General features: G+C 60.9%; 54 protein-coding genes, 1 pseudogene and 1 riboswitch (1 of these 56 only partly in view). Of the genes and pseudogenes, 23 read left to right on the forward strand and 32 right to left on the reverse strand.

Going from position 1 to position 56,776, the window contains the following annotated elements:
• The first annotated feature begins 110 nt into the window (after window positions 1–110).
• The 4 genes from EM6_RS10755 (at window position 111) to EM6_RS10770 (ending at window position 2,290) form a co-directional block, all read left to right on the forward strand.
• Window positions 111–617 carry a PAS domain-containing protein gene (locus EM6_RS10755; protein ID WP_126422670.1) on the forward strand — a complete coding sequence of 169 codons (507 nt, stop codon included), beginning with the start codon at window positions 111–113 and terminating at the stop codon, window positions 615–617.
• Between the two features lie 224 nt (window positions 618–841).
• Entirely contained in the window at window positions 842–1,219 is a 378-nt protein-coding gene (locus EM6_RS10760; protein WP_126422672.1) for a helix-turn-helix domain-containing protein, read from the forward strand.
• Window positions 1,219–1,776: a hypothetical protein gene (locus tag EM6_RS10765; protein ID WP_126422674.1), complete on the forward strand. Its 558-nt coding sequence runs from the start codon at window positions 1,219–1,221 to the stop codon at window positions 1,774–1,776. The genes EM6_RS10760 and EM6_RS10765 overlap by 1 nt, the downstream gene beginning before the upstream one ends.
• A 142-nt stretch (window positions 1,777–1,918) precedes the next feature.
• On the forward strand, window positions 1,919–2,290 hold the full coding sequence (locus EM6_RS10770; RefSeq protein WP_126422676.1) for a hypothetical protein: 372 nt from the start codon (window positions 1,919–1,921) through the stop codon (window positions 2,288–2,290).
• A 15-nt stretch (window positions 2,291–2,305) separates the two neighbouring features.
• On the opposite strand, the gene EM6_RS10775 is transcribed toward EM6_RS10770, so the two are convergent.
• Window positions 2,306–2,719 carry a SufE family protein gene (locus tag EM6_RS10775; RefSeq protein ID WP_172961199.1) on the reverse strand — a complete coding sequence of 138 codons (414 nt, stop codon included), beginning with the start codon at window positions 2,717–2,719 and terminating at the stop codon, window positions 2,306–2,308.
• Between the two features lie 45 nt (window positions 2,720–2,764).
• Entirely contained in the window at window positions 2,765–3,508 is a 744-nt protein-coding gene (locus EM6_RS10780; protein WP_126422680.1) for a sensor histidine kinase, read from the reverse strand.
• 173 nt (window positions 3,509–3,681) lie between these two features.
• Here EM6_RS10780 and EM6_RS10785 point away from each other — a divergent pair, with 173 nt between their 5' ends.
• Window positions 3,682–5,490: a sensor histidine kinase gene (locus tag EM6_RS10785; RefSeq protein WP_232037051.1), complete on the forward strand. Its 1,809-nt coding sequence runs from the start codon at window positions 3,682–3,684 to the stop codon at window positions 5,488–5,490.
• Window positions 5,491–5,493: 3 nt separating this feature from the next.
• Here the strand turns inward: EM6_RS10785 and EM6_RS10790 are convergent, their stop codons facing one another.
• Entirely contained in the window at window positions 5,494–6,423 is a 930-nt protein-coding gene (locus EM6_RS10790) for a hypothetical protein (RefSeq protein WP_126422682.1), read from the reverse strand.
• Window positions 6,424–6,495: 72 nt separating this feature from the next.
• On the opposite strand from EM6_RS10790, the gene EM6_RS10795 reads away from it, so the two are divergent.
• The 5 genes from EM6_RS10795 (at window position 6,496) to EM6_RS10815 (ending at window position 11,457) form a co-directional block, all read left to right on the forward strand.
• The gene (locus tag EM6_RS10795; RefSeq protein ID WP_126422684.1) at window positions 6,496–6,825 is read left to right on the forward strand and encodes a DUF1491 family protein; all 330 of its coding nucleotides are present in this window, start codon (window positions 6,496–6,498) and stop codon (window positions 6,823–6,825) included.
• A gap of 123 nt (window positions 6,826–6,948) precedes the next feature.
• The gene (locus tag EM6_RS10800; protein ID WP_232037052.1) at window positions 6,949–7,338 is read left to right on the forward strand and encodes a hypothetical protein; all 390 of its coding nucleotides are present in this window, start codon (window positions 6,949–6,951) and stop codon (window positions 7,336–7,338) included.
• A gap of 310 nt (window positions 7,339–7,648) precedes the next feature.
• The gene (trhA, locus tag EM6_RS10805; RefSeq protein ID WP_126422688.1) at window positions 7,649–8,311 is read left to right on the forward strand and encodes a PAQR family membrane homeostasis protein TrhA; all 663 of its coding nucleotides are present in this window, start codon (window positions 7,649–7,651) and stop codon (window positions 8,309–8,311) included.
• Between the two features lie 98 nt (window positions 8,312–8,409).
• Window positions 8,410–9,780 carry a Dyp-type peroxidase gene (locus EM6_RS10810; protein ID WP_126422690.1) on the forward strand — a complete coding sequence of 457 codons (1,371 nt, stop codon included), beginning with the start codon at window positions 8,410–8,412 and terminating at the stop codon, window positions 9,778–9,780.
• 72 nt (window positions 9,781–9,852) lie between these two features.
• Window positions 9,853–11,457: a peptide chain release factor 3 gene (locus tag EM6_RS10815; protein WP_126422692.1), complete on the forward strand. Its 1,605-nt coding sequence runs from the start codon at window positions 9,853–9,855 to the stop codon at window positions 11,455–11,457.
• A gap of 6 nt (window positions 11,458–11,463) precedes the next feature.
• Here EM6_RS10815 and EM6_RS10820 read toward each other — a convergent pair whose 3' ends face one another.
• Complete coding sequence (locus tag EM6_RS10820; protein WP_232037053.1) at window positions 11,464–11,880, reverse strand: Tat pathway signal protein; 417 nt, start codon at window positions 11,878–11,880, stop codon at window positions 11,464–11,466.
• A 143-nt stretch (window positions 11,881–12,023) separates the two neighbouring features.
• Here EM6_RS10820 and EM6_RS10825 point away from each other — a divergent pair, with 143 nt between their 5' ends.
• The 5 genes from EM6_RS10825 to EM6_RS10845 all read left to right on the forward strand — a co-directional run bounded on the left by EM6_RS10825 (window position 12,024) and on the right by EM6_RS10845 (window position 17,860).
• Window positions 12,024–12,929 (forward strand): response regulator, encoded by a 906-nt coding sequence (locus tag EM6_RS10825; RefSeq protein ID WP_126422694.1) that lies wholly within the window; start codon window positions 12,024–12,026, stop codon window positions 12,927–12,929.
• Window positions 12,926–14,107 (forward strand): hypothetical protein, encoded by a 1,182-nt coding sequence (locus EM6_RS10830; protein WP_126422696.1) that lies wholly within the window; start codon window positions 12,926–12,928, stop codon window positions 14,105–14,107. Before EM6_RS10825 ends, EM6_RS10830 begins: the two co-directional genes overlap by 4 nt.
• A 110-nt stretch (window positions 14,108–14,217) precedes the next feature.
• Complete coding sequence (locus EM6_RS10835) at window positions 14,218–15,408, forward strand: hypothetical protein (RefSeq protein ID WP_232037054.1); 1,191 nt, start codon at window positions 14,218–14,220, stop codon at window positions 15,406–15,408.
• Between the two features lie 113 nt (window positions 15,409–15,521).
• Window positions 15,522–15,714: riboswitch (cobalamin riboswitch) on the forward strand.
• A 100-nt stretch (window positions 15,715–15,814) separates the two neighbouring features.
• The gene (locus EM6_RS10840; RefSeq protein ID WP_126422699.1) at window positions 15,815–16,819 is read left to right on the forward strand and encodes a DUF1852 domain-containing protein; all 1,005 of its coding nucleotides are present in this window, start codon (window positions 15,815–15,817) and stop codon (window positions 16,817–16,819) included.
• 12 nt (window positions 16,820–16,831) lie between these two features.
• The gene (locus EM6_RS10845) at window positions 16,832–17,860 is read left to right on the forward strand and encodes a methionine synthase (protein ID WP_126422701.1); all 1,029 of its coding nucleotides are present in this window, start codon (window positions 16,832–16,834) and stop codon (window positions 17,858–17,860) included.
• On the opposite strand, the gene EM6_RS17355 is transcribed toward EM6_RS10845, so the two are convergent.
• From EM6_RS17355 to EM6_RS17360, 3 genes are all read right to left on the reverse strand, one after another.
• Window positions 17,857–18,030, reverse strand: a complete 174-nt coding sequence (locus EM6_RS17355; RefSeq protein ID WP_172961087.1) for a hypothetical protein — start codon at window positions 18,028–18,030, stop codon at window positions 17,857–17,859. The genes EM6_RS10845 and EM6_RS17355 overlap by 4 nt on opposite strands.
• 179 nt (window positions 18,031–18,209) lie before the next feature.
• Window positions 18,210–18,752 carry a molybdenum cofactor guanylyltransferase gene (mobA, locus tag EM6_RS10850; protein WP_126422703.1) on the reverse strand — a complete coding sequence of 181 codons (543 nt, stop codon included), beginning with the start codon at window positions 18,750–18,752 and terminating at the stop codon, window positions 18,210–18,212.
• 28 nt (window positions 18,753–18,780) lie between these two features.
• Entirely contained in the window at window positions 18,781–18,933 is a 153-nt protein-coding gene (locus EM6_RS17360; protein WP_172961201.1) for a hypothetical protein, read from the reverse strand.
• Window positions 18,934–19,080: 147 nt separating this feature from the next.
• Here EM6_RS17360 and EM6_RS10855 point away from each other — a divergent pair, with 147 nt between their 5' ends.
• Both EM6_RS10855 and EM6_RS10860 read left to right on the forward strand, forming a co-directional pair.
• Complete coding sequence (locus tag EM6_RS10855) at window positions 19,081–20,190, forward strand: endo-1,4-beta-xylanase (protein WP_126422705.1); 1,110 nt, start codon at window positions 19,081–19,083, stop codon at window positions 20,188–20,190.
• Window positions 20,191–20,200: 10 nt separating this feature from the next.
• Window positions 20,201–21,865 (forward strand): glycoside hydrolase family 43 protein, encoded by a 1,665-nt coding sequence (locus EM6_RS10860; RefSeq protein ID WP_197723576.1) that lies wholly within the window; start codon window positions 20,201–20,203, stop codon window positions 21,863–21,865.
• Between the two features lie 80 nt (window positions 21,866–21,945).
• Here the strand turns inward: EM6_RS10860 and EM6_RS10865 are convergent, their stop codons facing one another.
• Entirely contained in the window at window positions 21,946–22,911 is a 966-nt protein-coding gene (locus tag EM6_RS10865; protein ID WP_126422707.1) for an alpha/beta hydrolase family protein, read from the reverse strand.
• A gap of 161 nt (window positions 22,912–23,072) precedes the next feature.
• Here EM6_RS10865 and EM6_RS10870 point away from each other — a divergent pair, with 161 nt between their 5' ends.
• Window positions 23,073–23,822, forward strand: coding sequence for a LytTR family DNA-binding domain-containing protein (locus tag EM6_RS10870; RefSeq protein ID WP_126422709.1), 750 nt, complete (start codon window positions 23,073–23,075; stop codon window positions 23,820–23,822).
• Between the two features lie 33 nt (window positions 23,823–23,855).
• Here EM6_RS10870 and EM6_RS10875 read toward each other — a convergent pair whose 3' ends face one another.
• The 19 genes and pseudogenes from EM6_RS10875 to EM6_RS10965 all read right to left on the reverse strand — a co-directional run bounded on the left by EM6_RS10875 (window position 23,856) and on the right by EM6_RS10965 (window position 45,553).
• Window positions 23,856–24,533 (reverse strand): response regulator, encoded by a 678-nt coding sequence (locus tag EM6_RS10875; protein ID WP_126422710.1) that lies wholly within the window; start codon window positions 24,531–24,533, stop codon window positions 23,856–23,858.
• A complete protein-coding gene (locus tag EM6_RS10880) occupies window positions 24,530–27,190 on the reverse strand; it encodes a sensor histidine kinase (protein ID WP_126422712.1) in 2,661 nt (886 codons plus the stop codon). Before EM6_RS10880 ends, EM6_RS10875 begins: the two co-directional genes overlap by 4 nt.
• A complete protein-coding gene (gene kdpC / locus EM6_RS10885) occupies window positions 27,187–27,747 on the reverse strand; it encodes a potassium-transporting ATPase subunit KdpC (protein WP_232037126.1) in 561 nt (186 codons plus the stop codon). Before kdpC ends, EM6_RS10880 begins: the two co-directional genes overlap by 4 nt.
• Window positions 27,748–27,763: 16 nt before the next feature.
• On the reverse strand, window positions 27,764–29,830 hold the full coding sequence (gene kdpB, locus EM6_RS10890; protein WP_126422716.1) for a potassium-transporting ATPase subunit KdpB: 2,067 nt from the start codon (window positions 29,828–29,830) through the stop codon (window positions 27,764–27,766).
• A gap of 4 nt (window positions 29,831–29,834) precedes the next feature.
• On the reverse strand, window positions 29,835–31,544 hold the full coding sequence (kdpA, locus tag EM6_RS10895) for a potassium-transporting ATPase subunit KdpA (RefSeq protein ID WP_232037055.1): 1,710 nt from the start codon (window positions 31,542–31,544) through the stop codon (window positions 29,835–29,837).
• Window positions 31,545–31,698: 154 nt separating this feature from the next.
• On the reverse strand, window positions 31,699–31,791 hold the full coding sequence (gene kdpF / locus EM6_RS10900; RefSeq protein WP_126422718.1) for a K(+)-transporting ATPase subunit F: 93 nt from the start codon (window positions 31,789–31,791) through the stop codon (window positions 31,699–31,701).
• A 298-nt stretch (window positions 31,792–32,089) separates the two neighbouring features.
• Window positions 32,090–32,526: pseudogene (locus EM6_RS10905) on the reverse strand (IS5 family transposase); the annotation flags it as partial.
• An 88-nt stretch (window positions 32,527–32,614) separates the two neighbouring features.
• A complete protein-coding gene (locus EM6_RS10910) occupies window positions 32,615–33,319 on the reverse strand; it encodes a class II aldolase/adducin family protein (RefSeq protein WP_126422720.1) in 705 nt (234 codons plus the stop codon).
• Between the two features lie 26 nt (window positions 33,320–33,345).
• A complete protein-coding gene (locus tag EM6_RS10915) occupies window positions 33,346–34,500 on the reverse strand; it encodes an LLM class flavin-dependent oxidoreductase (RefSeq protein WP_126422722.1) in 1,155 nt (384 codons plus the stop codon).
• A 13-nt stretch (window positions 34,501–34,513) separates the two neighbouring features.
• Window positions 34,514–35,482, reverse strand: a complete 969-nt coding sequence (locus tag EM6_RS10920) for an LLM class flavin-dependent oxidoreductase (protein ID WP_126422724.1) — start codon at window positions 35,480–35,482, stop codon at window positions 34,514–34,516.
• An 8-nt stretch (window positions 35,483–35,490) separates the two neighbouring features.
• Entirely contained in the window at window positions 35,491–36,546 is a 1,056-nt protein-coding gene (locus EM6_RS10925) for an ABC transporter substrate-binding protein (protein ID WP_126422725.1), read from the reverse strand.
• Window positions 36,546–37,148, reverse strand: coding sequence for a nitroreductase family protein (locus tag EM6_RS10930; protein ID WP_126422727.1), 603 nt, complete (start codon window positions 37,146–37,148; stop codon window positions 36,546–36,548). Before EM6_RS10930 ends, EM6_RS10925 begins: the two co-directional genes overlap by 1 nt.
• Complete coding sequence (locus EM6_RS10935; RefSeq protein ID WP_126422729.1) at window positions 37,145–37,987, reverse strand: ABC transporter ATP-binding protein; 843 nt, start codon at window positions 37,985–37,987, stop codon at window positions 37,145–37,147. Before EM6_RS10935 ends, EM6_RS10930 begins: the two co-directional genes overlap by 4 nt.
• A gap of 9 nt (window positions 37,988–37,996) precedes the next feature.
• Window positions 37,997–38,776 (reverse strand): ABC transporter permease, encoded by a 780-nt coding sequence (locus EM6_RS10940; RefSeq protein WP_126422731.1) that lies wholly within the window; start codon window positions 38,774–38,776, stop codon window positions 37,997–37,999.
• Between the two features lies 1 nt (window position 38,777).
• The gene (locus EM6_RS10945) at window positions 38,778–39,578 is read right to left on the reverse strand and encodes an ABC transporter permease (RefSeq protein WP_126422733.1); all 801 of its coding nucleotides are present in this window, start codon (window positions 39,576–39,578) and stop codon (window positions 38,778–38,780) included.
• Complete coding sequence (locus EM6_RS10950; protein ID WP_172961203.1) at window positions 39,565–40,740, reverse strand: MFS transporter; 1,176 nt, start codon at window positions 40,738–40,740, stop codon at window positions 39,565–39,567. Before EM6_RS10950 ends, EM6_RS10945 begins: the two co-directional genes overlap by 14 nt.
• 155 nt (window positions 40,741–40,895) lie before the next feature.
• Window positions 40,896–41,987, reverse strand: a complete 1,092-nt coding sequence (locus EM6_RS10955; protein ID WP_126422737.1) for an ABC transporter substrate-binding protein — start codon at window positions 41,985–41,987, stop codon at window positions 40,896–40,898.
• Between the two features lie 11 nt (window positions 41,988–41,998).
• On the reverse strand, window positions 41,999–44,458 hold the full coding sequence (locus EM6_RS10960; protein ID WP_126422739.1) for a TonB-dependent receptor: 2,460 nt from the start codon (window positions 44,456–44,458) through the stop codon (window positions 41,999–42,001).
• Between the two features lie 27 nt (window positions 44,459–44,485).
• The gene (locus EM6_RS10965) at window positions 44,486–45,553 is read right to left on the reverse strand and encodes an ABC transporter substrate-binding protein (RefSeq protein ID WP_126422741.1); all 1,068 of its coding nucleotides are present in this window, start codon (window positions 45,551–45,553) and stop codon (window positions 44,486–44,488) included.
• A gap of 688 nt (window positions 45,554–46,241) precedes the next feature.
• Here EM6_RS10965 and dusA point away from each other — a divergent pair.
• Window positions 46,242–47,282 carry a tRNA dihydrouridine(20/20a) synthase DusA gene (gene dusA / locus EM6_RS10970; protein WP_126422743.1) on the forward strand — a complete coding sequence of 347 codons (1,041 nt, stop codon included), beginning with the start codon at window positions 46,242–46,244 and terminating at the stop codon, window positions 47,280–47,282.
• Here the strand turns inward: dusA and EM6_RS10975 are convergent.
• Complete coding sequence (locus tag EM6_RS10975; RefSeq protein ID WP_126422745.1) at window positions 47,266–47,793, reverse strand: TIGR02281 family clan AA aspartic protease; 528 nt, start codon at window positions 47,791–47,793, stop codon at window positions 47,266–47,268. The two genes, dusA and EM6_RS10975, sit on opposite strands and share 17 nt — an antisense overlap.
• Window positions 47,794–48,145: 352 nt before the next feature.
• Here EM6_RS10975 and EM6_RS17365 point away from each other — a divergent pair, with 352 nt between their 5' ends.
• Window positions 48,146–48,283, forward strand: coding sequence for a hypothetical protein (locus tag EM6_RS17365; protein ID WP_172961088.1), 138 nt, complete (start codon window positions 48,146–48,148; stop codon window positions 48,281–48,283).
• An 82-nt stretch (window positions 48,284–48,365) separates the two neighbouring features.
• Here EM6_RS17365 and EM6_RS10980 read toward each other — a convergent pair whose 3' ends face one another.
• From EM6_RS10980 to EM6_RS10995, 4 genes are all read right to left on the reverse strand, one after another.
• Window positions 48,366–48,740, reverse strand: coding sequence for a hypothetical protein (locus tag EM6_RS10980; RefSeq protein ID WP_126422747.1), 375 nt, complete (start codon window positions 48,738–48,740; stop codon window positions 48,366–48,368).
• Window positions 48,741–48,964: 224 nt separating this feature from the next.
• Window positions 48,965–49,327: a hypothetical protein gene (locus EM6_RS10985; protein ID WP_126422749.1), complete on the reverse strand. Its 363-nt coding sequence runs from the start codon at window positions 49,325–49,327 to the stop codon at window positions 48,965–48,967.
• 231 nt (window positions 49,328–49,558) lie between these two features.
• The gene (locus EM6_RS10990; protein WP_126422751.1) at window positions 49,559–51,277 is read right to left on the reverse strand and encodes a methyl-accepting chemotaxis protein; all 1,719 of its coding nucleotides are present in this window, start codon (window positions 51,275–51,277) and stop codon (window positions 49,559–49,561) included.
• Window positions 51,278–51,564: 287 nt separating this feature from the next.
• Window positions 51,565–52,626 (reverse strand): cell wall hydrolase, encoded by a 1,062-nt coding sequence (locus EM6_RS10995; RefSeq protein WP_232037056.1) that lies wholly within the window; start codon window positions 52,624–52,626, stop codon window positions 51,565–51,567.
• Between the two features lie 687 nt (window positions 52,627–53,313).
• On the opposite strand from EM6_RS10995, the gene uvrB reads away from it, so the two are divergent.
• The 3 genes from uvrB to EM6_RS11010 form a co-directional block, all read left to right on the forward strand.
• Window positions 53,314–55,485 carry an excinuclease ABC subunit UvrB gene (gene uvrB, locus EM6_RS11000; protein WP_232037057.1) on the forward strand — a complete coding sequence of 724 codons (2,172 nt, stop codon included), beginning with the start codon at window positions 53,314–53,316 and terminating at the stop codon, window positions 55,483–55,485.
• A gap of 230 nt (window positions 55,486–55,715) precedes the next feature.
• Entirely contained in the window at window positions 55,716–56,120 is a 405-nt protein-coding gene (locus tag EM6_RS11005; RefSeq protein WP_232037058.1) for a hypothetical protein, read from the forward strand.
• A gap of 235 nt (window positions 56,121–56,355) precedes the next feature.
• Window positions 56,356–56,776: the 5' portion of a DUF3617 domain-containing protein gene (locus EM6_RS11010; RefSeq protein ID WP_126422753.1), read on the forward strand. Its footprint extends 197 nt past the window's final position; 421 of the gene's 618 nt are visible here — the first part of the coding sequence; it begins with the start codon at window positions 56,356–56,358; its stop codon lies off the right edge, out of view.

The following is a 56,776-nucleotide window of genomic DNA, read 5'->3' on the forward strand; positions in this document are numbered from 1 at the left end:
CTTAACCGGGTTTAAATCTCTGGTTAACCCTTTTTTGCTTGCCAAGGAATCACTGATTAAGAGAAGGTGAAGATCAGTGATTCGTATACGGGGCAAGGTTTCAGGCGATTATGACGGGCATGGCAGCGGAAATGCTGAGCGCTTTGCGCATGCACGAAGAGGTCTTCCGTTACTGGAAGAGCCTGCGCCGCCCCGGACGCCTGCCGTCGCGCGCCGACATTGATCCGTGCAGTGTGCGCAAGCTGTTGCCGACCATCTCTCTGATTGATGTGCTGGCCGACGATCCGGCCAATGAACCCGAACGCTTCCGTCAGCGGCTGGCCGGCACCGACCTCTACACGGCCTATGGTATGGAGATCACGGGCAAGTCGTTCACCGACATCTATGGCCCCGAAGAAGCCCGCTACTGGGCCGAAGAACTCACCTTCGTGGTGCGTACACGCAAGCCCGGTGTCGGTCTGCATTCGATGGCGTGGCGCGGTTCAAAATCGTTGAGCCTGTTCTGGCTGCGTCTGCCGCTGGCCTCCGACGGGGTCAATGTCGATATGATTCTGGGCCATGATGCCCTGATCGGACAGCCGGAACTGACCGGCCCCAGCGGCATCCGCGCCGCCTGATTTTTTTGTCATCGCGATTTTTGTTTTGGCACAGGGGACGAATCGCCTCTGCGCGCGGGGGTTTTGCTGTCGTCATTTGGCCATCTATCCCCCTACTTAAGAGCGAAAAATAGGCTTAATTGCCCATATTTTCACTTGAAATAGGAAAACTATCCTCTCAATATCCACCTCGCTTAACATGAGAACAAATTGGCAACATTTGAGTCTCGTGAAAGGGGATCGGTATGAAACGGAGGGTGCAGACAGAGGCGGAAATCGCCGCCGAGGCGCAGGCGGACCTGACACAGGCCGACTATGTGATGGGGCTAGTGTCGGTGGTGACCGGCGTGCCGCTCAGTGATATCCGCGCCATGGACCGCAAGGATGCGCGCACATCGCGGGCCCGGCAGTTGTGCATGTATCTGATCTCGGTGGCCTGGCAATGGCCGCTCTATCGCATTGGCGCGGCTTTTGGCCGTGACCGCACGACGGTCGGCCACGCCTGCCGCCGCATCGAGGATTTGCGCGACAACCGCCTGTGGGACGAGCAGATCGAGCGGCTGGAGGCCTGTCTGCTGGACATGCCCTCCGGTCTGGCCCTGCCGCGTCGGAGGGCCGCCTGATGCGCGGTACGCCCGAAGCCCTGCGCGAGCGGCTGAAAGCGCCGGGGGCGCACCTGAAACCCGTGGCGAGCGGTTACGAGCTGCGCCTGACCGCGGACGGGCGAAGGCGCGCCGTGGACCGGCTGAGTGCCGCCGACCTGCGCGCTGTTCAGGCGCTGGGGCCGCTGACCCGCCATGCCGACGGGCGGCTGAGCCTGATGCCACCGCCGGATGATCTCAGCGGCCTGATCCGCGAGGGCTATTTTAACCGCCTTCAGTTGCTGGCGCTGGATCAGTGGCGACGCGACCACTCCACGGCCTATGCCGCTGATCGCCTGACCCAGGACTGGAGCCGCTTTGGCGGCGGAGGGCGTTCTACCGCGGCCAGTGACCTGCCGCTCTATCGTCTTCAGGCGCGTCGGCGCTGCGAAGAGGCGGCTGCTGTGCTGGGTGATCTGGCCGGGCCGGCGCGTCGGGTGGGGCTGGAAGACTGGCCTTTGTCGCGGGCGGCCTGTGCGCCCGAAGCCTTGACGGAGGCCTTTACTCGCCTGTCTGGTTATTATCGTATCGGCGGTTAACCCAGTCATGTCCCGCTATGAAACGAAAATACCGAAAACTATAGCATGGATAATACACTGTTAACAAAAACCGCGGTTACCCGGTTGACCTTCGTAAGTCCTGCGCAGAGGATATATCCACAGTTCGGGAAAAGGACACATTATGTCTGAAGACAAGGCCACCCCCACCACGGTGACTCCGCTTAAAAATCCGCCGCGTAACACGCTGGACAAGCCGCTGCGCCATGTGGTGTCGAACGAAGAACTGGACGCCTTGTGCGAAGTGCGGCGCGAATACGTGACCGAGTATGTGTGGGGCGCGGTCGGTGTGGCCATCGGCACCTTGCCCGGTACGGTGGCCCTGTTGTACGGCTATCTGACCTCTGGCACTGCCTATGGCTTCCGCCCGGAAGGGCTCATTCAGTTCGGCCTGTTCTGCGCCGCCCTGTCGGTCATCGGCAGCATGGGCATGATCGCGCAGCGCCGCGCTCGTCGCCTGCGCGATATCGAAGCCGATATCCGTATGCGGGCCTGACCCTTTTCAGACGGATCAGGCCGCCGCCTGTTTCAGGCGTTCGACCATCGAGATCAGGCCATTGGTGCGCTGTGACGACAGCGCCTCATCCAGCCCCAGACGGGTCAGGGTGTCGCGGATTGAAAAGTCGCGTACCTCGGCGCGCGGCAGGCCGTTTAGCAGCCGCACCAGAATGGCGATCAGCCCCTTGACGATATGGGCATCGGAATCGCCGCGAAAGCGCAAAATCCCGTCCCCGGCCTCATCCATCATCAGCCACACCTGTGAGGCGCAACCGCGCACGCGCGTCACCTCGTTGCGCTCGGCCTCGCTGAGCGGAGCGAGCGTCTTCCCCAGGTCGATAATATAGCGATAGCGGTCTTCCCAGTCGTCGAAGAGGTCGAATTCTTCGAGCAGGTCGCTCAGGCGGGCGTCGAATGTATCGGTCATGGGGTGGCTATAGCGCGTTAACCGGTTGGGTTTCAAACCGAAAACTCAGCGTCGCTTCAGTCGCACCGTGGCTTTCAGGCCGTTGCGTGGGTCCGATTGCACCGAAAAGCCGCCGCCCATCGCCTCTGAGGCCAGTTTGACGATCGACCAGCCGAGCCCCGCCCCTTCGCGGCTGCGGTTGTAGTCGCTGGCCCCCTGTTCGAACGGCCGCATCAGGCGCGGAATATCGGCGGGGTCGGGCGCCTTGCCCGGATTGAAGACGGCGATATCGACAAACTCGCCATCCGGACGCGCGGTGATTTCGACATCGCGGCCTTCGGGCGTGAAGTCGATGGCATTGCCGATCAGGTGATCGAGACACAGGCCAAGGCCACGCGGATCAAAGCGCGCGCTCAGTTCAGCATCGGTCAGGCCGGGCAGGATATTGACGCCGCGGGCCCTGGCGCAGGCCGCGTGACGGCGCGCCGCGTCATGGATATGCGGCGGCAGGGTTTCGATCTCCGGACGCAGCAGGTTGGGCTCGCTTTCCAGCCGCACCAGCTCCAGCACGTCATTGAACAGGCTGAGCAATTTCTTGCCGCTGTCGCGGATAATCCCGGCATATTCCGTATATTGCGGCGCGCCCAGAGGCCCGTAAAGCTCGTGCGTCAGCACCTCGGCAAAGCCGATGATCGAGTTGAGCGGGGTGCGCAGTTCGTGGCTGACCATGCGCATAAAGGCACGCTTGCCGAAGTCGCTCTCCGGCGGGGGGCAGGCAGACGGGGTAAGGGCCGCCGGTTGTTTGTCCATAAGCGTGCGCCGCAACAGGAAGGAGAGGAATGAAACTTTGGGCTGAATCGTACAGTTAACGTCTTAAGCAGAGGTTTCCGGGGCGAAAGACGACTTTTCTTTGGTCTTTTCTCGCTTGGCGGGGGATAGCCTTTCTCTTTTGGCGGCAGTTGGTTAGGATGGCACACGTATCCGTGAGTAAAAACGTGCCGCTGAAATCCTATCTTCAGGAACTGAGATCACCCACCGGGGCCATGGCCACGCCGCGCAGTCGCGTGCGGCTGGGGGTCATTGCGTGGCACCTCGGCTGGTCGGCGGTCAGTCTGGCCTCGATGATCTATCTGATCTTCCTGCCGGCCTCGGTCAATGTATTGGCGGCGCTGGCGGCGGCGGCCTTGCCGGGTGTGTGCAGCGTCTTCCTGCTCAGCCGGGATGATTTTCGTACGCGGCAGATGCTCGTCTGGGTGTGGGCCCTGGCCTGTCTGGCGGCGCTGGGGCTTTCGGGTGGGGTACTGGGGCCGCTGGCGCCGTGGGTGGCCGCGCCGATGGCGGCGGCTGTAGCGCTCAATCAGCGGCGGCTGATCCTGCTGGGGGCCGCCCTGTCGGTGGCGGTGACCCTGTTTGCCATCCTGTTTTCACTGATGCGTCTGTTCCCCCTGCCGGATATTGTCGAAAGTTTCTGGCTGTCTTCGGTGGCGGTGATCACGCTGGTGACGGGGCTCGGCCTGTCGCTTTTGCCGGCGCTGCGCGTGCGTACCGAGGCGGTGCGCGGCGTCGAACACGACCGCACGCGCTTTCTGACGCTCCTCAGCGAACAGCCGCACCTGATCATCAGCGTCGATGGGGAGGGGCGTCTTCTGTCGGCCTATGGCGAGACGCCGCCGGGGCTCGATATGGCGCTTCTGATGAAGCACGGCCTGATCACCTGCGCCCACGTCCCGCACCGTCTGGGCCTGATGCAGGCGCTGGAGGCGGCGCAGGAGACGGGCCGCGCCGAAGCGGGCTTCATGCCGCACGCCGCGCTGGATCACTTCATCCGCCTTAGCCTGCGGCGCGGGGCGGATGGCAAGCTCTACGGCGTCCTGTCCGACGCCTCACTGCAACACGCGCGCGAGGACGAGCTGGAAACGGCGCGTCAGGAAGCGCAGGCGCTCAATGAGGGCAAGTCGCGGTTTCTGGCCGGAATGAGCCACGAACTGCGCACGCCGCTCAACGCTGTCATCGGCTTTTCCGACATCATGCGTCAGCAGATGTTCGGCCCCCTGACCGGCAAATACGCCGAATATTCGCAACTGATCTGGGAGTCGGGTCAGCACGTGCTCGATCTGGTCAACGACGTGCTCGACATGTCGAAGATCGAGGCCAGCCGTTATGAGCTGTCGCTGGAACGCTTCGATGCGCGCGAACCCGTATCGGCGGCGCTGCGCCTGATACTGGCCACGGCGCACGAAAAGGGTGTGACGGTGAAGTCGGTCCTGCCGTCGACGCCGCTGGAGGTTACGGCCGACAAGCGCGCCATCAAGCAAATGTGCCTCAACCTGTTGTCCAATGCCGTGAAGTTCACGCCGCAGGGCGGCACGGTTACCCTGATGCTCAGCGAAACCGGTCAGGACAGTATCGACATCCAGATTACCGACACCGGCGTCGGCATCGCGCCCGAAGACCTCAAGCGGCTGGGCAAGCCCTATGAGCAATCCGGGCCGATGGAACAGCGGGCTATGGGGACGGGGCTGGGCCTGTCGCTGGTGCAGGCGCTGGCGGGGCTGCACCGCGGGCGCATGACGATCGAAAGCGAGCTGGGCGTGGGGACGAGCGTCAGCCTGCTGCTGCCGGTGGCGGTCAATTCCGATCAGCCGGAACTGCCGCTCAGCCCGCCCGGTGCGCCGGACACTGACACGCTGGTGGCCCTTTCGACGGAAACGCCCAAGCCGCTGGAAGACCGGCTCTATACGCCGCCCGACCTGACCGGCAGAGACTTTGTGATCCGTCCCTCCAAGTCGTAACCTCTACTTCACCCCATACGGTGAGGGCAGGGTGGCGAAGACCAGACCCGGCACGAAATCCCCGGCTTCGAAGCGCGCATATTGCGTGCCGCTGTTGAAGTCGAAGGCCACCACAATGTCTTCGCGCGGGTCGAGCTTGCCGATGGCAACCGTGGCGCTCATCGGAAAATCAAAGCGCAGGGTGTCGCGTTTTTCGGCGTGACCGGCGAATTTTCCATCGACCGTGAACCCGGCCAGATTGACGCGCGGCGCGTTCTTCAGCGCGATCTGCGTGTTGCGACGGCCGGAGGCGCTAAAGCTCAGGTCAAACGGGCTCATGCCTTTCGGCATCTGCGCTGACACGGCCAGAGGGTCACGGTTGATCAGACCGGAACGGCGGGCCGGATCGCGCACGATCAGCCGCGCCGCATAGGGCGTCTCGCCTTTGAATTGGGCCATCACACTGAGAGTCTGGCCCTTAAGCGTGCCATAGAGGCCAAAGCCCATGGCGACGTCGCCGGTCTGCTGATACTGCACCAGACGCCATTTCGACAGGTTCTGTTCGGTGCGATCAGCCAGCCATTCGCTGCGCATACCACGCAGCGTCAGGCGGTTTTGCGCCACAAAGCCGCGATAGGCGCCGCGCAGGGTTTCGACCTCCTGCACCAGCGCCGGGTTGCGGCAATCGGCGCGAGCGGCGGCGGCGCGGGCGTGGTCGATCGTGGCATAGACGGTGGCCGGGGCGACGCCGTGATTGAGCGCGGCATTGCGGTTTTGCAGCAGCCCGGCCTTCAGCGCCAGCAGGGTGGGGCCGTCGAACCAGTTACAGCGCGCATTGGCGCTGCTGATGAACTGACGACGGGTCAGGGTCTCCAGAGACACGGGCTCAGCGGTCGCCGCGGTGGCGGTCATCATCAGAGCCAGGGCCGAGGCCAGTATTTTGCAGCGCTTCACGTTCGACATCCCTTCGCAGGCCGACTATAGACGAACGTGTTTAAGTCCCGGTGAGCAAACAGGGTAAACCGCATGTTACTGCCGACCGACCTTTGGGTATCGGCCCTGATCCGGCGCGCCGAGCAGGGCGGGGCCTTTGCCTATGTGCTGAAAAAAGGCGATGCGCGCGCCGGTGCGGTGATCCTCAAAATCACCCACCTGCGCGAACGCGAAACCTTCATCCTGCGTCAGGTCACGGCCGGGGACGAGGTGAAGTGGATGAAGCCCATCACCTCACACGATCCTGAGGCCATTGAGTCCTACATAGAGCGCGAGCGCCGCTTCGACTCCGACCTGTGGGTCGTCGAAATTGAGGATACCGAGGGGCGGCATTTCCTCACCGAGTCAATTCAGCTTTTGTAAACCCTGTTCCTAAACGGGATTTCAAACCCTCTGTGTCAGGATGATCACCCTGAGCGATGTGCGGAAAAGTGTCAGCGGTTTTCCGCGTCAACATCGCGACAGAAATAAAAGTAGTTCATAAAGGTGATCGCCTTGCATTTTCTCCTCAACGATGTCGTCTTCGATCTTGACCCCTCGCGCATGATGCATCCGCTGGATGCGCAGCGCTTCGAGGCGCTGTCGATCGACTACATCGCCCAACTGGGTAAGGAGATGTTTGCCGAAAACCCGCAGGCCCATCGCTTCAATCCGGAACGCGCCCGCCGTCTGTGCTATCTGCTGCATCTCAAAATGCCGCACGTCAACGCAGCGCAGTTCCTGGACCGCGGGGGGCGCGGTCAGGCCGCCGACGTGCTGGCCGATTTCAAGGCGCTCAATGAAATGGCGCTGGGCATGATGTATCAGCAGCAGGTCATCGGACAACTGGATGCGGCGAAGGTGGATGGGGCCGTCTGGCACCGCCACGCCGCGTAAAATACTGCCTTTTGGCAATCTGCGGCGTCGCCGTCGCTTGCAGGGGGCATCTCCTGCGTCAGGCGTTTGCGGCGTTTCATACCAACGGCCGAAGATGCTGACCGCATCCGGTCGTTGAAGAAACGAGGATTTCTCATATGTGTCAGTGACATGAGAAATCCTCGAATGGAATACCAAGGGTCATTTTCAATGACCCTTGGTATCAGTAGGCCGATTTAAAGGGCTTGCCTTTCCGTTGCGGCAGGCGGTTACAATGCGACGCAACAGGGTTTAAATTGACCCTGACCAGCCTTTGCGCGATCCTTTGCCCATGAACATTTCCCTGCCCCCCCTGCCGCACTATCCCACCCGTTGGGCGCGCCACGCCGATCTGATCGTGCACGTGACGGGGCTGGCCTTTGCCCTGTTCGGTGGCGGGGTGGCGCTGGGTCTGGCGGTGACGCAAGGCTTGCTGGGCATGGTGGCCGCCGTCATCATCTATGCGGTGGGCATGATCGCCATGCTGGCCTTTTCGACGGCCTATAATTTCGCCAACCCGCGGTTTCAGCCGTTTCTGCGCCGCCTCGATCACGCGGGCATCTTCCTGATGATCGCCGCCAGCTATACGCCCTTCACCACGCAGGCCCTGAGCGGGCCGTGGGCCTGGGGCATGACGGCCGGCGTATGGACGCTGGCCGGGCTGGGCATATTGGGCAAGCTGTTCCTGCCCGGCGTGGGTAAGGGCGTGTGGGTGGCGCTTTATCTGATCCTCGGCTGGCTGGTGGTCATTGCGCTCAAACCGATGATCGCCGATGTACCGCCCGCCGCCATGATCCTGCTGGCCATCGGCGGGCTGGTCTATAGCGTCGGGGCCATCTTCTACATGATGAAGCGTCTGAAATTCCGTCGCGCCATCTGGCATGGCCATGTGATTACCGGGGCTGTCCTGCACTGGTGCGCGGTGCTGGTCGGTGTGGTGCTTGTCGGGCATTGATCGAGCTAGATTTGTACAGTTTAAAGTTGTTAATTTTGCATAACTGTGTAATTTGTTTCCCCGAGGGGTGAGGCAGTTCTCGCCCAAAGGGGGAAGTTATGTTTGACCTTAATACGCAATTTGACGATTCGTTTCTGAATGAGGAAAAACTAGCATTTCTGAAAACTTTTCAGGCCAACATTCTCAAGGGACATGGCCGCGAGCGGGTGGCTTTGCTTTTTCTAACGGTTGAGAATATCGAGGCTGCGCGGAATTTGCTGCATGGCTTCCCGGTAAGCGACGCTGCTAGTCAGCTTTTGGAAACCCAGAAATTCAAGGCGACACAAGAGCCTGGTGATTTGGTACGTCTGGTTTTCTTGACCGCTAAAGGGTTAAGGCTCTTTGGTCATGATGACGTGTTTGACGGTAACCATTCGGCCTACTCAGCGGGTATGCGAAATGACGAACAGGTGCTTGACGCAGGCGTAACCGATACTTGGCAGAATGAGTTCCGTAGCACGGATTATGATCTGCTTCTGCTGATAGCGTTTCATGAGGAGCCTGCACTGTTGCAGGAGGTAAATAGTTTCATTGAAACGCATTGCGGAGCGGAAAAAGCCTTCAATTCGGTCTTTGTTCAGCACGGTAAGTCCTATCGTAATATCGATAATGAAGGTGTGGAACATTTCGGCTATGTCGATGGGCGCTCGCAGCCGTTGTTTTTGAGGGAAGACATTCGCAGGGAAGAGGAAAACGGCGGTATCAATATGTTCAATCCTGTGGCACCATTGTCGCAGGTACTGCTGCCTGATCCTCTGGCAGACGGAGGCTTCGGCAGTTTTTTCGTTTTTCGCAAACTTGAACAGAATGTCGAAGGCTTCAAAGCCCGTGAGGCTGATTTGGTAGGCGCGCTACAATTGACACCTCCGGACGAAGAGCGCGCTGGCGCTATGGCGGTCGGACGTTTCGAGGACGGAACGCCGTTGGTACTGAGCCAACATGGGACAGGGGTGCCGGTCGTTAATAATTTTAGTTACTCAAGCGATCCAAATGGTCTGAAATGTCCGTTTCAAGCGCACATTCGTAAGACACACCCACGTGGTTCGGCGCTTGGCAGCGCGGAGTTTGACCATGGTGTACAGATGGCGCGGCGGGGTATTACCTATGGTGAGCGGAGGCAGGATCCGAATACGAAAGAATTTTTGGATCAACCCAGTAAAGACGTCGGACTGCTGTTTATGAGTTATCAGGCGTCGATCGAGAACCAGTTTCGTTTCATGCAGACGGTCTGGGCCAATAATCCGAACTTTCCTGTGGCTGGGACTGGGATTGATCCGATTATCGGACAGTTCCCGGCAGGCTCGCAGGTCTGGCACCCAAGCTACGGCGTGGCGGGTAACCAGATAAACTTTCCTTTTGATGGATTCGTACGTCTGATGGGGGGGGATTATTTCTATGCGCCTTCCCCTGCAGGCCTCAAGGCGCTTTGATCGGTGTTGGACGTGGCGGTCGGGTAGGGCTTTCGCTTTGACTTTTTGGCCCCAAAGCCTTATCCGCAGCGCATGTCCAATACCCCCGCCACCGAAGCGCCCCGCCGACGCACCTTTGCCATCATCTCGCACCCGGACGCCGGTAAGACGACTCTGACCGAGCATCTGCTGCTGGCCGGTGGGTCGATCCGCGCCGCCGGTCAGGTGCGGGCGCGCGGTGAAAACCGCCGCACCCGTTCCGACTGGATGAAGATCGAAAAGGAACGCGGCATTTCGGTCTCCTCCTCGGTGATGACTTTTGAGCACGATGGCAAGGTGTTCAACCTGCTCGATACGCCGGGCCACGAGGACTTTTCGGAAGACACCTACCGCACCCTGACCGCCGCCGACGCCGCCATCATGGTGCTCGACGCCGCCAAGGGGATCGAGCCGCAGACGCTCAAGCTGTTTGAGGTGTGCCGCCTGCGCGACATCCCCATTATCACCTTCATCAACAAGATGGACCGTGAGGCCGAGGACTCGCTGGCCCTGCTGGATGAGGTGGCGTCAAAGCTGCAACTCGATCCGTCGCCCCTCTATTGGCCGGCCGGGTCGGGTAACCGCTTCCGTGGGATGCTGGAGCTGAAGACCGGCCTGTTTTACCCCTTCACCCGCCGTGAGTCGGGTTCGGAATACGATCAGGGCCACGAAGACCCGGCCCCGCTGGATCAGGCCGTGGCCAAGGGCTGGCTTGAGCAAGCTGAACTCGACGAACTGCGCGATACGGCGGAACTGCTGGAAGGCGGGTTCAAGGCGTTTGAGGTGGAGAGCTTCCTCGAAGGCCATATGACGCCGGTCATCTTCGGCTCGGCGCTGCGCCATTACGGCGTCAATCAGTTGCTTCAGGCGATTGGCGATTTCGCTCCGGCCCCCAAGACGGTGGCCGCGTCGAAGGCCGGGACCGACACCACGGTCGATCCGACCGACAAGGAAGTGACCGGCTTTGTGTTCAAGGTGCAGGCCAATATGGACCCCAACCACCGCGACCGCATCGCCATGCTCAAGCTGACCTCTGGCAAGTTCCAGCGCGGTATGAAGCTCAAGGTGCAGAATACGGGCAAGCAACTGAGCGTCAACGCGCCGATCATGTTCTTTGCCTCTGACCGTGAACTGGCCGAAGACGCCTTTGGTGGTGATGTCATCGGCATTCCCAACCACGGCGTGCTGCGCGTCGGTGACTCCCTGTCGGAAAGCGGCACGGTGCGTTTTCAGGGTCTGCCCAACTTCGCGCCGGAAATCCTCCAGCGCGTGCGCGTCAAGGACCCGCTGAAGGCCAAGCACCTTAAAAAAGCGCTGGAATCGCTGGCCGAAGAGGGGGTGACGCAGTTGTTCCGCCCGTCCATCGGTTCAGACTTTATCGTCGGCGCCGTGGGTCAGCTTCAGTTCGAAGTCATGGCCGACCGTCTGGCCAACGAATACGGGCTGGATGTGATCTTTGAACCCTCGCCCTATGCCGAAGCCCGCTGGCTGGGCGGGGACGCGGCCAAGATCGAGGACTTTGCGGGCAAGCACCGCTCAGCGATGGGTACCGATATTGACGAGTTTCCGGTGTTTCTGGGCAAGTCGGCCTGGGAGATCGGTTATGTGGCCGAACGCTATCCGGACGTAAAGTTCCTACGCACCAAGGAGCGGGGGTAATAGAGTTTACGCCAGAACCACGCTGCCCAGCAGCACCTTGACGCCCTTTTGTTTGATGATGGCATCGGTGGCCGTCTGAAGCTCGCGCGTCAGATAGTCGAGATCAATCAGCGACGAGGCCGTCAGCCCCATGGCATAGGCTTGCAGGCGGGCCACATAGGCGTCGCGCAGGCGCGGAACCGACTTGCTCAGGGTTTCGGCCAGCTTCTCATTCTTGTTGGTGTCGAGCCCGACCTCAACCGTCAGCGTGCCGTGCTTGCCGCCGCGCGCCTTGGTAAAGACGGTCAGCAGCGGTATCTGCACAAAGTCGGCTCCGCCGCCCTTTTTCTTGGGCGTGCTGGCCAGGGCGTGTGAAGCCGTGCTGCCCGTCGCCATAAGGGTCAGGCCGGACAATTGCCATCTCAAAAGGTCGCGTCTGTTCATGAGGTTGAGGCTAGCACAACAGGGTTTACAGGCGGTTTCCATTTACGCTTAATTTCGATTAACCATGTATTTTCAAATGGTTAAAGCTGGAATTAAGAATTTGAGGCTAGGGTGCGTCCGCGAAGAATTGCGGTGCCTCTCTGATGTCTGAAACCTCTGCGCTGTTGCGCCATGTCAATCTGCCGGCCACGACGGTCCTGATTGTCGAAGATAATGACGGACTGAGGCGGATGATCGTCGAGGTGCTGCGCGCCTCTGGTTTTCAGCAACTGATTCAGGCCCGTGACGCCGAAGAGGCGATCGAGCTTCTGGGGGCCTATAATCCCGATCTGATGATCCTGGACTGGAACCTGCCGGGTTTGTCGGGCATTGATCTGACGCTGTTGCTGCGGCAGGCGGCGGTGAATGAAGACGCGCGCTTTCCCAATCCGCGTATCCCCGTGCTGATGCTGACCGGGCGTCAGCGCTCGCGCGATGTGACCGAAGCGCGCAATGCCGGGGTCGATGAATTTGTCATCAAGCCGTTTTCGACGCGCAGCCTGATGCGTGGGGTCGCCTCCGCCCTGTGCCGTCAGCGCCCGTTTATCGTCTCGGCGGGCTATGTCGGCCCGTGCCGACGCCGGCGCAAGGATGAGGACTATCGCGGCCTGATGCGCCGCGTCGATGATATTGAGGCCGCCGCCGACCGCCATTCGCGCGCCCTGTTCCAGCAGACCCTGTCGGTTGAGCTTGAGGCTCTGCACGCCCTGATGTCGGCGCGCGGCGGGCTGCACAAGGAGACGCTGGATTACCTGATCGAGCGTACCAGCGAAGCCGAAACTCAGGCGGTAAGATATCGCCAGAGGCTGCTGGCCGAAGCTACACGTTCTTTAAAGGAATATGTGTCATATTTCGGGAATGCGGCTGAACCGGATGTGCTGGACGTGCATCTGGATTCCATTCGCCGGCTGAACGCCCTGCGCAATGAGGATACGGCCGAAGCCCAGACCATCATTCGTCAGCTTGACGCGCTGGTGAAGAATCGCAAGAGGAAGAGACTGTCGGCATGAGTGCGGTGGCAACCTACCAGCAGACCAAAGGCGCGTTTCAGGCGCGTTCGGATAAGGGTAAGCCCGCCTCACGCGATGTGCGCAATCTGGCCAATCTGGGCGACACGGCCTCGACCAGTCGCGTCCTCAATCTGGCAGCGATTGCGCTCGTCATGTCTGGCGAAAAAGACTATACCGCCAAGCCCTTCTTCCGTGACCGGCAGCTTAATCGCGCCATACTGATCAAGCACACCCTGCGCACCAACGAACGCGATCTGTTCAGCCGCACGCGGCGCACGGCGACCAAGATCGTCATGCCCTTCGACGCCGAGGACCTGCGTCTGGGCGGGCGTTCGGTCATGGTCAATCAGGTGGGCTTCGAAGCCTTTTGCCGCACGCAGTTCGGCATCGGCGATGTCAATTCGCATATGGATGTGCAGGTTCTGCGCCTGCTGGACGACCTGCCGTCACTCGATCCGTTTCTGGTGCGCGAACACTTGTCGCGCAATGGCTTCAAACCCGGCGCCTGTTATCTCAACATCTCTGCCTACGACATTCAGCGCATGATCGGCTTCGCCAATGCCGAGATCGAGCAATTGGTACGCACGGCCTTTGGGAACGTGATGGTCGGCGGCGCCAGCATCAAGCTGGCGGGTAAGATTCTGTCGAACGAGCTGGATCAGGAATTGTCGCCGCTACGTCAGACCCTGCACATGTCAGAAGAGGAGTTCTCGGAAGGTATCTTCTCGTGGCGCGGCTTTCTCTATTTCAAATGGCGTCACGAAGAACTGCAAAGCGAGATGCGGCGCGTCATTCAGGGATTGGGTGCCTATCAGCCTTCCGGTGCCGTTGAGGAGCAGGTGCGCGATTATCTGCGCGAGGTGCGTCCGCGTCTGGCGAGACGTATCGCCAAGGCGGTCAATGAGGTGGCGCGCACCCTCAGCATCTATGATCGCGCCTATTTTGCACTCACTCAGGGCCAAAATCCCGGCCCCTTCCGTCAGTTCCTGCTTCAGGGGCCGAAGCTGTTTTTCGAACTGGGCGAAACCATCGGTATATTGGGGCACATCTCGTCCTTCTGGACCTATCGCATGATGTCAGGCGTGGCCGCGCAGCGCCTGACCGCGCTGGAATACGCTGACGTGCTGATGGATTTTGACGACAGCCTGATGATTTTAGGGCCTGACGACGAGGATTAACCGTCTTCGTTCACGCCCTGTTGGAACCTGTCCCCTACGGTCCGAAATTGACCTTTTAGTCCGTTTCAGTCTGGTTCGTGATGGTTTCAACGGCTCGCCGACATTACAAGATGACCCGCGGCCCGGATCAGCCAAACCGTGTCATCCGCGAATACCGGAACCTGGCTAACCTGGGTCAGACAGCCGCCTCAACGCGGGTCCTCAACCTGTCGCGCGTCTACCGCCTGCACCACAAGGATGAGGACTATGGGGACAATCCCTTCTTTCAGTCCTCGCTGCTCAACCGCTGCATCATCCTCAAACACACCCTGCGCCTGAACGAGCGGCACTTCTATCACGGCACTCGTCGCACCGTGACCAAGATCATCCTGCCCTATGACCATTTCGATCTGCGTCTGGGGGCGTCGAGCATCTTCGTCAACCAGATCGGTTTCGAGCAACTGGCGCGGGACTATCTGTCGATCAGCGATTTCGACAAAAATCCCGACATAAAAATCCTGCGCCGACTGGATCAGTTGCCGTCGCTCGACCCGTTTCTGGTGCGTGAAACTCTGGCGCGCCACGGCCATCGCCCGGCGGGTATCTATCTGCGCCTGTCGCCCGCCGATCTGTCGCGCATGATGCAGTTCACCTCCGACGAAATCGAGCGACTGGTCAATACGGCGTTGGGCGATCACTATGCCGGGGCCTCGATGAAGCTCGGCAACAAGATCCTCTCCGATCAGCTTGACCGCGAACTGTGGCCGCTGAAAGACACGTTCCGCATGTCGGACTCGGAATTCGCCGAAGGTATCTTCGCCTGGCGCGGCTTCCTCTATTACAAGTGGCGTTACCTTGAGCTTCAGGATCGTCTGCGCGAAGTCCTCGCCGGTATCGGCACCTATCAGCCCTTTGGCGTCAGCGATGACCGCGTCAAGGACTATATCCTCAGCGCCCGCCTGCGTCTGGCGCGCGGCATGGCGCGTGCGCTCAATCAGGCCTATGACGTGCTGAAAATCTATGACACGGCCTATGCCGATCTGGTCAGCCACAATAAGCCGGGGCCGTTCAAACGCTTCCTGCTCAATGGCTCTGGCCTGTTCACGGAACTGGGGGAGATCATAGGTACGCTGGACCACATCGCCGCCTTCTGGAGCTTCCGGATGAACCGCGCCATCCAGTCGGGAAAGCCGATGAAGCCGGTCGAATATGCCGATGTGCTGATGGATTTTGAAAGCGGGCTCAACTACCTGTTCGAGGATCGCCCCAGCTTCAGCGTCACGACCTCCGGCTTTCTGCGCGCCAGTATCCCGGCGGGGTGAACGACGGCTTTGACGTTTCACAAAAGGCGAGGGCTTTCGCCTTTTCATTTGCGGATAGCATAATCATATAAAGATATGTTTATATCATTATTGACTCTCGTGTCTCGTCCGCCTAAGGTCCGGTCGTCAGCGGTCTGCGCCTTTTAAAAAGCGTGGCTAAGAGGGAAGCCGGTCCAAACCCGGCGCTGCCCCCGCAACTGTAGGCGGTGAGTGTCGATCCGGAAGACCATTGGGGTGCGCCCTGAGAAGGGGGATCGAAACCGTGACCCGCAAGCCAGGAGACCTGCCACTGACCGCATCTGTCATCCCGGGCGGAGGGCCACGGGCATGAGTCCTTCGCCCTGCGGCCTGACGCGGGATCGCGGACCTGTGCCCAAAGCGCTCCCCCACAGAAACGGGGAATACCGTGTCACACCCTTTGCCTGTCGCGCCGCGCGCAGACTTCGATTTTACCCTGCGGCGCCTTCGCTTCGATGAGCACTACACGCCGTCGCAAACCACGCGCCTTACCACCAATTTCGCCAATCTGGCCAGAGGCGACAACCGCCAGCAAAATCTGCGTAACGCCTTGCGCATGATCGATAATCGTTTCAACGCGCTGGCCCATTGGGACAATCCGAACGCCGAACGTTACGCCGTCGAACTCGACATCATTTCGGTCGAGATAGGCCTTCCGGATCGGGCAAGCGATGACCGTTTTCCGCTGCTTGAAATTCTGAAAACCACCATCCTTGACCGTCACACGGAGTCACGCATCGAAGGCATTACCGGCAACAACCTGTCGTCCTTTGTGCGCGATTACGATTTCAGCGTCGTGCTGCCCGCGCACAACCGGGACCGCTCTGACTTCAGCCTGCCGCCCAATTTCGGCGACCTGCACGGACACCTGTTTCTCAGCTTCGTCCAGTCGCCAACCTACAGGACGCAGTTTCACAAGCCGCCCGTCATCTGCCTGAGCGTCGCCAACAGCAAAACCTATCGGCGGACGGACACGCATCACCCGATACTGGGCGTGGAGTACCACCAATGCGACGAGTCCCTGACGGACATATATTTCCGGAAAATGGGATTAAAGGTGCGCTTCTTTATGCCGCCGGGCAGTGTCGCGCCGCTGGCCTTCTATGTCTTCGGTGATCTGCTCTGCGACTACACGCCGCTGGAGCTGATCAGCACGATCAGCACCATGGAGAGCTTTCAGAAGATCTACCGCCCGGAAATCTACAACGCCAATTCGGCTGCGGGCGCGGTCTATCAGCCCAGCCTGCAACACACTGACTATTCGCTGACCCAGGTGGTCTATGACCGCGAAGAACGCAGCCGTCTGGCCGTCGAACAGGGGCGCTTTGCCGAGGCCCACTTCATCACCCCCTACCGCACCCTGCTTGAGCAGTGGTCCGCGCACTACGCCTGAGAGGTAATTCTGATGACTTTACTCCTTCCCCCCTCCACCGCCGGCAGCCTGCCGAAACCGTCGTGGCTGGCCCAGCCGGAGACCCTGTGGTCGCCGTGGAAACTGCAAGGCGAGGAACTGGCTCAGGGCCAGCGCGACGCCCTGCGTCTGGCGCTCGATGATCAGCTTCAGGCGGGTATCGAGATCGTCAGCGACGGCGAACAGACGCGCCAGCACTTCGTCACCACCTTTATCGAACACCTCGACGGCGTCGATTTCGCAAAGCGCGAAACGGTCCGCATCCGCGACCGCTATGAGGCCAGCGTGCCGACGGTGGTGGGAGCGGTCTCTCGCCCGCGCTCCGTCTTTGTCGAAGACGCCCGGTTCCTGCGCCAGCAGACGACGCAACCGATCAAGTGGGCGCTGCCGGGGCCGATGACCATGGTCGATACCCTGTTCGATGCCCACTATAAGAGCCGCGAAAAACTGGCCTGGGCCTTCGCGGAGATACTCAATCAGGAGGCCAGAGAGCTGGAGGCCGCCGGCGTCGATATCATCCAGTTCGATGAACCCGCCTTCAACGTCTTCTTCGATGAGGTCAATGACTGGGGCGTGGCGGCGCTCGAAAAGGCCGCCGAGGGCTTACGGTGCGAGACGGCGGTGCACATCTGCTACGGCTACGGCATCAAAGCCAATACCGAGTGGAAAAGGACGCTGGGGTCGCAGTGGCGGCAGTACGAAGAGGCCTTCCCCAAACTGCAAACCTCCAGCCTCGATATCATCTCGCTGGAATGTCACAATTCGCGCGTGCCGATGGATCTGATCGAGCTGATCCGTGGCAAGAAGGTGATGGTCGGAGCCATTGACGTGGCCAGCTCGGTTATTGAGACGCCTCAAGAGGTGGCCGACACCCTGCGCAAGGCCTTGCAGTTTGTCGATGCCGATAAGCTCTATCCCTGCACCAATTGCGGCATGGCCCCTCTGTCGCGCGAGGTCGCCACGGGTAAGTTGCGGGCGCTGGGGGCCGGGGCGGCGATCGTGCGGAGGGAACTTATGGCTTAACCGACCCCTGTACTGAGCACAAGGGCGGTGGTGGCCACGACCTGCACCTCCAACTGCGCCAGCACGGCGATCAGGTCGTGGCGCACCCGTTCGGTGACAAACAGCACAAGGGCCCCGGCCAGGATCAGCGCACTGATCAGGGCGGGAGAAACAAAGGGGCTTAAGTCCATTCAGCAGTGGTCCGGTCGAAGGCAGGGTCTCTCTACTGCCCGCAACACCGGTAAAGGGGCGATAGGGAATGTGCTCAGGCGCGGGGCCTAGAGCGATGTGCGGAAAAGTGTGACCGGTTTTCCGCAAAAACATCGCGACAAAACAAAAATTTAGAGCGAAATGGCGATTCAACCTAAAGTCATTTCGATCTGAGGGCCGCGACGTCCTGCGGAGTGTTCAGGTTGCGCAAGGTCAGACCCGCCGGGACCGGGAGTTCGACGCAGCCCACCTGCCGCAGCAAGGCGCGCAGGGAGGGAGGGCGCGCGGCGGTGGTCACGAGCTCATGGGCAGCCGCAAGGACCGCCGGGCTCAGGCGCAGGGCAAAGGGCAGGGGCTGCCCTTCAAAACAGGCACCGATACCCTTGTGCGCGGCCAGCCGGCGCAGAGTGTCGGGCGACAGTTCGGGCATGTCGACGGGCACGCACAGGACCTGATTCACCTCCGCGCCGACCTGCGCTAGGGCCGCCAGTACGCCGCCCGCCGGGCCGCTGTCCGCAACAGGATCGGCCAGACCGCCGGGCAGGTCGGGCCGTCCGCTATAGAGGATATGCGTTGCCCCCGCCGCCGTCAGGGTGTCGGCGGCGATCTCCAGCCACGTCCGGCCCTCGAACATCAGGCCGGCCTTGTCCACGCCCATACGGCGCGATTTCCCCCCACAAAGCACAATACCGGCAAGGGACATGTAGCCTGATCTCCAAAAGGGCTCTGCGTTACTTTACCTCTTCCCACACCAGCACCGTGCCGTCCTTGCGGTCAGGATCGGCACCGGGCCAGTCGGCGGCGTAGGGCTCACCGGTGCGCACGTCAAGGCCCAGATAGCGGTGCGTGCACAGCGACATTAGCATGAACTGTTTACGCAGCATGTCCTGGTTATCCGGTCAATCGCGCGTCGCTGCTCCCTCGCGCGGGGGCGTAAACCGAAAACGCGACCCCAGCCGTCGATTGACAGAGGCGGCGAAACCGTGATTTGTTAGCGTTAACATAAAAAACAAGCTTCGTGCAGGGATACCATGTCTACTTCTCTTCCGACACGCCGCCACGTGCTGGCGGGCCTGAGCGCTGCCGCCCTTCCGGTGATGGCGTCCCCTCCGGCTTTTGCCGCCAGCGAGCCTTCGCTGCGGGCACTGGCCGCCGAAAAGGGCATCCTGTTCGGTTCGGCGCTGAGCGCGGGCACCATGGAACCGGCCTATCTGGACATATTGAAGGCCGAATGCGGCGTGATCGTGCCGGAGAACGAATTCAAGGTCTATGTCATCGCCCCCCAGTCGGACCGCTACAACTTTGCGCCCGGCGATACGATAGCCGGCTTTGCGCGCGATAACGGCATGAAACTGCGCGGGCACACCCTGTTGTGGAATAAGGTCGAGTTCATGCCGAAGTGGCTGCTCGATATCGACTTTGGCGCAAACCCGGCGCGCGAGGCCGAACGCTATCTGCGCGACTACATCAAACGCGTCTGCACCCACTACGGCGATCAGGTGTTTTCGTGGGATGTGGTCAACGAAACCATCGACCCCCAGACCGGCGACATCCGCGACACGCCCTTCACCAAGGCGCTGGGTTTCGACTGCATCCGCATCGCCTTTGAGGCGGCGCGCGAATACGCCCCGAAGGCGCAACTGGTCTATAACGACTATATGTCGTGGGAGCGTGGCAACGAGACGCACCGCAAGGGCGTGCTCAAGCTGCTGGAAACCCTGCGGGCGAAAAACGTCCCGATAGATGGCTTCGGCATCCAGAGCCATATCGGCAATGACGGCCACATCAAGGAGGCGCAGCACGAACAGTGGCGCGCCTTTATCGACGCGGCGGTGGGCATGGATTACAGGCTGCTGATCACCGAATTCGACGTCAATGACAAGGACCTGCCGACCGACACCGCCGTGCGCGACGCCGGGGTGGCCGCAGCGGCGAAGGACTATCTCGACCTGATGTTCTCTTACAAAGAACTGGATCAGTTCCTGTGCTGGGGCATGAGCGATAAGCATAGCTGGCTTCAGGGCTGGACGCCGCGCGCCGACAAGACGCCGCAGCGCCCGACCCCCTATGACGCCAACTACCGCCCCAAGCCCCTGCGTGAGGCCATTGCCGCCGCGTTGAAGGCCGCCCCGAAACGATAGGAGACAGACGATGCGATATCTGGCAACGCGATATCTGGCTGCCCTCTCCGCCGCCCTGTCTGTGGGCCTGTCCTTACCGGCAGTGGCCGAGCCGGCGCGCTTTGAGCGCTTCACCTATGAGGGCCGCTCTCAGGAGCAGGCGAAGGCGGGGCCGGGGGAATATCTCAACCCCATCCTGTCGGGCTATTATCCCGACCCGTCGGTGACGCGCGTCGGCGACGACTATTACCTCGTCAATTCGTCCTTTACGCACTTTCCCGGCCTGCCCATCTTTCATTCAAAGGATCTGGTGAACTGGACGCAGATCGCCAATGCGATCAGCCGCCCGGAACAGCTTAATTTCGACGGGCTGAAGGTGTCGCGCGGGGTCTTTGCGCCGGATATCTCCTATCACGATGGCCTGTTCTACATCGTCAACACCTGCGTCGATTGCAAAGGCAATTTCGTCATCACGGCCAAAGACCCGAAGGGGCCGTGGTCGGACCCGGTGTGGTTTGATTTCGAAGGCATCGACCCCTCGATCTTCTGGGACACGGACGGCAAGGCCTACATCGTCAACAACGGCGCGCCGAACGAGACGCCGCGCTATGATGGCCACCGCGCCATCTGGGTGCAGGAGTTCGATTACAAGGCGCTGAAACTGGTCGGTGAGCGCACGCAGATCGTCAATGGCGGCGTCGATATTTCCAAAAAGCCCATCTGGATCGAAGGGCCGCATATCCTGCGCAAGGACGGTTTCTACTACCTCACAGCGGCCGAAGGCGGCACGGGCGATCAGCATTCGCAGGTGGTGCTGCGCTCGAAAAGCGTGCGCGGACCGTTTGTTCCTTATGACAAGAACCCGATCCTCAGCCAGCGCACGCTGGACCCGGCGCGCAAGAACCCCGTAACCTCCGCCGGTCATGCCAAGCTGGTGCAAACCCAAACGGGCGAATGGTGGGCGACCTTCCTCGCCACGCGGCCCTATGGTCCGGACCTGTACAATATCGGGCGCGAAACCTTCCTCTTGCCCGTGACGTGGAAGGACGGCTGGCCGGTCATTCTGGAAGACGGCAAGGCCATTCCCTTCACGGGGAAAAAGCCCAACCTGCCGACGCAGCCCGCCCCAACTCAGCCGGTTAACGGCGATTTCGGCTTTAGCGAAGCGTTTGACGGCAAGAGCCTGCCCCTGTCGTGGATCGGGGTGCGCACGCCGCACACGCCCGTCTATCGGCTGGATAAGGGGGCATTGGTGCTCAATTCTGGGGCGGCGCTCGGCGACCTGAAAGGGACGCCGGCCTTTATCGCCCACCGTCAGCAGCACCACATAGCCACCGTCTCCACCACCCTCAGCTACAGCCCGGAAAAAGATGGCGACCGTGCGGGATTGGCGGCCATGCAAAACGATGATGCCTGGCTGTTCTTCGGCCTGACGCGCATAGACGGCAAGCCGCAGATCGCCCTTTATGCCCGTGAAAACACGACGGCAGACAAGCTGATCGCCGCGGCCCCGCTGACGGCGCGCGACGTCACCCTGACCCTGCGCTTTGACGGCGGACGCCTGACGGCCGACTATACGGCGGACGGTCAGACGCGCACCCTGAGCCGCGACGTCGATATCACCTTCCTGTCGACGCGCAAGGCGGGGGGCTTTGTCGGCACCCTGATCGGGCCCTATGCCTATGAGGCCAAATGATGCGGGAACGCATCGGGCATCTGCGCGGGTGGATCATCGCTCTCAACCGACGTGCAGCACGCTGAGCGTCGCGGCTTTTTCTATCGCAGAGATTGGCTGAAGAAGCGCACCACCTCGGCATTAAAGGCGTCGTGGAAGGCGGCGCGATCAAAGCCCGCCCGGCTTTTGCAGATGTGCGGGGCCAGGTTGACGTCCACGCAGGGGGCGAGGAAATCGAAGTGGCCGGCATCGGGGACTGCATGAAACTCAGGCGGCTGTGGCAGGGCCTGACGCACCGCATCGGCATAGTCGGGCGCGGGTAGAATCTCATCGGCATCGGCGCGCCACAATTGCACGGGGATTCGCAGGTCTTTCAGGCCCTCGGCAAAGGTGAAACCGAGGGCCGGAGCCGCCACGACCAGCGACTTGATGCGCGAATCGGCGGGCATCGCAGGCGCGGGAACGGCGGTTGTCGGGCGCGTATGGCTGGCGATCATCTGACAATCGAAATAGGCCGGATGTGCCTGACAATGGGGGATCAGGCGCGCAAAGTCCGGACGCCCGCCAGCGGCGGCCAGAACCGTGAATCCGCCAGCCGAAAAGCCGAAGGCCCCGATGCGTTGCGGGTCAATGACGCTACGCTCCGGTGCCTCGTTCAGCATGTAGGTGATGAGTTGGCTGAGCGCCTTTGGCCGGTCCTCGATCCGGGTGGCGCGGCTATTGTCCTGCCAGTTGTCGCCCGGATGGGTGAGGGCCGCCACGACCAAGCCCGCTTTCGCCAGGGCCACCGCCGTATCGACATGGCCGGAAAAGCTGCCGCCGGTGCCGTGCGACATGACGATCAGCGGATGCGCGCCCGGCTGGGGCGTGGCATTGGCCACGACCGAATGGCTGTAGAGCCCCAGCCTTTGGCGGGCCGGTGTGCCCGCGGCGGGAAACCATATGCCGACCTCAACGCCCTTAGCCGTGACGGCGTGGCGGAACCCGACCTGTGGGGTGTCCGCATGGGCGACCATGCTAAGGGCGGCGAGCAAAATAAAGAGAGCGTAGAATAGGCGACAGCGCATGAAAAACCTCCGTTTGACCCGTCCGCTCTAACCGCCTGGCACAGCGCGTAAAGGCGTCATTCGCCAATGGGCAAACGGGTTCGTGGTCCGGCGATTGGGCGCTCTGGCGGTGCGTGGCGCAGGCGGCTATAGTGCACCAAACCGCCTTGACCTGAGCCCCGATGCCGACTTCGCTATCCACTCGCCTGACACAACTGAGCCGTAACCCCGTCGCGCAATGGGCCGCCGTGGCCACGGTCGCCGGTCTGATACTGGGGGTGCTGGGGCCGTTCGGCAGCTATCTGAATACGGGTCTGGAAAAGCGCATCGCCTATTGGGTCGTGTCGATGCTGGTGGGGGCGGCGCTGTTCGGGGGCACCCTGCGGGCGGTCAGGCGTCTCGCCCCCGGCGGCGGTGTAAAAAGCCTCAGTTTTCTGGCCGTCGCCCTTGGGCTCGTCAGTCTGTTGCAGGCGTTTCTGACGCGCGCAGCCGCCTTCTGGCTGTGGCCGGAACTGCACCGCTTCGACCTGTCGCCCGTCCTGTGGTACGGCCAGACCCTGCTGATCGCCGGGTTGATGGTCACCGTGGTGTGGGGGCTCCAGCGCCGCGCGGCCGCGCGCCCTGTTCTCCCAGATACGGAACCGCCCTCCGCTCTGCCGAGGGACGTGCTGGCCCTTCAGATGGAAGATCACTATGTGCGCGTCCACACGCCCACGGGCGCGCAACTGGTGCTGATGCCGCTGCATCAGGCGATTGCCCAGCTTGAGGTCGAAGGGCTGCGGACGCACCGGTCCTGGTGGGTGGCGCGTCACGCGGTCAGGGCTATTGAGGGTACGCCGCGCGCTATGCGCCTGCACCTGACCAATGGCCTCACCGCGCCGGTCGCCCGCTCGGCGGTGGTGCACCTGCGTCAGGCCGGCTGGTTGTCCTGAGGCGTGGCTCAGGTCATGGGTATAAGCAATGGCCTAATCCTGAAAGCGATAGCCAATGCCGGGTTCGGTCAGGATAAAGCGGGGCTTTAGCGGATCATCTTTCAGCTTTTCGCGCAGGTGCTGGGTGTGGATGCGCAGGTAATGGGTCTGGTCCGAGGTGTGGCGGTTCCACACCGCCTTAAGAAGCTGGGCGTGAGTCAGCACCTTGCCCGGATGGGCAATAAAGGCCGAAAGCAGCTTATATTCGATGGGCGTGAGGTGGACGTTTTCCCCCTCAAGCCAGACGCGCCGGGCGGCCGTATCGACCTTAAGCCCGTTACGCTCGAAGATCCGGGGCACATCGCTCTGCTTTTGGGCGTGGCGTAGCGCCACCTTGATGCGGGCCAGTAATTCGCCGGGGGCAAACGGCTTGGTCAGGTAATCATCGGCACCGTTTTCAAGAGCTCTGATCTTGTCCGCCTCCTGTTCACGCGCCGACAGCACGATGATGGGGATTTGCGACCATTCGCGCAGGGACGGGATGACGTCCTGCCCGTCCTGATCCGGCAGGCCCAGGTCAAGTATGAGCAGATCGGGGGCATTGAGCGTCAGCGCTTTCAGGCCGTCCTGCGCATTGCCGGCTTCAAGCACCTCGTGACCCTGCGCAGACAGGATGGCGCGCAGATGGCGGCGAATATCGCCTTCGTCTTCGATGATCAGAACCTTGGTCATACGGCGTGTGTATAGGCTGGCAGGGTAAAGATAAAGCTGGCGCCACCGGTGGGGTTGGTCTTGGCGTAGATCAGGCCGCCGTGCGCTTCGATTATGCCTTTACAGATCGCCAGACCCAGACCATTGCCCTGACCTGAGCGGTCAGAGCTTAGCCGGTCGGAAGACAGTCCCCCCGCCCGGTGGAATTTTTCGAAAATCTGGTCTTCTTCGCCGGGGGGCAGGCCCGGTCCATTGTCACTGATCCGAACGCGGACGCGATCCGCGTCGGTTTCAAAGCTGAGGGTGATGATGCCGTCGTCCGATGTATGGGCGATGGCATTTTCCAGCAGGTTGATCAGGGCCTGTTCGATCAGGGCTCCGTCGATATTGACCATCGGAATCTGACCGCTCGTGACGGTGCGAAGCTGGCGGTCTCCCTTTTGAGGGTCAACGCGCTGCAACGCGGCCCCGGCGATTTCCTGAATGAGGTAGGGCCCGAAGTTGAGCTTGAGCTGGCCCGATGTGATGGCCGCCATGCGCAGGAGGTTCGCTACGAACTTTTGCAGGCTGGTCAGATGTCCCCACAGGGAGGTCAGTTCATCGACCGCTTCACGCGGCAGCTTCTTGCGCATCTTCAGCAGCGAGGCGACCGCGCCGTTCATCACGGTCAGCGGCGTCTTAAGGTCGTGCGACAGCGAGGCCAGCAGGACATTGCGCAGCTTCTCATTCTCGGTTTCGACGCGGGCGCTTTCGGCTTCCCGGCTTTGGCGGGCGCGCTGCAAGGCGCTGGCGATCAGGCTGGCGACGGTTTCAAACACCAGCCACTCGGCCCCGGTGAACTGACGCTCGCGGTCGCGCGGGGTCAGCCCCAGCACACCGGGTTCGCCGGGCAGAGGCACGTAGAGGCCGCTGGCAGACGGAAGGGTGTCGGTATGTCGCCCCGCGATCTGGCGGTTCTGGGCCACCCACTGCATGGCCCCCAGCTCGCGCGGATCGGTTTCAGGGGCGCCCGTGATCTGAGCACCGTCGTTCCACAAGGCGACCTCGACATCAAAGGCCGTCGTCAGACCCCGCCGGACTGCATCGCCTATCTCATCAATGCCCCGCGCCGCCGAAAGGTCACGGGACAGATCATAAAGCAAGCGGGTTTCGGCCTCGCCCCGCCGCGCCAGCCGGACGTGCAGCGACAGGCGTGCCGTCAGAGAGCCTACGATCAGCGAGGTCGCCAGCATGACGGCGAAGGTCAGCGCATAGCTGATGTTGTCAAAGGTGAAGCTGTAATAGGGCTTGATAAAGAACCAGTTGAACGCCGCGACCGAAAGGACCGACGCCAGAATCGACGGCCCGATGCCATAGCGCGCCGCGACGATGACCACGCCGGTCAGGTACAGCATGACCAGACTGTCCGGGTCGATCATTTCGCGGAAGGGCAGGCCGAAAAGGGTCGAGGCCGCAACGGCCACACCCGCCATCAGGTAGTTGCGGGGGGCCGTGGCCAAAAGCGTGTGCCTGATAGCGTCCCGGGGCCGCGCTTGCGCCTGATCCGCCGTGAGCGTCGTAATCTCCAGTCCGGCCCCCTGAGCCATCAGCTTTTGTGACAGCGAGGGCTGACCAAAACGCCACCAGACGGGCCGGCTGTGGCCAAGCACCAGGCGCGTAAAGCCATTGTGGCGCGCGTAGTCAAGGATGGTGGCCGCGGCACCGCCAGCGATCAGACGCGCGACGCGCCCCCCCAGCTTTTCGGCCAGCCGCAGATGGTGCTCGACCCTCAGCCGGGCCTTGTCGGACAGGGTTTCGTGCCGGTCCGTTTGCAGGTAGAGGGCGGACCACGGCGCGCGTGAGCGGTCGGCCATGCGCTTGGTGTGGCGGATCAGGCGTTCGGACAGGGCGTCCGGCCCCACCAGCACCAGAATCTTGTCGCCTGTGGCCGCTTCGGATTGCCCCATGGCCGCGCTGAAGGCGTCATTATCCGCGTCCACCCGCTCGGCGGCCCGACGCAGCGCCAGTTCCCGCAAGCGGCCAAGATTGCCTTTTTTGAAGAAGTTGTCGGCGGCCCGCTGAGGTGCGCCTTCGGCGACATAAACCTTGCCTTCCGACAGGCGTTGCAACAGGTCTTCGGGTGGAATGTCGATCAGCGCGATTTCATCGGCTTCGTCAAACGCCACATCCGGCACGGTTTCCTTGACCCAGACGCCGGTCAGCCGCGCCACCACATCGTTGAGGCTTTCGAGGTGCTGGACATTGAGCGTGGTGTAAACGTCGATGCCGTTTTCCAGCAGCTCCTCGATATCCTGCCAGCGCTTGGGGTGGCGTGAGCCGGGCGCATTGGTGTGGGCGTATTCATCGACCAGGATCAGATCGGGCTTCAGTTGCAGGGCGGCGTCGAGATCGAACTCACGCACGCTGACGCCCCGATGGTCGATCGTCTTTTGTGGCAGGACGGGCAGGCCGTCGAGCAGGGCGAGGGTCTCCGGGCGATTGTGGTGTTCCGCCACGCCGATAATGACGTTCCGGCCCTCGGCGTGAAGACGCCGCGCCTCGCTGAGCATGGCGAACGTCTTGCCCACCCCGGCGGAGGCCCCGAAGAAGATCTTCAGCCGCCCTCGCGACAAGCCGCCCGCGTCATGGCTGACGAGGGCGAGCAGTTTATCGGGGTCGGGTCGGGTGTCTGCCTTCACTTCAGCCTTCCGTCGAGTCGCAGATTGACCTCTAGCACATTGACGCGGGCTTCGCCGAGGACTCCGAAATCGGGCGTTTGTGTCGCTGCGGCGATGGCGTCACGCACGCGCTGTGGCGGGATGTGGCGAGCGGCGGCGATGCGCGGCACCTGTACCGCCGCCGCCGCCGGGCTGATGTGCGGATCAAGGCCGGAGCCCGACGCCGTGAGCAGATCGACGGGCACGGGACCCGTCAGGTTCAGCGCGTCGCGGCGGGCCTTGGCCGCTTCGATCAGGGCGGGATTATTCACGCCGTAATTGGAGCCTGACGAGGCGGCCGCGTTGTAGGGGGCTGGCCCCGTGGCAGAGAGGCGACCCCACAGATATTGCGGCTGGGTGAAGTTCTGCCCGATCAGGCGCGAACCGATAACGGTCTGACCGTCGCGGATCAGCGAGCCCTGCGCCTTGTCGGGAAACGCGGTCTGGACGATGGCTGTGGTCGCCAGCGGATAGAGCCCGCCAAACAGGACGGTGAAGACGGCCAGAGAGACGACGGTGGGTTGGATGTGTTTGATCAGTGACATCGTAAAACTCCTAAACCAGACCGACCACGGTCAGGCCCATATCGATCAGCTTGATGCCGATGAAGGGCGCCACAATGCCGCCCAGCCCGTAAATCAGCGCGTGGCGGGTCAGCATGTAAGACGCGGACTCGGCCCGGTACTTCACCCCCTTCAGCGCCAGCGGGATCAGGGCAATGATGATCAGCGCATTGAAGATGACCGCCGACAGGATGGCGCTTTGCGGGGACGACAGGCCCATGACATTGAGCACCCCCAGCGCCGGGTAGGTCGTGGCAAAGGCCGCCGGGATGATGGCAAAATACTTGGCCAGATCGTTTGAGATGCTGAACGTCGTCAGCGCCCCACGCGTCATCAGCAGTTGCTTGCCGATCTCCACAATCTCGATCAGCTTGGTCGGATCGGAGTCGAGATCGACCATGTTCCCGGCCTCTTTGGCGGCCTGCGTGCCGGAATTCATGGCCACGGCCACGTCCGATTGCGCCAGAGCCGGAGCGTCATTGGTACCGTCGCCGACCATGGCTACCATCTCGCCACCTTCCTGCATCTTGCGGATATATCTGAGCTTTGTCTCCGGCGTGGCCTCGGCCACAAAGTCATCGACACCGGCCTCCGACGCAATGGCCGCTGCCGTCAGCGGGTTGTCGCCGGTGATCATCACGCTTTTGATGCCCATCTTGCGCAGTTCAGCCAGACGCACCTTGATGTCCGGTTTGACGATGTCCTTAAGATAGACCACGCCCAGAACCTTGGGCCCTTCGGCCACCATCAAAGGCGTGCCGCCCTTTTTGGCGATGTCCTCGACGGTGGTGGTGACCTCAGCGGGGACCAGTCCGCCCTTGAGGTTGATCAGGCCCGCAATGGCATCGCCGGCGCCTTTCAGAATGTGGCGCTCGTTGATGACAATGCCCGACACGCGCTGTTCGGCCGAAAACGGGATGAACTCGGCCTTGAGGTCGGCGGCCGAGCGTTCCGGCAAGCCGTACTGCCCGCGCGCTAGGGCGACGATCGAGCGGCCTTCGGGCGTTTCGTCGGCCAAGGACGACAGTTCGGCGGCTTCGGCGAGCTGCTGTAGGCTGACATTCGGGGCGGGGAAGAACGCGACCGCCTGACGGTTGCCGAAGGTGATGGTGCCGGTCTTGTCCAGCAGTAGCACATTGACGTCGCCCGCGGCTTCGACCGCCCGGCCAGAGGTGGCGATGACATTGGCCTGGATCAGGCGCTGCATACCCGAAATGCCGATGGCCGACAAAAGCCCGCCGATGGTCGTCGGTATCAGGCAGACGAGCAGGGCGATGAGGACGGTGATGGAGATGACGGTGCCCGATCCGGCCTTGGCGACGCTGAACAGCGAGAAGGGCAACAGCGTGGCGCAGGCCATCAGGAAGATCAGAGTCAGGGCCGCCAGCAGGATAGACAGGGCGATTTCGTTGGGGGTCTTCTGCCGTTTGGCGGATTCCACCAACCCGATCATCTTGTCGAGGAAGCTCTCGCCCGGATCAGCGGTGACACGCACGATGACCCAGTCACTGAGGACGCGCGTGCCTCCGGTCACCGCGTCGCGGTCGCCGCCGGATTCACGGATGACCGGGGCGGACTCGCCGGTGATGGCGCTTTCATCGACGCTGGCAATGCCTTCGATGACCTGCCCGTCGGCGGGGACGATATCCCCGGCCTCGACGCGGATCGTATCCCCCTTGCGCAGGGTGCTGGCGGCGACCGTGGTCAGCTTGCCCGACTTGTCGAGCTTGCGGGCTTCGACATCGCGGCGCGCCATCTTGAGGCTATCGGCCTGCGCCTTGCCGCGCCCTTCGGCGAGGGACTCGGCGAAGTTGGCGAACAGGACGGTGAACCATAGCCAGAAGGCGATCAGGCCGACGAACCACACGGGCTGCCCGCCACCGATGACCGTGCCGGGAACGACCAGCATGATGGCCAGGATGAGGGTGGTGATGATCGACCCGACCCAGACAAGGAACATCACCGGATTGCGCGCCTGATAGCGCGGATCGAGCCGCTGGAGGGCCTGAAGAACGGCCAGCCTGAAGTCGGTTTTGTGGGTTTGCAGAGTTGCGGACATGGGGTTAGCCCTTGATCAGGTTCAGGTGTTCGATGACCGGGCCGAGCGCCAGCGCCGGGGCATAGGTCAGAACGCCGACGAGGACGATGACGCCGATCAGGAAGACGACGAACAGCGGCGTGTGGGTCAGAAGGGTTCCGGCAGAGGCCGGAACGGTGCGCTTGGCGGCGAGTGAGCCCGCAATGGCCAGCACCGGCAGCAGCACGAAGAAGCGGCCAAACAACATGCACAGGCCAAGCAGGGAATTGTAGAAAGGGGTGTTGGCGCTCAGACCGGCAAAGGCGGAACCGTTATTATTGGCGGCTGAGGTGAAGGCGTAAAGCACCTCCGAAAAGCCCTGCGCGCCCGGATTATAGATACCGGCCTGACCCCACGGTGTCAGCACCGCCACCGCCGTGCAGATCAGCACGAGGGCGCAGGGCAGGAGCACCGCCATGGACGCCATCTTGATCTCAAACGCGCCGATCTTCTTGCCGAGATATTCCGGCGTGCGCCCGACCATCAGGCCTGCGATGAAGACCGTCAGGATGACAAAGACCAGCATCCCGTAAAGCCCGGAGCCAACGCCGCCATAGATGACTTCACCGAACTGCATCAGGGTCATCGGGATTAGTCCGCCCAGTGGGGTGAAGCTGTCGTGCATGGCGTTGACCGAGCCGTTTGAGGCCGCGGTGGTCGCCGTCGCCCAGATGGCCGAATTGGCGATGCCGAAGCGTGTTTCTTTTCCCTCCATATTGGTGGCGCTATCGGCGCCTACTGTGATCAGATGCGGATTGCCGGCCTGCTCCAGCCCGATGCACGCGGCGGTCAGGGGCACAAAGACCAGCGTCATGGCCGCGAAAATCGCGATGCCCTGTCTGCGGTCACCGATCATCTTGCCGAAGGTGAAGCACAGGGCCGCCGGGATGAGCAGGATCGCCAGCATCTCGATCAGGTTCGACAGGGGCGTCGGGTTCTCAAACGGGTGTGCCGAGTTGGTGTTGAAGACACCGCCCCCATTGGTGCCCAGCATCTTGATGGCTTCCTGCGAGGCCACAGGACCCAGAGCGAGGGTCTGAGTGCTCCCTTCGAGCGTGTGAGCGGTGGCATAGGCTGCAAAGGTCTGGATGACGCCCTGACTGCTGAGCGCGATGGCCACGATCAGCGCCAGAGGCAGAAGAATGTAGAGATGGATGCGGACCAGATCGACCCAGAAGTTACCGAGCTTATCCGTCGTCTGACCTGTCAGACCCCGGATAAGCGCCGCCAGGACGGCGATGCCGACGGCCGCCGACACAAAGTTCTGCACGGTCAGGCCGACCATCTGGCTGAAATAGCTCAGGGTCGCCTCGCCGGCATAGGACTGCCAGTTGGTATTGGTCACAAAGCTGACCGCCGTATTGAAGGCCAGATCCGGCGTGAGATTGGGCAGGTGCTGCGGATTAAGCGGCAGAAAGCCCTGCGTCAGCAACAGCGCGAACAGCAGAATAAACCCGCCGAACGAAAACAGGATGACCGCCGTGGCGTAATCCGTCCACGTCATGTCCTGATCAGGGCGGACATCGCCCAGAGTGTAGATGAGGCCTTCAACCGGTTTAATGACCGGGCTGAGCAGGTTGCGCTGACCCGACAGGACGCGCGCCACATAGCCGCCGAGCGGCACGGCCAGCGCCGTCAGCGCCGCCATATACAACACAAGCTGAAGCCAGCCTGCGGAGGTGATACCGAGGAACATGTTCAATTGTCCGGAATTAAAGCGGAATGATTTCAAATGGAATCATTCCGCTGAAGCCGCCATTGAGGCGGCGGCCAAGGTGGCGAAGCCACCGCCCGGCGAGGGGCTAAACAAAAACCTAGATCATTATGTTTCTACCAGAAATCATAATGATCTAGGGGAAAAGTTCGGGCTTGATCAGGGCGACGATCAGATAGCCCGCCAGCGCCACGACGATAATGGCGGAAGCGATGTAGAGCGCGGTCATTGGCCGCCCTCACGCAAGTGGTCAGCAAAGCGGACAAAGGCCAGACACAGGGCGAAAAACCCCATCCCGGCAACAAGATAGACGATGGCCATGACGCCCTCCGTTATCGAAAAATCAACGGATGCGGTTTACGCCTCAGTGCATATAGCGGGTGTATAGATGCAAACAGTCCGCATATAGATTGTGTATAGGCCTGCGGATGGCCCCTGTTGCACTGCGTCCTATGGCTTTGCGGTCTGGCGCATTCTCAAAACAGAATTTTTCGCGGATCGGAGGGGCAAATGACTCACTTACCTGAACCGGCCGTCAGTTCCAACGCGATAGGCCGGCCTTCGGCATCGACGACAGCGTGGATTTTGGTTGTCAGCCCGCCGCGGGAACGTCCCATGCAGCCGTCGTCAAGGCCCCCTTTTTGCCGTGGCACCATGTTGGCGCACGCGGACGCAGGAGGAGTCAATCATGATGATATCACCGTCAAAGGTCTTTGATATATCCGCTAAAATCCGGTCCCAAACGCCAGCTTTGCGCCACCGGACAAAGCGATTATAGCAGGTGGTCGAAGGCCCGTACCGCTCCGGAACATCCGCCCATGGCGAGCCTGTCCGAAACCGCCATGAGATGCCGTTGATGACGCGGTGATCATCAACACGAGAGACTCCGCGAGGCTTTTTCGGCAGTAGCGGTGCAATAAATCGCCCATTCTGTCTCTGTCAGCTCGCAGCGGCGACGGGTCATGAAAAAGGCCTCCAAATCAGTGGAAGCGATTATTGCGATGAAAACGCCCCGCTATTCCGCGGGGCGCCTGTTTGGTTTTTGATTGCCTTTACTCAGCGGCCAGGGCAGCCGAGTCGGCCTCGGTCCATAGGCCGCTCATCTTCCATTGTTGTTCCAGAACGCCCGGACCGTAGGATTTTGAGCCGCCCAGCGTCTCGGCAATGGCCTGAAGCCTCGCGCCTTCTTCGAGGTTCACAATCGTATTGGCGAGAGCCAGAATGCCTTTGCGGCCCCAGACGGTCGAACCGCCATTGGCTTCAAGAATGGCAAAATGACCCGCGTCTTCTTCGAGGCGCTCCAGAATGAAGTTCGCTTCACCCTGACGGCGGTCGATATAGACGGGCAGTTCGCGGACCCGTGTCCAGCGTTGCACCGGCACGTAGCGGATCGTGAGCGGGCGATGCGCCTGTGACCAGGCCCCCAGATAGACCGAGTGCACGTGGCTGACGGTCGTGATGTCGTCGTGTTTGCGGAAGATGGGCAGGTAGCGCCCGCCGCCACCGGCATGGCGGGCTTCGCCGAGCAGGAGATTACCGTCGAAGTCATAGACGGCAGGTTTCAGTTCAGCGTCGGGGGCGAACGGCCCGGGGTAGCCGATGGATACGATCAGCGGTTCGCCCGGCACACGCTCCACGAAATTGACCGTGCCCGCAGCTGAGATTGTGTGCGTGTCGCGCAGGCCGCGGAAGGCAATGGCCGCATCTTTTTTGACCTGTTCGACAAAGGCCAGAACGGTTTCAGACAGTTGAGACATGGGAGTTCCTTTCAAAACAGGGAGGGTTATTCAGCGGCGATGGAAAAGGCGGCCTGACGGCCCCGGACGAGGGGGAGGACCTCCTCACCTACGCGGTAGGCTTCTTCGAGGTGCGGCGTCGCGGCGAGGATGAAGCTGTCGGCGCCCAGTTGGATCAGTTCATCCAAACGTTCGGCGCATTGCTCATAGGAGCCGACAATTCCAAGGGCAGGCCCGCCGCGCAGCAGCGAAAAGCCGGTCCATAGATTTGGGCCGATGATCAGGTCGTCGTAATAGCGGGCGTCCGAGGCGCGGAAGGCGGCCTGCCGCGCGGCACCGACGGAGTCGGAAGCCTGCCGGAAAGCGTCGCTGCGTTTGTGCGCGGTGGCTTCAAACCCGGCCTTTGCGTCGGCCCAGGCCTCTTCTTCGGTGGGGCGCGCGATCAGGTCCACACGGATGGAGCACTTGATCTTGCGACCGAGGGCGTCGGTCTTTTCCTTGACGGCGGCAAACTTGGCCTTGATCTGATCGAAGGGTTCGAGCCACGACAGGTAGAAGTCGGCATGTTTCGACGCCGAGGCCAGAGCCGCATTCGATGAACCGGAGAAGTAGATTTCCGGCAGGTCTGTGGCGGCCAGCGGCGCGGGAAGCTGACCGTTCTCGACGCTGTAGAAGCGACCATCATAGCTGAACGGCGCGTCTTTCCACACCCCTTTCAGGATGTCGAGAAATTCGGTTGTGCGGCCATAGCGGTCATCGTGGGCGAAGCTGTCGCCCCACCACAGTTGAGCCGGGCCTCCGCCGCCGGTGATGATGTTGAACAGCGCGCGGCCTTGCGTGGCCAGTTGCAGAGAGGCCGTCAAACGCGCCGTTTCGACGGGGTTGATGAAGCCCGGCTGAAAAGCAATCATAAAACGGAAGGTTTTGGTTTCGCGCGCCAGATGTGACGCTATGACCCACGGATCATCGGTCATGGGGAAGGACGGGATCAGTCCGCCATGGAAACCGGAAATTTCGGCAGCACGTGCAATCTGAGCAACGTGGTCGACATAGGTCGTGCCATCGGCCTGACCGTCGTACAGGCCCGGAGCCTGATTGCCGGGTTGAAGCGGCACCCAGTCGCCGCGCGTCAGGTTCGGATTGCGAATAGATGACGAGCAGCCGTGCGTAGGCAGCCGCCAGAAGAAGTCGATCTTGGACATGTGTTGCCTTTCCTTAAGCGGCCTTGGGGTGCGCCTGCCGCAGCAAAGGCAGGACGTGTTCGCCGACGCGATAGACGGTTTCCAGACTGCGCGGCGCGAAGAGTTCGAAGCGATCAACGCCCAGATCGCTCAGCAGGGCGATGTCTTCGGCAACCGTGCGATAGCTGCCGATCAGGGTGGCCGCATCGCCCTCAAACCCCGCGCGGCGGGCCTCAAGAGCGGCCCGCTCCCCATCGTCATGAACGAAGACGCGCGCTTTCAGCCCCACGCGCACATGGCGACCATGGTCAGCGGCCAGTGCCTTCAGCCTGCCGATGCGCGGCGCGAGATCGGGCGTGCCGAGTGGCAAGGCGTGAACATCCGCAAAGGCTGCCGACAGTGCCAGCGCGGCGTCATCCGTCCCCGAAAGTGTGATCTCCGGCAGATCGAGGCCGCTCAAGGGGCCGGCGAAGCCACCTTTGAGCACCTCAAAGAAATCGCCCTTGAAGGTGAAATCGCTCTGGCTGGCGACGCCTTTGGAGACGATCAGAAATTCCTCCAGACGACGCGAGAGGTCAGTGTCGTTCGCAAAATCACCCAGTGCCCGGCGTTCGGTCGCCTCCGGGGCAGACCTCAGCGCCCAGCCGAGGCGGTTGCGGCTATAGCGCTGGAAGGTGACGGCCTCTTTGGCCGCATAAACAGCTGATCCCTGACCGGGGCTGAACTCCGCAATCAGATGCGGGCGACGGACTTCGCGGGCGATGGCACCGACGACGATCCACGGCGCGACACCGTTGCGGTCATCGGGGGCAATCAGGCCGTCAAAGCCCGTCAGTTCGGCGGCCCGCGCCACCTGAGCCAGATAGTCGAACAGGCTATAAACGCTGCCGCGCGGGTCACTGATTGTGGCATTGGCCACGGGTTTGTTATCGCGGCTGAAGCCGTCGAAGGCGGCGGATCGGTCATCACCTGCCGTCGGTAGGCGCCAGTAGAATTGGGTCATGGATAGTCTCAAACCGTTTCAAGGGGTTGCAGGGGAAGGGCGAGGTCTGGAGCCTCGCGGGCGGCCTTGAGCGCCGATCCGTCGATCCATTGACCGACATCAACAGGGGCTTCGATCAGCCGATGGCGGAAGAGGAAGTCGGCCTGATCCTGAAAAGCGGCGACGCGCTCAGGCGACAGAGAGACGTCGAAACTCCTGGCCAGTTTTTCGCCATATCCGGCGCGCACGGCGTCGGGCGTCGTGCCGGTTTCAGAGGCGATGATGTCGGCCACTCGCTGTGGGTTGGCGCGCGCCCAGTCGGAGGCCTGATCTATGATGCGCAGGTAAAGAGCGATCAGTTCGGGGTGATCGTTGAGAAAATGCCGGTGCACTGTGATGGGGCGGGGCGTGCCGTTATTGATGCGCAGCACCGGATCAGACAGCGTGTTGAGATCCAGTACCACCTCAAGCCCGTGCTTGGCCTGCAAGGCGACGGCGGGCGCGCCCTTGGCATAGATCAGATCGACTTCGCCCGAAAGCAGGGCGTCTTCACTGGCCGAAGACCAGGTGCCGCCCCGTCGCTGACCATTCCAGTTGACTTCCGGAGCGTGCAGGTCCTTCAGCGTGACGTCATCAAGCGTCAGACCGTGAAGTTTCAGCGCTGTTTCGTATCCGCGCAGCGCCATAGCCCGCCAGATATCGACGGCACCGGGGGCATTCGACAGACCGAGCACCTTGCCTTTCAGGGCATCAGGGGTGAGGCCACTGCCCGGACGCGCCAGCAGAAGCTGGGTTTCATCGACCCAGGTCAAACCGACCACCACCGTATTGTCGTGCCCTTTGGCACGAGCCCAGAAGGCCGGGACGTTGCCGCCTTCGCGGAAGAGGGTGCGCAGATCATGGTAGAAGTGCTGCGAGCGCAGCTTGGGGTCGGTGGTATCCTGAAGCGTCTGAGTGCGGAAACCGCGCGCAGTAAAGGCCTGATCGAACCAGCCATGATGCAGGGCAATGGCTGTGGCCGTCGGAACGGGGCAACGGGTGATCCATACCGTGTCGGCGGGCACCAGCGGGGGCAGAAGCGTCATCAGGGTTCTCCTCTGAAACGGCCTTCGTGAACGAAGGTCTCAAACGGGCGGCGCGCGGAAGGGGCTTCCTGCGCGTGGAAGGTTTCGGGCAGGTCGTGCAGCGGGCCGCGCCGACCAACGGCGACGGCCACGTGGACGGCGAAATTGGCGGTGAGGCCAAGGGCTGCGGGTGCGGCGGCGCGGTCGAAGCCGCCTATGGCGCGGGCACTCAGGCCCAAAAGATGCGCCTGATGGGCAAAGGCGGCCCAGGCGGCTCCTGCATCAAAGGCATGGCTGCCGACCTCTACGGTTTGACCGTTAAAGACAAAATCCGTGCGAGAAAGGACGAAGACCAAAGCGGCCGACCGGCGGGCCCAGCTCTGGTTCTTGGCATTGAGCAGGGACAGCAAGGCGTCAAATTCGGGCGTCTCGCGGTGGGCATAGACGAAGCGCACCGGCTGCGCGTTGAAGCCCGACGGAGCCCAGCGCGCGGCTTCGAAACAGGTATTCAGTTCTGCATCGGAAATCGCTTCGCCGCTGAGGGCGCGGCTGGACCAGCGTTCGACAAAGGCCGGGTCAACCGGGAAGGCCGCACGGCGGGCGGTGGTGTCGTCAAAGCTCATCTGGGCTCTCCCTTGTGCAGGGGAACGACGGTCGCGTTATCTTCTGGGGTTTCGGTCAATTCAGCGATGATTTCGTCTTTCAGCCGGTGCAGAACGGGCGAAGCGCGATCACGCGGATGTGGCAGCTCGACATCGACCGTGTGGACGATGCGGCCGGGATTGGCCTGCATGACGACGACGCGATCCCCCAGATAAAGCGCTTCTTCGACATCGTGGGTAATCATGATCATGGTGGCCCCGCTGGCCAGCCAGATGCGCTGAAGCTCCTTTTGCAGGTGAATGCGCGTCAGGGCATCCAACGCCCCGAACGGCTCGTCCAGCAGCAGGACCTTGGGCTCATTGACCAGTGCGCGGGCGATGGCGGCCCGCTGCGCCATGCCGCCCGACAACTGATGCGGCCAGGCCTTTTCAAAGCCCTTCAGACCGACGAGCGCAATGTGTTCGGCGACCAGCTTGGCTTTGGCGGCCTTTGACAAGGGCCGGTTGGTCAGGGCGAGCGCGATATTGTCTTCCAACGTCATCCACGGAAAGAGCCGGTGATCCTGAAACACCAGCCCGCGTTCCAGCGAGGTGCCGACGACACGCTGTCCATCGAGCGTAATCGTCCCCTCATAGGCATCATCGAGCCCCGCGATCAGACGCAGCAGCGTGGACTTGCCGCAGCCGGACGGCCCGACTATGGAGACGAACTCGCCGGGATTGACGCTGAGGTCGAACCCCGCCAGCACCTTCAGTTCACGATCCCGGAAATTGAACTGCTTGCGTATGCCTTTGAGCGTAAGGGCTCCGGTTTGACGGGGCGGCGCACCGGTAAGGCTGGACGGAGAAACATAGTCCATTGGTAACTCCTAAAGGCGGACACTGCGCCAACTGAGAAGGCGCTGGCTGAGTTGACGGATGAGGGCGTTGAGCAGAAAACCGGTAAGGCCGACGAACAGAACGCAGACCAGCACGACGTCGAGCCGGGCCTGAAGCTGGGCCTGTTGCATCATCGCACCCAGGCCGAAACCCGAAGAGAACAGCAGTTCCACGCCGATGGTCGCGATCCAGGTAAAGGCCAGCGCCTGAAACAGGCCGGTAAACACAGACGGTAAGGCGGCCGGCCACCGCACCCGCCAGAAGGTCTGCCATGCATTGAGGCGATAGATGCGGCTGACATCGAGCAGGCGCGCCTCGGCCTGTTTCAGGCCCTCAAAGGTGAACAGAACCGTCGGATAGAAGGCGGATAAGGCGACGATGATCAGCTTGGCGCCATCGCCAGACCCGAACCACAGCCCGATCAGAGGCAACCAGCCAAGGATCGGCACCTGACGCAGGCTGTTATAAAGCGGGGACACGGCCCATTCGACGGGTTTGGACAGGCCCATGACCGTGCCTACGGCCATGCCGATGCTGCCGCCGATCAGCAATCCGGCAAAGGCGCGCCCAAGGCTGGCGAGATAGGCGCTGCCCAGTTCACCGGAGCCGAAGGTATCGCTCAAGGCCTGACCGATCTGGGCAAAGGAGACGTAGGCGAGCGCTTGTGCGCCGTCCTGAGCCGACTGATGGTCCCACCACAGGAAGAACAGCACCGGTGGAAGAAATCCGATCAGAGGCAGAAGCGTCCTGACGTTGAAGATTTTGGACATGCTACGCCGCCTTCCAGCGCAGAGCATGCGCTTGCAGAAGCTGAAACAGTCGATCAAGCGCGAAGCCGATAACGCCGGCGACAATCACGCCCGCCATGACGATGTCGAGGCGGAACATCTGTCGTCCCATCTCCATCATCTGCCCCAGACCGGAGTCGGCGACGATCAGTTCCGCCGCCACCAGCACCAGCCAGGCGCGGGTCAGGCTGAGGCGCACGCCGGCGAGAATATGGGGCAGGGTGGCGGGGATCAGTATGCGGGTGACCAGCATCCAGGGCGGTGTCCGGTACAGGGCGGCGACCTCAAAATGAGCGCGCGGCAGGCCCTTGACGCTGTCGTAGGCCGCAAGCGCCACCGGGAAAAAGGCGGCCTTGGCGATGACGACGATCTTGAACAAATCGTCGATACCCAGCAGCAGGATCAGCATGGGGATGAAGGCCAGAACCGGCACCTGACGCACGGCCTGAAAGGTCGGGCCGAACAGCCGCTCGACCGTCTTCGACAGCGCCATCACCAGCCCGAACAGCAGGCCGAGCGCGGTGCCGCTGCCGAACCCCCAGACCAGCCGGTTCAGGCTTTCGGACAGATGGCGCTGGAGCTCGCCCGTCCGGATGATTTCAACGAAAGCGGCAAGAACCGCCGCTGGGGAAACGAGGACTTCGGGCGGGAATATCCGCAACGCCGTGATCGTCTGCCACAGAAGCAGCAGCGCCAGAGGCGAGCCGACCGACAGGATCAGTCGCCAGTTTGTCCCTTCGGCTTGCTTGAGTCGTAGCCGCAGCAGGAGATCAGGCTGGGTCATGGGGAGCGCCTTTGACGAGGAAGAAGAGGAGGGCTGCGGCCAGCCACAGAACCGGCAACCACAGGAGGTAAATCGCCTGTACCGCCACAGCCTTGGAGACGAAGCCGCCGCTGAGCGCGCCGAGCGTTGATCCGGTCATGGACGACAGGTTGTAAAGGCCGGAAATCTTGGACTTTTCGCCGGGATGGTGGCTGAGCAGACGCATATTGACGAGGTGGACGAGGGCACTACCGGCGCTCAGAAGCACAGCCCCGAGGGCCAGTTGGACAAAGCCCTGTGCTGTCCCCAGCGTGATCAGTGCCGCCGTGGCCAGTAACAGGCCAGCACTGTAAGCGGCCCACTTATTCAGCCCCTGCGTCAGACGCCCACCCAGGAACAGAGCGAGGACCGTCATGGCCCCGTGGCAGAGCATGACGTGCACGCCGTCCTCTTTGGAAAGCCCGTTAAGATGACTGGCCACGACGATGATGAAACTGGCAAACAGGGAGCCGGTCGCCGAAGAGATGAACTCGATCAGGCACGACTCCGACACGTCCCGATGCTTCAGCAGGCTACGCGCTTCGCTCAGAATGTGTTTGGCCGACAAGGATTTATCGGTGGCGGGCGCTTCATCGGTGAAGAAGAACAGAGAGCCGATCGCCATGATGCCGAACAGACCAGCGATGATGGCGAACACCCAGGGGTAGCTCAGGTGCGGCACCAGCAACGTCGCCAGAGCCGGACCAACCAGCGCCATACCGGCGGTCAGGGCCCCGCGGTACCACCCGGCCTTACCAAGGCCGATACGGTGCAATTGCGCCAGAAAGGTCGAGTTCATCGAGACGATGCGGAAGGGGATGCACAGGCCGATCGACAGTCGGGCGATGGCCAGCCCAACCCAACTGCTTGCAAAGGGTATAAACAGATTGGCGATCAAAGGGCCTGTGGAAGCGATGGCATAGACGCGGCGCGCTCCGAAGCGGGCGATGATAAAGCCCGCGGGCACGGTGACCAGCACCATCCCGATCGACTCCATGGCCATGATCAGGCCGATTTCAAAAGGTTGCGCGCCGATCGACAGGGCAAAGAACTGCGTCACGACCTTCGCAAGGCCGATGGAAACCCCGCTGAGCAAGGCCAGCGAGGAAAAGCCGGTCAGGAACAGCCAGGGGGAGGACGCCAATTTTGCTGTCGTCGGGCCATCCCCCACATTCGGTTCTGAGGGAAGGGCGGGTTTAGTCGGCGCAAGACTAAATTCCGCTATTAACCCCACCCCCCGCCTTTCGGCTGGGCCGTCCTCTGAAGTCAGGGGACGGGCTGAACGCTCTGCATTAAGGCTCATAGTTGGGTCACCGGGGTTTCGTTCCAGAAACCGTCGAGCTTCAGCGCTTTAAGCCCGGCATTGACGAAGGTCGGATCGACAAAGTCGCGGGTGGCGACCTCTTTCTGAACCAGCTTGTTGGTGAAGGTGTATTTCGACACATCGTCAAAATGCGAGACAAAGGCCTGATCTATGATGGGAGAGAAATTGTCTTTCCACGCCCCGCCCTTGTTGGCCAGATCGCGTTCGACGACGCTGACCGGACTATTGCCGCGCGACGCCAGCTCCAGGTACGCCGTGCGGTTTTCGGGCTGCGAGGCCCAATGCGCCGCCTTCAGATAGGCATTGACCACCCGTTGCGTAAGTTCAGGGTGTTCGGCGGTAAAAGCGCTGCGGGCGAACAATCCCGTACGCATCTTCCATTCCGGATGCGACGCCGTGGACCAGATGATCGTGCCTGCGCCCTTGTCTTCCTGAAGCAGGGCCTCGGACAGGGTAAAGACGGCATCGACCTTACCCGAAGACAGCGCAGAATAGGCCGCCTGTGGATTGAGGTTGTAGATTTTGAAATCGTTGAGCGTCAGACCCTTTGAGTCCAGCAGCTTGGCCAGCGTCAGTTCCCACGGGCGGCCGCGGTGGATGGCTAGCGACTTGCCTTTCAGGTCTTCGATGGATTTGGCCTCAAGACCTTTACGCACGATCAGATAGGCATTGTTCCCGGGGCCTGAGGAGGTGATGGCGCGGATATCCACGCCACCGGATTTGGCAATCAGCGCCGGAAAATCGCCATAGCCCGCGAAGTCGATGCGCCTGGCCGCAAAACTTTCGTTGATCAACGGCCCACCGACAGAGGTCGGCACCGGGAAGAAGGCCAGCTTGACGCCCTTTGACGCCAATTCGCTCTCAAGCCAGCCCTGATTGATAACGACCTGAGTGAGCCCGTTATAGGTTTGCTTGCCCTGATAAGGATAGGAGATGGCGGCAATCGTCACAGTGGCGGGCAGGGCGGTGGATTTGGTCGCCGCCCTGTCGCCCGCGCGGTTGCCACACGCGCCAAGTGCGGCCGCGCTGCTGCCCATCAGGCCCGCGATAAGGGTACGTCTGAGCATCTGTGCCTCCCTCAGAACTTGGCCGCCAGCGTCACCCCGAAGGTGCGCGGGTCGCCATAGGTGGTCAGACGCGCGCCCTGCTGAGTGCCGAAGGTCAGGATCTTGTAGGTTTCGTCGGTCAGGTTGCGCACATAGGCGCTCACCTCATACCTGTCGCCGAAGGCGGCGGTGATACGGGCATTACCGAGCGCGTAGCCCTTTTGCCGCTGGTACTGGCTGACGAGGTAGTCGAGCTTCGACGGATCGTCTTCCTGCGCATTGACGGTGAACCACTGTGAGGTGCGGTAGCTCCAGTCGCTTTGCAGTGTCACGTCGCCGAAATCGGTCGGAATGCGATATTCAACGGCTACAGTCCCGGAAAATTTCGGGGCCCGTGTGAACTCGTTGCCTTTACCGAACAACTGACCGGTATTGGGGTTGTTGGGGATAAAGTTGTCGGTGTATTCGGTGTCGAGCGTCCCCAGCGCCGCATCAATGCGCAGATTGGTCGTCGGACGCGCCGAAAGGTCCAGTTCGATCCCGCGTGACCAGCCCTGGGCGTTGATCAGGCGCGCTGCGAAGGCCGTCGTGCCGCCGGTGACGATGGGCACCCCCTGCACCAGCACCTGCGCCTTTTTGTAGTCGTAGTAGAAGGCCGACAGGTTCAGACGCAGCTTCTTGTCCCACCATTGCGATTTCAGACCGCCTTCGTAGGAGTAGAGATCTTCCGGCTCGATGCCGTTCGGGTCAAACTGGTTCGATTGGGTGGCTGAGGCCTGAAAGGTGCCGGAACGGAAGCCGCGCGCGTGCTTGGCATAGATCAGAATATCGTCGGACAGCTTGTATTGCGGGGTAATATCCCAGGTCCAGCGGTTCCAGGTTTTCGAAGGCGAGGAGACAAAAGGCGCATAGGGGGTGGTCGCCGTGACAGACGACCGCAGCCACCACTGGCCCGGATTGGTGAAGGTCACCAGTGGCTGAGCCGCTGTCGGCGTATTGGCGGGATTGACGGTATTGCCCCGGCGCGTCGCGGCTTCGCCCGCGCCGTTAAAGATGTTTATTGTAGCGTCACGCTGTTCCGAGGTGTAGCGCAGCCCGCCGGTAATTGAGAAGCGGTCGGTGATATTCCACGTCCCTGACCCGAAAAGCGCATAGGACTTGGCTTCCTGATCATATTTCACATTCTGGAAGTAGGTGTGGCGCCAGCGCTGGGCACCGGTGCCGCGATCCAGATAGGCCGTGGTCTGCGTGGTTGCCGTTGAGGAGTCAGACGAGAAGTCTTCCCAGAAGTAGTGGAAGCCGGCAATCCAGTTGAAACGATCCGCCCGTGGCGAGGTGAGGCGGAATTCCTGCGTAAACTGACGGCTTTCGATGTCGGCATAAGACCGCGAGCCTTCAAAGGGTGTAAAGTCCCCGTCGGACTTCGACACCTGACGACCATTGTCGGCAGCGGTAATCGAGGTCAGGGTGTAATCACCCCGCGACCAGTTGAGCGTCAGCGTTGCACCTGTCTGATCGGTCTTGGATGAGCCATCCACATTGGACGCACCGACATCAGGAGCCTTGGTTGCGGCGTTTCCGTAGTCATCAAAGCCCGCGCTCGCACCTTTGAAGGTCGCATTGTCGGGATAGGCCGGCTCGATATAGCGCGCAATCGGCGTGCCGTCCGAGTTGCGGGCCCGCAGAGACAACAGCGCTTCGAAATCGTCGTTCGGACGATAGAGTAACTGAAAGCGAACGGCGGAGTCGCTCACCTTGCCGAAATCGTCTTCGCCCGTGACTGTGTTGGTCGCTATGCCGCCACGCTTTTCGGTGCTGAACGACAAACGCGCCGCCAGTGTCTCTGACAATGGACCCGTCACGGCACCCTGTGCGTTATAGCTGTCGAAATTACCCAGCCCAACCCGGGCAAATCCGCCCGGCGTAAACTGCGGTTTGCGCGAGACGTAGTGAATCGCCCCGCCAACCGTATTCTTGCCCCATAGCGTGCCTTGCGGCCCCCTCAAAACTTCGACGCGATCAAGGTCAAAGGCCGGAAAGGCCTGAAACCAAGGTGCATTGAGATAAACTTCGTCTACATAGACACCGACCGGGTTGACGACATTAGCCGCCGGATCGTTCGAGCCGATGCCGCGGATGAACCAGCGCGGGCGATTGCGCGACTCGGTTTGGGCAGCGGACGCATTTGGGATGAACCGCACCACATCGCCAGCCGAGCGGATTTCCTGCCGTTCCAGCGCGCTGCCTGACACCACGCTGAGGGCGGTCGGCACCTTCTGGGCGCTCTCGGAGCGCTTGTTGGCCGTAACCACCACGGTTTCAACGGCGCCAGCCTTGTCATTGCGACGCAGGGCGGCCTCTTCGGCGGCTTGGCGCGTGATCGACTGATCGTCCGCCGGGGTTGTCTCATTGGCAAAGGCGGGGACCGTAAAGGCAATAAGGGTCGTGGAGGCGAGCCAAAGCGCGCGCCGTCCGATAAGGGAGGTCGTCATAAGAGAAGCTTCTTTTTATCTGTCGGGTTATTGCGCGGCGATCGCGCTTTCGAGGGCTTCAAAGCCCGCGTAGGAAATCCACTGCTGAACGTCGAAATCGGCCTTCAGGAAGCCATGGCGGAACAGGAAGTCCTTGAAATCCGCCAAGGCTGCAACCGCCTCGTCATTCAGGAAAGTGTCGAGGTTTTGATGAACGTTCTCGCCATAGGCCGCGCGCACCAGATCAGGGTAACTCGACGTTTCCCGAGCAATGAAATCATGGGTTTCGGCGGGGTGCTGACGTGCCCATTCCCCAGCCTGCACCACACGACCGAGAAAGCGCGCGACGATATCCGGACGGGCATCGAGCAGGGCCTGATCGACCGTCAGGGTGCGGGGCGCGCCATTGTTGATTCGGACCTTCGGATCGGGGTGGAAACCAATATCTGTGACCACATGGGCAGCAAGGGCGCGCGTAATCTCAAGCCCTGACACGCCTTTGACGAAGATAGCATCAACTTCGCCGTTAAGCAGGGCCTTGATCTCCGCGAAATAGCCTGAACGGCGGCGAATACGCCTGCCGGAAGCGTCGATGTCAGCACCCGCATCGGCAAGCGTGGGTGCGACCACATCGACGAGTTCGACATCCGTGAGCCCAAGACCTTCCAGTCGCAGCACCTGATCGTAGGCGCGCAGCGCCGTGGCCCGGTTGAAGTCGATAGAACCTGGGTTTACGGGCAGGGCGAGGCGACGCCCCTTGAGGTCCTTGCTCGTGGAAATGCCGGAACCAGGCAGGGTAATCACCAGCAGGGACTCATCTGTCCAGTTCAGGCCGATTACGCGCGTTTCGCGTCCATTGGCCCTGGCCCAGATGGCCGGTATATTCCCTCCTTGTCGGAATGAGTTTTGTAGGGTGTGATCGAAATGAGATTCCTTGACCGCTGGATCGAGACTTTCCTGAAGGGATTTCAGTTCCAGCCCTTCGGCGGCAAATTCATCGCGAAAATAGCCAAGTTGAACCGCAAGACCCAGGGGCGTGGGCACGGGGCAGCGTGTGTACCAGAGGTTTGGAATCGTCTCTGAAAAAGTCGAATTCTGTAAGGAATTAGAGCTCATGGGGTGAGCCTTTCTGAGGAAAATGGCAAGGCGGGAGCGACGCGCAGCCCCGTCTGCTGGTGGCGCGCAATCAGGCTTGTCGTGGAATTCGGTGGGTCGCGACGTTGACGTCAAGCGATACCTAACCTGCGCCTCGCTGCGTGCGTCGGCGTTGATTAATTCCTACTAATATAATTTTATATAAGCAAATTAGAAATTCTAGCGTCACTCGCGACTGAGGCTAATGGCCCGCAGGACATCTACACACCTCGTGCCATGAGCAGCGAATTTAGCGCACTCATCGCTGGCTTATGGATTGTGTGAAAAATTTCAACAGGCCCGAAGCGGTAGCTGGACTTGGAGAAAAAATGAGTGAGGCTTTATTGCACCTCTATTGTGGCTTCTTTTTTGACTCACTTTATCTTTGAGATTCATCGCTAAGGGACGGAAAAGCCTTATATGGGCGCAACATTGTACAAAATTGGACGGACTTGATCCGCAATATCTGGCGCGGTACATCATTTTACAAAATAGTACATCAATGTTGTACTTTTTCGCGGCGTGCTTCTTTGTTGGGGCAAGGTTATCAAGGCTGTAAAATCTATAACGCATTGAAAAATATTGTAAATAGAATGAAAATTCGTGTATTGGATCTGTTGGTTTCCTCAGTCTGTCCAGTATGTTGACTGGATCGTAATTTCGTAACTTTATGAAAGAAAATCAATTGTTTAAGCCGTCAAGGTTTTCCGTGGCGCCGATGATGGACTGGACGGACCGGCATTGTCGGGCCTTTCACCGGACCCTGACGAAGGGGGCGCTGCTCTATACCGAGATGGTCACTTCGCGGGCGATCATCAATGGCGACCGTCAGAAGTTGCTCGGCTTTTCCGAGGTCGAGCATCCGGTGGCGCTGCAACTGGGCGGGTCTGAGCCGGATGAACTGGCGGCCTGTGCCAAGATTGCCGAAGATTGGGGTTATGACGAGGTCAACCTCAATTGCGGCTGTCCGTCCGACCGCGTGCAGTCGGGGTCGTTCGGGGCTTGTCTGATGCGCGAACCACAGCTTGTCGCTGACTGTATGCAGGCCATGGGCGAGGTGACCCGGCTGCCCGTGACGGTTAAGTGCCGCATCGGTGTCGATGATCAGGACGAAGAGGCGGCCCTGTTTGCGCTGGTCGAAGCCTGCCGCCAGGCGGGGGTGCGGACCTTTATCGTCCATGCGCGCAAGGCGTGGCTTAAAGGACTATCTCCCAAGGAAAACCGCGACATCCCGCCGCTCAATTACGAACTGGTCTATGCCTTGAAGCGCGCCCATCCGGATTTGACGATCTCGATCAATGGCGGGATTGGCACGCTGGAGGCGGCCGAAGCGCATCTGAAACACGTCGATGGGGTCATGCTGGGCCGCGCCGCCTATCATGAGCCGGCCCTGCTGGGGCAGGTGGACCGGCGTATATTTGGCGGCGAGGCCGATGTCGGGCCATTTGAGGCGCTGGAGGCCTATCGCCCCTATATGGGGGCGCAACTGGCGGCGGGTGTGCATCTGTCGGCCATTACGCGGCACATGCTGGGGCTGATGCACGGCCTGCCCGGTGCGCGGGCCTTCCGGCGTATCCTCACGGTAGAGTCGATCCGTCCCGGCGCGGGGATAGAGGTGCTGGATCAGGCCATCGAGGCGGTGCGCGACGCCATGGCGTCGTCTCAGGCGCGACGTGAGGCCTATGAGGCGAGCCTTACGGACGCAGGATAAGGCTGCCCTGCGTGGCCTCAAAGCGGCTGAGACGGCCCAGATAGCTCATGCCCAGTAGTGAGGTGGACAGGCCTTCGCGGATGACCAGGGCCTCGACATCGTCCATCTGGCTCTGGCCGATCTGCACGCGGTCAATAACGACGCGGGCGGCCTGCGTCTTGCCGCTGGCGGTGGTGACGTCCTGATCGTAGGTGAGGGTGTTCAGATTGATGCCCAGACGGCGGGCGTCCTGCGGCGTCAGGGCGACCACAGAGGCCCCCGTATCGACCAGAAATTTCACCGTTGTGGTGTTGACCCTTGCCTCAGCCCAGTAGTGGCCGTCGGCCGCCTTGGGGATGGCGGTGACCCCGCCGATGGTGCTGGGGGCAGAGACACTGTGCGTCTGGGACGTTTGCACCACGGTCGCGGTTTCATCGCCTTTGGAGGTGAAGCCTTCGTGCCGTACCACCAGCAGGCCGGTGGCCACGGCGCTGGTGATAGCGCATCCCAGAATAAACGCAGATCTCAGCATAACGAAACCACCACCACCGCTTTCGGGCTGCCCGTGACGGGCGACCGGTCTTTTCCGGTTGGTCACAGTCTATGCGGATAAGGTTTTTTTATCGTGAATCGGCGAAAATGCGGCGTGTTCGGATGAAATTAAATTGAAAAATTGAATTTCGAAATTTAAAATAATAAATAAAAACAATGAATTGTATAATTCATAATTCAATTTTTACTCCGATTACGGAATGGTTGTTGCGCGTTTTTTGAGTTTGTGGCACATTGGTATCCGACGCGACGACGGCTGAGAGAGGTGAGAGTCCCCTGAGAGTTTGCGACGCGTCTTCTTGTTCATCTTGTCATGAAAAAGGAGGCGCATTGTGATGAACGACAATGAAAAGAAACAACACGCTATGACTTCATTCGCCCTGTTTGGCGGAGTTTTTCTGGGGCAAAAGCCTAAATCCGGGCCGGTGCAAAGCCGCCCGCAGGATTTCAGGCCTTTCGGACGAAAATAACGTCAGAACGTGACGCAAACCCAAAACGCAAAACCCTCCGCGATCACTCGCGGAGGGTTTTTTTCAGTCGCCTCGGGACGACTTAGTTGGAAGCCAGCTTCACGCCGGCTTTGGCTTCCGCAGCGGCCATGTTCGGCGACGCCTTGGTGATCTTCACCGACGGGTTCGAGCCGCCAGCGCCAAAGCGCGCGGTGCCTTCGACCCAATACAGGCCGTCAGCGCCCAGGAAGTTGTACTTGAATTCGATTGAGTAGGTGCCGGCGCGCACGTCGCAGGCATTGACGTTGACCATCTGCTTGCCGGTGACGGGAACGACCTTCGACACAGCGGCCTTGGCCAGACCGGCGAGGGCGGAGCCGGCTTCGGCCTGCTGTGCGTCATCGCACTCGGCGGCTTGGGCGGCGCCCGTCATACCCAGAACGGCGACGGCGGCAATCATAAGGCTTTTCTTGATCATCTCTTTGTAGCTCCTTGAGTTTCTTCAGGATGACTACACTCTATCTGATAATGAATAATCTTAAGTTAAACAGGGCATTAGGAAATTTTTACGGAGATTAACTCCGTTATTTCAATTACTTGAAATACAAGGGGGTAAATCTTAATGGCGTCCGGAGACGAGAAAAAATAAGCAAAAAAATGAAAAAAGCCGCCGGACAGATCGTGCCCGGCGGCGTTTATGTCTTAGTTCGAGGCCAGCTTGATGCCCGCCTTGGCTTCGGCGGCAGCCAGGTTCGGGCTCAGACGCTTCAGCTTCAGGTCTGTCACGGCCGTGCCATTGTATTTGGCTGTACCTTCGACCCAGTACAGGCCACCCGCGCCTAGGAAGTTGTACTTGAATTCAGCGGTGGCGGTCTTGCCGGCGGCGTCGCAGGTATTGATGCTCACCATCTGCTTGCCTTCGACGGCAACGGCCTTGGACACGGCAGATGCGGTGGCGGCCGCGATCGCCTTACCGGCGGCGGCTTCCTGGGCTTCGTCACACTCGGCAAAGGCCGGAGCGGCAAGGGCGGTCAGGGCAAGGGCGGAAAAGATAACGGCTTTCACGGCGTAAAACTCTTTCTGAATCGGTACTGGGCATTCGGCCCACGGGGAGGAGGACGGGATGCGTTGTTTAGCGCGAGTTCAATATACCTATGAGTGTTTAATTGCCGGTGAATCTATTGTGCGGCGCGATAATTATTTTCACACCTAAAGACGGTTTTTGTGGATAAGCATACAAAAAACCCCTCCGGAGGGCCTCCGGAGGGGATGTCAGGCTGGATTTTAGCGCTGGATTTAGGCGGCGGTCAGTTCGGCCAGGAAACGGCGGATATTTTCGCTCATGGCTTCCGTGCGTTGCGTCAACTGACGCGCGGCGCCCAGCATCTCGGTCGAGGCCTTTTCCGTATCGGCGGCCGAGGCCGACAGTTGTGAGACGGAGGTGGAGGCGGTGGTGGTGCCGTCCGAGGCTTCGTTGACGTTGCGGGCGATTTCGTTGGTCGCGTCGCCTTGCTGGTGCACCGAGTCGGCGATGGACGAAGCGATTTCGTTCATGTGCTTGATGGTGGCACCGATACCGCGGATAGCCGAGACGCCGTTCTGGGCCGCCGTCTGGATGTCCTTGATACGCTCGCGGATTTCGTCCGTGGCCTTGGCGGTTTGCTGCGCCAGCGACTTCACTTCCGAGGCCACGACCGCGAAGCCCTTACCGGCTTCACCGGCGCGGGCCGATTCGATGGTGGCGTTCAGCGCCAGCAGGTTGGTTTGCTGGGCGATTGCGTTGATGAGGTCCACAACTTCGCCGATCTGATCGGCAGCGCGGCTCAGCTCGACCATCGAGTCGTTGGTCTTGTCGGCTTCCGACACCGCTTCGGCGGCGATTTCCACCGAGCGGACGGCCTGATCACCGATGACGCCGATCGACGCCGACAGTTCGGTGGTCGCCGAGGCAACGTTTTGCACGTTGTCGGCCGAGTTGCGGATCGAGGAGACCGCCGATTGCGAACGGCGCTCGTTTTCCTGCGCGATGGTGAGCAGGGTGCGACCGTTGGCGTCGAGGTCCGAGGCGGCGGCCGACAGGGCGTCCAGCATGTCCTGAGCTTCGTGGCGGAAGCGTTCGGCCAGTTCCGACATCTGACGGGCGCGTTCTTCGCGGGTCTTCATGGTGGCGGCTTCGATTTCGGCGAGGCGCAGCTTTTCTTCGGCATTGGCCTTGAAGACATTGAGGCTATCGACGACCGACTTCAGTTCATCGCCCCGCGCCAGGGATTGAATGTCCACATTCAGATTGCCACGCGCCAGTTCTTCGGTGGTCTTGGCGATGCGGTTGATGCCGGTCACGGTAGCGCGCGAGAAGACGAAGGCGATACCGCAGGACAGGACGGCCATGATGGCGGCGAAGACGGTCAGCATGGAGATGCCTGTGGTCTGAGCCGTGCGGGCAGCTTCGGCGTCCGCCTTGGCCTGAGCGACCTGACCGGCGATGATCTTGTCCGAGAGTTGGGACATCTTGGCGTAGCCTTCGTCGAACTGCGACATCAGCGGTGCGACGGAGGGGAAATCGACGGTCATGACCGAGCCGGCGAACTCGACGGCTTCCTTATAGGTCTTGACCTCCTTGCCGAGGTCTTCGAGGTCCTTCTTCTTGGTGGCGTCGGTGGTGGCACCGGCCATAGACTTGATGCTGGTTTCGATCTTGCCGAGGTCCTGTACGACCAGGGCGACCTTCTGATCGGCATTGGTGCCAGCACCTGACGCCTGATCGGTCATGGCGCGGAACAACTGGCCATTGGCTTCCTTAATGGCCGACTTGATGTCGCCCATGGCCTGAACGGCGGGGAGGCTTTGGGTATTGATGTTTTCGATCGCCTTGCCTTGCGTGTTCATCACGGTGACGGCCCCGAAGGCCAGCGCGACGATCAGCGCGGTGGCGACGGCGGCCGGAGTCATGAACTTCAGCGTGAAGGACAGGTTGGAGATGCTCAGCTTGCCGCCGGCAGATTTCGACTTAGTCATTATGGCCCCTGACAATCTAGTGTCTGCGTTTCCGGTACGGTTTTGGGTGACCGCCCGGAGAAATGGTTTTTCTAGGGCCTCGGTGCGTGATCCAACTAAAGGCACGACTCACCACGCGTCCGCAAACCCCGGATTGTCAGGCAGGGTGTCAGAACATAGTTGTCGAAACCCTAACATCCGTCATTTTTTTTGTCTTATAATGAAACACGGGTAACCTTAATAAAAACAGCGCCTAAGGGTTACCCTAGGCGCTGTGGTGTCGTTTTTTCGTTTAGAAAATCGCCCGGTTACGGCTTGGCGTGCGTTGCCACTTTCGCGGCCTGCGTGAGTGCTTGGACATCCTCGCTCTTGACTTGTGACGACAGGGCGATGGCCTTTACAGCGCTATCCTTGCTGGTGTCCCGCAGATGGCTGAGGGCGTCAGAGGCCTTGGTATCCGCCGGGGCTGCGGGCAGGACAGGGGCTTCCGTCGTCTCTTTCGCCTGCTCCAGCGTCGGGGCCGCCGAAGGGCGGACCTGATCGGCGGCGGCCAGCATCTGCGCGCCCCGGCTGGAGAACTGATAGAAGGCGTGGTTGCCGATGGTGGCGGTGCGTTGCATGCGTACCGACCAGTCGGGAGAGATGCCCAGTACATGGAAATGGGTCGAAGCGCCGACCGACTTCATCACATAACCGTCCAGCGCGTCTTCGGCGACGGTGCGAGCGCGTTTCCAAGCCCAGCTTTCGACGCGGTTGGACATGATGCCGTTGCAGGTGAAGCTGAACTGACAGCCGGTGCGCTTCACCGCGCCCTGATAGACCACATTACAGATGGTCTTGGGGTAGGCGGGGTGACGTACGCGGTTCAGGATCACCTGAGCCACGGCGCGCTGACCGGAATCGGTTTCGCCGCGCGCTTCGTAATAGACGGCCTGAGTCAGGCAATCGAGGTCAGAGGCGGAGCGGTTCTTGAGATCAAAGGGCGAGGCCGGGGCCGTGCGTGAGGGCACGCGCATCAGGCCCAGATCAAGGCTGGCCTTCAGCACCGGGGCGGAGGCGGCTTCGGCCTTGTGCGCGCGGGCCGGGCCGACCAGAGACGCAAACAGGTCGGTACGCTGGCGGTCCTGACGCAGGCGCATCGTGGCCACAGGCGAGGTATAGGATTCGTGACGCATGACCAGCGCGATGGCGCGGCGGTCCAGATCGTCCTGAAGCGCGGCGATATGCTTTTCGCCGTTCATCTGACGCAGACGGTCCGCGCCATAGGAGTGATCATTCAGGCTCATCAGGCTTTCGGCCTGTTCGCGGATTTGCGCGTCGCGCGTCAGCTTGCCGCCTAACCAAGCAGAGCCAAACGCAGCGGTCAGCATGAGGCTAGAGCCGCCAGCGGCGGTCAACAAGCGCATCTGACGGCGCGTAAGAGACAGGTTCAGACCCAAAGGTGTCTTGTCCTCAGTAACGAGAGCGCACCGCGCTCCCTGACAGAGGGCAACCCCACCATACATTCTTCTGAATGCATCAGGCCGTTTCACAACACGGAAACACAGCCTTCCGGGGGCGCCGGAGCCGACGAAGCACATAACTGTGCCTATCGACGGCCCGTCTTATAGCCAGAAATGTGGCAAAAATGTGTTAAAGCGTCAATCGCGTAAAAGGAGCATCAGTTCAGAGGGGGGGCGAGTGAGAAAATTTCTCATATAATGCCTATTTTTTATCAAGATGTGCGCCGCAATGACTTTTTATATTATAAAGTATTGAGGAGATAAGCTTATCCTCTTTTTTCTTGAGATATTCATGGAGGTGGCTTTCGGTTTTGCGATCATTACAATTTAACGAAGTTTACTCACGTGGCGCAAAAGTGAAACTCAGGCGCCGGGCATGTATAGAACATTGTTATGTTAAATTTGCGGCTTCAAGGCACTGGAATCCCGAATAAATCCCTCTCAGGCGGGGGAGTCACGAAAACTTGAAGCCCGTAAAACGGTCAATCTGGCCGTGGGGCGCAAAAGCCGCGGGTCGCCCCTTTTCATTTTTTTGCAGGACGCTATGTTGTGTTCATGAACCGTTCTCATCTCGCCCGCCTCATTTTCGAAGATGCCCGCCGTTACGCCGCTGATGTCGGCGCGCAGGACTTCCCGCCGACCCTGTGGTCGCCGCACCGCCCCGACCGGCCGCAAAAGTCGGAAGGGGGGCGGCGGTTCGTGCTGCATTCGGCCTATGAACCGGCCGGGGACCAGCCGGCGGCGATTGCCGAACTGGTTGAAGGGGCCAATGCGGCTGAGCGCGATCAGGTCCTTCTGGGCGTCACCGGGTCGGGCAAGACCTTCACCATGGCCAAGGTGATCGAGGCGACGCAGCGCCCGGCGCTGATTCTGGCGCACAACAAGACGCTGGCGGCGCAACTCTATAGTGAGTTCAAGGCCTTCTTTCCGGAAAACGCGGTCGAGTATTTCGTCTCCTACTACGACTACTACCAACCCGAAGCCTATGTGCCGCGCACCGACACCTATATAGAGAAGGACTCGTCGATCAACGAACAGATCGACCGGATGCGCCACGCGGCGACGCGCGCGATCCTTGAGCGCGACGACGTGATCGTGGTGGCCTCGGTGTCGTGCATCTACGGTATCGGTTCGGTCGAAACCTACACGGCCATGACCTTTGAACTGAAGGTGGGGCAGACCATTGACGAGGCGCAGTTGCGCGCCGATCTGGTGGCGCTGCAGTATAAACGCAATGACGCGGCCTTTGAGCGCGGCACCTTCCGCCGCCGCGGCGACGTCATCGAAATCTTCCCGGCCCACTACGAAGACCGCGCCTGGCGGGTGTCCTTGTTCGGCGATGAGATCGAGGCCCTGACCGAGTTCGATCCTTTGACCGGCAAGAAGACGGCGGACCTGAAAGACCTCAAGGTCTATGCGGCCAGCCACTATGTGACGCCGCGCCCGACCCTGCGTCAGGCCATCGACCGCATCAAGGCGGAACTGAAACTGCGGCTGGATCAACTCCATGCCGAGGGCAAGCTTCTGGAGGCGCAACGCCTTGAGCAGCGTACCACCTTTGACCTTGAGATGATGGAGGCCACTGGGGCCTGCGCCGGTATCGAAAACTATTCGCGCTATCTGACCGGACGGGCGCCGGGAGAGCCGCCGCCGACCTTCTTTGAGTATCTGCCGGAAAATGCGCTGCTGTTCGTGGATGAAAGCCACGTCACCGTGCCGCAGATCGGCGGCATGTATCGCGGCGACTTTGCGCGTAAGTCGGTGCTGGCCGAATACGGCTTCCGCCTGCCGTCGTGCATGGATAACCGCCCGCTCAAATTCGAGGAGTGGGAGGCGATGCGGCCGCAGACCGTCCACGTTTCGGCGACGCCCGGCAACTGGGAGATGGAGCAGACCGGTGGCGTGTTTACCGAACAGGTGATCCGCCCGACCGGCCTGATCGACCCGCCGGTCGAAATCCGCCCCGTTTCGACCTATGGTGCCAATCAGGTCGATGACGTGATTGCCGAGGTGCGTGAGGTCGCCAAAAACGGTTATCGCTCTCTGGTCACGGTGCTGACCAAGAAGATGGCGGAAAACCTGACCGAATATATGCACGAGCAGGGTATCCGCGTGCGCTACATGCACTCCGACATCGACACGCTGGAGCGCATCGAAATCATCCGCGACCTGCGGCTGGGGGCGTTTGATGTACTGGTGGGGATCAACCTGCTGCGCGAAGGCCTCGACATCCCCGAATGTGGCTTTGTGGCCATACTTGATGCCGATAAGGAGGGTTTCCTGCGCTCGGAAACCTCGCTGATCCAGACCATCGGGCGGGCGGCGCGCAACGTCGAAGGTCGCGTCATTCTTTATGCCGACAAGATGACAGGGTCGATGGAACGGGCGCTCGCTGAAACCAGCCGCCGCCGTGAAAAGCAGATGGCCTACAATGCCGAACACGGCATCACGCCGGAAAGCGTCAAGCGCGGTATTTCCGATATTCTGGATAGTCCGTATGAAAAGGCTGACCGTGTTCAGGTGCCGGTGGGCGTCGCGGCCAAGGACTCCAAGCCCTTCCTCGGTTCCAATTTTCAGGCCACGCTCAAGGACCTTGAGACGCGCATGCGTGAAGCCGCGGGCAATCTGGAGTTCGAAGAGGCGGCCCGCCTGCGTGATGAGATCAAACGTCTCAAACTGCTGGATCTGGAGTTCGCCAAGGATATGATCGGGGACGGAGCGGCATAAATTTACCGTTAGAATGCTTCGCGAGCGTTTCAATCCGATACTGAGGCTTGTGCGTCACGCCCCTGTTACGAAAATGTGCCAGTTTGAAACGAAACCGGCTGGATTTTCGCGACGAAATGCCTCACTCTGTGGCCTGACCTGTGCATAACCCCTGGTTGGGGCCCCGTCGCGTTTCAATTTGGCTGTGTGACGGCGTTCCGGGGCGCATAGAGAAGAGGTTGGGGTGTGATATGCGTAGAACCAGATTGAATGTGGTGCCGCCGTCGACGAAGGGGGTCGCAATCGAAGCCGAGATGATGGGGGGCGTGGGCGAGCCGGCCCATGAGGTCATCAATGTCGTGCCTGTGCCGCTCAACGCGGCCAATAGCCTGCAATCGCTGGTCGATGCGACGGTTTCGGCGCGTGAAAGCCGCACCCAGCGCGTGCGCCGCCTTCAGGAAGAGGCCAAGGCGCTGGCGCGCGAGCAGATTTCCGAGCTGGAAATCCTGATCGACGCCACGGCCAAGATGGCGCATGAAATCGCCGAAGGGGGCGAGGCCTATCCGGTGGGCGCGCGTGAACTGAGCCGTCGTCTGGCCGACGAGCTGCCGCGCACGCTGCAAACCCTGCGCATCGTCACCAAAAAGAGCCTTTGATACCAACGGCCGAAGATGCTGACCGCATCCGGCCGTTGAAGACACGAGACTGTCTCATATGTGTCAGTGACATGAGACAGTCTCGACTGGCATACCCAGAGTCATTTTCAATGACCCTTGGTATGCGCCTGTATTTTTCAGGCCCTGCGGCAATAAGGTGCATAATTCGACTCGCCTGTCTGGGGTTTTACCCTTACACCTGTAACTTCCGTTTCGGGACAGGGATGCACAGGACATGGCCGCGTATATTAAGTCAGGTGTGGCGCTCTCTTGTCTGGCCGTCGTCGCGCTGATGACCGGCTGTGGCAAGAAAGAACAACCCCCTGCGCCTGATCCCACCCCGGCCCCGGCGTCTGTGTCGGCTCCCCCGCCCAAACCGCAGGAGCCTCTGCCGGCGCGTCAGCCTGGCCTGTGGGAGACCACGCTCAGCGAAGAGGGCTCGGAAAGTCAGGCCCAGACCATGCGCATCTGCCTCGACGCGGCTACCGAAAAAGAGCTGGGTATCACGGGCACTGACCTCAATGGCAATCGCTGCCGCAATACGGCGGTCAGCCATCTGGACGACGGCTCCTGGGGCATTCTCGCCGAATGCAATATGGGATCGGGCGGCAAGATGGAGGTGTCGGGCAGCATCACCGGCGACTATACGCGCGATT

This window comes from Asticcacaulis excentricus, from assembly GCF_003966695.1.
Lineage (GTDB): Bacteria > Pseudomonadota > Alphaproteobacteria > Caulobacterales > Caulobacteraceae > Asticcacaulis > Asticcacaulis excentricus_A.

Bases quoted from the DNA above. Each gene is read 5' to 3' on its own strand.
- EM6_RS10925 (WP_126422725.1), bottom strand. From the start codon at position 36,546: ATGACGCTTCTGCCCCCGCTGGTGCCCGCCGACACGGTATGGATCACC.
- trhA (WP_126422688.1), top strand. From the start codon at position 7,649: ATGAACATTTCCCTGCCCCCCCTGCCGCACTATCCCACCCGTTGGGCG.
- EM6_RS10845 (WP_126422701.1), top strand. From the start codon at position 16,832: ATGACTTTACTCCTTCCCCCCTCCACCGCCGGCAGCCTGCCGAAACCG.
- EM6_RS10940 (WP_126422731.1), bottom strand. From the start codon at position 38,776: ATGTCCAAAATCTTCAACGTCAGGACGCTTCTGCCTCTGATCGGATTT.
- EM6_RS10965 (WP_126422741.1), bottom strand. From the start codon at position 45,553: ATGAGCTCTAATTCCTTACAGAATTCGACTTTTTCAGAGACGATTCCA.
- EM6_RS10755 (WP_126422670.1), top strand. From the start codon at position 111: ATGACGGGCATGGCAGCGGAAATGCTGAGCGCTTTGCGCATGCACGAA.
- EM6_RS10935 (WP_126422729.1), bottom strand. From the start codon at position 37,987: ATGGACTATGTTTCTCCGTCCAGCCTTACCGGTGCGCCGCCCCGTCAA.
- EM6_RS10930 (WP_126422727.1), bottom strand. From the start codon at position 37,148: ATGAGCTTTGACGACACCACCGCCCGCCGTGCGGCCTTCCCGGTTGAC.
- EM6_RS10995 (WP_232037056.1), bottom strand. From the start codon at position 52,626: ATGCTGACCGCTGCGTTTGGCTCTGCTTGGTTAGGCGGCAAGCTGACG.
- EM6_RS10955 (WP_126422737.1), bottom strand. From the start codon at position 41,987: ATGCTCAGACGTACCCTTATCGCGGGCCTGATGGGCAGCAGCGCGGCC.
- EM6_RS10765 (WP_126422674.1), top strand. From the start codon at position 1,219: ATGCGCGGTACGCCCGAAGCCCTGCGCGAGCGGCTGAAAGCGCCGGGG.
- EM6_RS10870 (WP_126422709.1), top strand. From the start codon at position 23,073: ATGCCGACTTCGCTATCCACTCGCCTGACACAACTGAGCCGTAACCCC.
- EM6_RS10830 (WP_126422696.1), top strand. From the start codon at position 12,926: ATGAGTGCGGTGGCAACCTACCAGCAGACCAAAGGCGCGTTTCAGGCG.
- EM6_RS10960 (WP_126422739.1), bottom strand. From the start codon at position 44,458: ATGACGACCTCCCTTATCGGACGGCGCGCGCTTTGGCTCGCCTCCACG.
- EM6_RS10775 (WP_172961199.1), bottom strand. From the start codon at position 2,719: ATGACCGATACATTCGACGCCCGCCTGAGCGACCTGCTCGAAGAATTC.
- EM6_RS11005 (WP_232037058.1), top strand. From the start codon at position 55,716: ATGCGTAGAACCAGATTGAATGTGGTGCCGCCGTCGACGAAGGGGGTC.
- EM6_RS10975 (WP_126422745.1), bottom strand. From the start codon at position 47,793: ATGCTGAGATCTGCGTTTATTCTGGGATGCGCTATCACCAGCGCCGTG.
- EM6_RS10860 (WP_197723576.1), top strand. From the start codon at position 20,201: ATGCGATATCTGGCAACGCGATATCTGGCTGCCCTCTCCGCCGCCCTG.
- EM6_RS10795 (WP_126422684.1), top strand. From the start codon at position 6,496: ATGTTACTGCCGACCGACCTTTGGGTATCGGCCCTGATCCGGCGCGCC.
- EM6_RS10835 (WP_232037054.1), top strand. From the start codon at position 14,218: ATGACCCGCGGCCCGGATCAGCCAAACCGTGTCATCCGCGAATACCGG.
- kdpA (WP_232037055.1), bottom strand. From the start codon at position 31,544: ATGTTCCTCGGTATCACCTCCGCAGGCTGGCTTCAGCTTGTGTTGTAT.
- mobA (WP_126422703.1), bottom strand. From the start codon at position 18,752: ATGTCCCTTGCCGGTATTGTGCTTTGTGGGGGGAAATCGCGCCGTATG.
- kdpF (WP_126422718.1), bottom strand. From the start codon at position 31,791: ATGACCGCGCTCTACATCGCTTCCGCCATTATCGTCGTGGCGCTGGCG.
- EM6_RS10825 (WP_126422694.1), top strand. From the start codon at position 12,024: ATGTCTGAAACCTCTGCGCTGTTGCGCCATGTCAATCTGCCGGCCACG.
- EM6_RS17360 (WP_172961201.1), bottom strand. From the start codon at position 18,933: ATGCTGCGTAAACAGTTCATGCTAATGTCGCTGTGCACGCACCGCTAT.
- EM6_RS10815 (WP_126422692.1), top strand. From the start codon at position 9,853: ATGTCCAATACCCCCGCCACCGAAGCGCCCCGCCGACGCACCTTTGCC.
- EM6_RS10810 (WP_126422690.1), top strand. From the start codon at position 8,410: ATGTTTGACCTTAATACGCAATTTGACGATTCGTTTCTGAATGAGGAA.
- EM6_RS10945 (WP_126422733.1), bottom strand. From the start codon at position 39,578: ATGACCCAGCCTGATCTCCTGCTGCGGCTACGACTCAAGCAAGCCGAA.
- EM6_RS10990 (WP_126422751.1), bottom strand. From the start codon at position 51,277: ATGACTAAGTCGAAATCTGCCGGCGGCAAGCTGAGCATCTCCAACCTG.
- dusA (WP_126422743.1), top strand. From the start codon at position 46,242: ATGAAAGAAAATCAATTGTTTAAGCCGTCAAGGTTTTCCGTGGCGCCG.
- EM6_RS10770 (WP_126422676.1), top strand. From the start codon at position 1,919: ATGTCTGAAGACAAGGCCACCCCCACCACGGTGACTCCGCTTAAAAAT.
- EM6_RS10855 (WP_126422705.1), top strand. From the start codon at position 19,081: ATGTCTACTTCTCTTCCGACACGCCGCCACGTGCTGGCGGGCCTGAGC.
- kdpB (WP_126422716.1), bottom strand. From the start codon at position 29,830: ATGTCCGCAACTCTGCAAACCCACAAAACCGACTTCAGGCTGGCCGTT.
- EM6_RS10820 (WP_232037053.1), bottom strand. From the start codon at position 11,880: ATGAACAGACGCGACCTTTTGAGATGGCAATTGTCCGGCCTGACCCTT.
- EM6_RS17355 (WP_172961087.1), bottom strand. From the start codon at position 18,030: ATGGACTTAAGCCCCTTTGTTTCTCCCGCCCTGATCAGTGCGCTGATC.
- EM6_RS10915 (WP_126422722.1), bottom strand. From the start codon at position 34,500: ATGTCCAAGATCGACTTCTTCTGGCGGCTGCCTACGCACGGCTGCTCG.
- EM6_RS10865 (WP_126422707.1), bottom strand. From the start codon at position 22,911: ATGCGCTGTCGCCTATTCTACGCTCTCTTTATTTTGCTCGCCGCCCTT.
- EM6_RS10980 (WP_126422747.1), bottom strand. From the start codon at position 48,740: ATGATCAAGAAAAGCCTTATGATTGCCGCCGTCGCCGTTCTGGGTATG.
- EM6_RS10780 (WP_126422680.1), bottom strand. From the start codon at position 3,508: ATGGACAAACAACCGGCGGCCCTTACCCCGTCTGCCTGCCCCCCGCCG.
- EM6_RS10910 (WP_126422720.1), bottom strand. From the start codon at position 33,319: ATGTCTCAACTGTCTGAAACCGTTCTGGCCTTTGTCGAACAGGTCAAA.
- uvrB (WP_232037057.1), top strand. From the start codon at position 53,314: ATGAACCGTTCTCATCTCGCCCGCCTCATTTTCGAAGATGCCCGCCGT.
- EM6_RS10875 (WP_126422710.1), bottom strand. From the start codon at position 24,533: ATGACCAAGGTTCTGATCATCGAAGACGAAGGCGATATTCGCCGCCAT.
- EM6_RS10920 (WP_126422724.1), bottom strand. From the start codon at position 35,482: ATGACCCAATTCTACTGGCGCCTACCGACGGCAGGTGATGACCGATCC.
- EM6_RS10760 (WP_126422672.1), top strand. From the start codon at position 842: ATGAAACGGAGGGTGCAGACAGAGGCGGAAATCGCCGCCGAGGCGCAG.